Here is a 45,805-nt window from a genome sequence, read left to right as displayed (position 1 = left end):
CAGCATTTTCCAAAGTTTCTCTCGTAAAGGAAATTGTTTGGACAATTCACCAATGGAAAATTTCTTTAGTCTTTTGAAACAAGAAGTATATCATGGACAAGTTTTTCATAGCTACGAAGAACTAGAGAGAACAATCGTCACATTTATCGACTATTACAATCACAGAAGAATCAAACGGAAACTCGATTGGATGAGTCCAATCGACTATCGTAAAGAAATTCAGAACGCCGCTTAGGGTTAGAAGTTTCTTGCGGATAAAAGTAGAAAAAAAGAAGTGGATTTCTCCACTTCAAAAAAGTCTAATATTTGGGGGTCACTACATTTGTTGGGCTGCTTCTTTTTTTTTTGGTTCTTCCTCTTTTAACGTTGGTAAAGAAATTTCCTACGGTCGATGGGCTACTGATGGAAAGCCATGAGAACACATTGAGCCGAAAATCGCGTCTCAATGCTTGCAAGCTTCAAACTTAGTGTAACGGCTAAAGCCTAACACTAAGTAATTCACATTGCATCTTTTTTCATGGCTATCAGTAGCCCTATGCGCCTCCTGAAATTTCTAGAAATAGGATCTAAGGAGCTTAGCATTAAAAAAATTGATTTTTTTACAGACCAACGTTAAATATTGTAGAACCTTTTTTTTGGAAACGATCAAATAAATCAGTGCTTTTTAGTACTACAACGAACATCATAAACGATCTATTACATAGGTCATGCGATTATTTCCGATTCTGCTGTCCCATTGCATAAAGAGCATTTTGATTCTTAAGCTTTAGTACTGACAAGTGTATACCTATCTAATCCCTTACAATCTCTAAATCGGTAAAGAGCTCGATTTGCGCATCCATTCGAATTGGTTTCGAATGTTGCATTTATTTATTTATTGATTATTGATCAACTTAAACTAGTTATGGCTCTCGAGTTTGTTATTAACGTCTCTTATTGACCAACTCAAACTGATTACGGTCTTCGAATACAAAAATTTCAAAAGGAAATAACCTCTATTGAAAGCAGCTTACATCATAAATAATGTTTCCATGCAGATCAAAAAAATCATCCATTTAGAAAGGGAAGACTGTTGTCTAAAGTATGTTCGTTGTAGCGTTAGTCGCTGAGTATGTTGATGAAAGATGCTTAATTAAAAAAGTAAAACTGCTTTTAGTCCTATTCATCTGGTTTTTTAAGGGGGTGAACGGCTGGTCTATCTAATACTTCTCCTGTATAGGAAAAGCGGGAGCCATGGCAAGCGCAATCCCAAGAGCGTTCAGCATCATTCCAACTCAAACTGCAGCCTAAGTGAGTACAAACTGGCTTTATTTGGTGAAGTTGGCCTTGATCATCTCGATAAGCGCCTATTTTATGTCCATCGACCATCATCAGTCCGCCTTCATTTTGATGCAATTCGTCTAATGAAGTTGAAGGACGACTTACTTTTCCAGCAATAAAATCTTTTCCGACTGCTGTATTTTTTTTGAGGAAAGTTTGCGCATCTTTTAATGTTAATTTCGGGCGATTAGGATCAAACAAGGTCTCATAAGGATTGTCATATCCGAGTAACAAGTCGCTCAGTAACATTCCAGCAGTGGCTCCGGCTGCCAAACCCCACTTATTAAATCCGGTGGCGACAAAGATATCTGGATTATTTTTGGTCATTTGTCCGATATAAGGAACTTGGTCAAGCGACTGTAAATCTTGGGTAGACCAAAAGAAACGCGTCTCCTTTGCGTAAAAGTATTGTTCGCCAAATTGTTCTAGACCACGGTAATGAAAAATGGTTTTACCTTTACTTTTTCCAGTTGGATGTCCTTCTCCGCCAATCAGCAGTAATGTCTCGCTAGAATCAGTTGGGATCGAGCGTAAGGAATGCGTAGGTTTTTCAGCATTGATATACATACCTTCTGGAATAGCTTTTTCTGACTGGATAGCGATCGCATAAGAACGATTGATGGAGAGACGAGTGAAATAAAGGTCTTCTTTGTCGTTGACTGGATAATGACTGGCAATGATCACTTTTTGACACAGCACAAGATGTTGATGCTCTGTAACGATCAACGGCGGACGCTCTTTTAAAACTTCACTGACACGCGTCTTTTCGTAAATTTTTCCACCCATACGAATAAAGGCATCAACCAATCCTGTTAAAAATTTTACTGGATGAAATTGCGCTTGCTGATATATGACCAAAGCTTCTTTGATATCGAAAGGTAAATCAGTTTGTTCTTTTGCCAAGCCGCCGTGGATATCCAATGTATGATAAGCTTGAGCTTCTTTTTCCAGCTTTTTCTTTCCTTTTTCTGTTTCCGCATAAACGAAGGCATCTTTTTCTTCAAAATCACATTGGACGTCAAGGGCGCTAGCTTTTTCCTTAATGAATTGCAATCCGTCCAGATTGGCTTCATAATATTGACGTGCTTTTTTTTCGCCGATCGTGTTGATCAAGTCATTGTAGAACAAACTATGTTGAGCTGTGATTTTAGTAGTGGTATGGCCGGTCGTGCCGCTGATTAAGCGATTAGCTTCTAATAAAACAATTTTTTTGCCAGCTTTGGCTAACAGATAAGCGCTGATGATGCCAACAATTCCGCCACCGACAATGCCAATTTCTGTCGTTATATTTTCTGTTAAAGAAGGAAATTTTGGCAAAGTGTCAAATGAGTGCCAATAAGGAATTGGGGGGATTAAAATGAGATGATGCGCTTTCATTTTGGAATAACATAGGAAACCTCCTTAAACTTGTGTATAGCACAATAAATCATGGATTGAGCAGCTCTGATTTTAGGAAAATACTACTGTAGAGAAAGAGAAATTGACTGACATGCTTATTCACTGTGAGTGTAGCACGCTAATGAATGGAAGTAAAAAGAAAGCAGCTAGGATCAAAGTATTCAGGTTTAGGGAATTTGTGGTATAGTAGTACGATGAAAAGAAGAGATAAGGAGATACGATGAAAAATGGGAAAAAGCTTAGTATTAGCCGAAAAGCCCTCGGTAGCTAGAGACATTGCACATGTGTTGAATTGCAGCAAGAAAGGGAACGGTTTTTTAGAAGGCTCACACTATATTGTGACATGGGCCTTAGGACATTTGGTGACATTAGCTGATCCTGAAGTATACGACCAAAAATATAAAACTTGGAAATTAGAAGATTTACCGATGCTGCCTGGAGACTTGAAACTAACCGTGATCAAAAAGACAGGGAAACAGTTTCAGCAAATTAAAACACAGCTTCACCGAAAAGATGTCAAGGAAGTGATCATCGCAACAGATGCGGGACGTGAAGGTGAATTAGTGGCACGTTGGATTTTGGAAAAAGCCAAAACGCATCTGCCGATCAAAAGATTGTGGATTTCTTCAGTGACGGACAAAGCCATTAAAGAAGGATTTAAACAATTAAAACCGGGAAAACAATATGAAGATCTTTATGCATCAGCTGTAGCGCGTTCTGAAGCTGACTGGTATGTAGGATTGAATGCTACTCGTGCATTGACAACAAAATTCAATGCTCAGTTAAACGCTGGCCGCGTACAGACGCCTGTGGTAGCCATCATTGCCAAACGGGAAGAAGAAATCAAGGCTTTTAAACCAAAAATTTATTATGGGATCGAAGCCAAAACGGAACATGGACTTACATTTACGTGGCAGGATGCAAAAACAAAACAACATCGCCTTTTTGATCAGCAGCAAGCTAAACAAATCATTCGATCCGCTCAAGGAAATCAAGCTGAGATCGTGGCTGTTGAGCGCAAAGAGAAGAAACATTATGCCCCTGGGCTATATGACTTGACTGAATTGCAAAGAGAGGCGCACAAACGATTCGGATTTTCGGCAAAAGAAACATTGAATGTGATGCAAAAACTCTATGAACAGCATAAAGTTTTGACTTATCCTCGTACAGATTCGCGTTATTTGTCAACAGATATCGTCTCCACCTTGGCTGAGCGGGTCAAAGCCTGTGCTTTTGGAGAATTTCGTGCTTTTGGAAAGAACATCACTTCAAAACCTATCAAAGGTAAACCGTCATTTGTCGATAATAGCAAAGTTTCTGATCACCATGCCATCATCCCAACTGAGCAAGCAGCCAACTTGAGTAAATTGTCTCACAAAGAACGTCAGATCTATCAAATGGTCGTGCAACGCTTTTTAGCTGTATTATTGCCCGCTTATGAATACGAACAAGTATTACTGCAAGCCCAGATCAACCAAGCGAATTTTATAGCAAAAGGCCGAAATGACAAACATTTAGGTTGGAAAGAAGTTTATCATACAGAAACCTTTAACGATGAAGAAGAAAGCACTAAGGAACAGTCGCTTCCTGAATTGGCCAAAGGTGACATACTGACTGTCAAAAAAGTAGCAGAAACGACTGGACAGACAAAGCCGCCAGCTTATTTCAATGAAGCTACTCTCTTATCAGCAATGGAAGATCCTGTTCATTATATGGATAACCAAAATAAACGACTGCAACAGACGCTGAAAGCTACTGGCGGATTAGGAACTGTTGCAACGCGTGCGGATATTATCGATAAACTGTTTCGTTCTTTTCTGATCGAAAAACAGGGACAAGATATCCATGCCACTTCCAAAGGCAAACAGTTGCTGGAACTGGTACCTGAAGATTTGAGATCGCCTGAACTGACAGCAGATTGGGAACAAAAATTGGAACGAATCGCTAAAGGGACCTTACAGAAAGAAGCCTTTATCAAAGAAACTAAGACGTATACGAAAAAAGTCGTTTCTGAAATCAAGATGAGTGCAGCAACTTATAAACATGAAAATCTTTCTACCAAACATTGTCCGGAATGCGGCAAACCGATGTTAGAAGTCAATGGTAAAAAGGGCAAGATGCTGATTTGCCAGGATCGAGATTGCGGTTATCGCCGTTCGGTTTCCCGCTTAACTAATGCGCGTTGTCCAGAATGTAAAAAGAAAATGGAGCTGCATGGAGAAGGTGCTGGACAAATTTTTGTCTGCAAATGTGGTTACCGAGAAAAACTATCAGCTTTCAAGAAACGGCAGCAAAAAAAGGGAACAGGAAAAGCAGACAAACGAACGGTCTCTCAATATATGAAACGGCAAGAGAAAGAAGAACCGCTCAATACTGCTTTGGCAGATGCTTTGAAGGGATTAAAGCTAGATAATGATTAAAGAATGAAAGAGAAAGGCTCTTTCTGAACTTATTTTCTATTAGCTTTTAGAAACAACTGCAAGGAGAATTTTTGCTGGAAAAAGACTTGGCTTACCTATAAATGTCAGCTCGCGGCCCAAGTTGAAACAACACATATGCATTAACTTGTTCATAGACCAGGCCCTGAGACCAAGTTGAAATAGAATATGCTTGAACTTGTTCATAGACCAGGCCCTGTGATCAAGTTGAGATAAAATAAGCGTGAACTTGTTCATAGACTAGGGCCCTGTGATCAAGTTGAGATAAAATAAGCGTGAACTTGTTCATAGACCAGGACCCTGTGATCAAGTTGAGATAAAACAAGCGTGAACTTGTCCATAGACCAGAGCCCTGTGATCAAGTTGAAGTAGAATGTGTGTTGAACTTGTTCATAGACCAGGACCCTGTGATCAAGTTGAGCAGAAAAATAATTGCACTTGTTCATGAGACATCAACTTGCGGGCAAGCAAGCGGAAAAAGCAGACGTTTGCTCAAAGAACGGGGAAAAATGCAGACTTAAATTTTTCTTAAATGTATGAATTAAGGGATCTGCTATACTAACGGCCAAAAGTTGAAGAAAGGCAGAGGAGCAAAGTGGATTTCAAGCGACTAATGGAAACGGCTATTTTAGCCGGAACGATCATGATGGAAAGCAATGCAGAAACGTATCGAGTAGAAGATACGATGAACCGTATTTTAAGGACATCTAACTTGCAAACAGCTGAGGCATTTGCTATTACAACTGGCTTGTTTGCGACATTAGATGATCCCTCGATTGCCGCGATCACGATCGTCAAACGGATTACGTATCGCGATACCAATTTGAACAAGATCGCTAAAGTCAACACGATTTCGCGAAGGCTTGTCAACAAGGACTGTTCATTGGAAGAAGCCTATGAGGCCTTGCAGCATGTCCATGAAGCAGAATACCAGTTTTATCATAGTGACCTAGCTATTATTGCTTTGGTTACCTCTTTTTCTTTGCTTTTAGGTGGGGGCGTATTGGAGCTTTTGTTTTCGCTAGTTACTGGTACAGTTCTTGTATTGGCGCGAAAAGGAGAACAGAAAGCTAAAATGAGTGCTTTCATGCGCAACTTGCTGTCTTCGATCTTGATTGCAGCAACGGCAGCTTTGATCGGACAAATTTCACCGGCACCAGTCAATGTAAATATCCTGATCATTGCCGCCATTATGCCGATGGTTCCGGGAACCGCGATTACAAATGCCATTCGCGATACCTTTCAAGGAGATTATATGAGTGGGGGCGCTAAAGCTCTAGAAGCCATCATGATTGCCTTTTCGATCGCACTAGGCGTTGCATTAGGTATTCTTGCTACAGGAGGGATTGCCTTTTGATCGTACAAATCTTCGGTGCTTACATTGCAGTTGTTGCTTGCTCTATTCTGTTAGAAGCACCGTCAATATACAAATACTATAATGGCATCATTGGAGCTGTTGGCTGGGGAATCTACCAAATAGCGCAACTACACTTCGGCTTGGCTGTCAGCACATATATAGCAGGATTAGCTATTTCATTGATGGCTAACCTTTACGCCCGCTGGTTCAAAGCGCCGCTCACTGTATTTTTTATACCGGGATTTTTCCCGCTTGTTCCAGGTTCTGCTATGTATTTAACGGTCTATGAATTGTTGCAAGGAAATACGGAAGCTTCTGCTGGCAACTTTTTAGATGCCATCAAGATCGCTGTCATGATTGCCCTGTCTTCTTTTACGATCGATACAGCCTTTAAAGCATTTAAAAAAGTCAAGTACAGCAAATCCGTCTTTTGACAAAAGAGAGAATAAATGAACAGTAAAAGAAACCTCGCATGTGTTATTATGCGAGGTTTTTCGTGTTAATGGCTATTTTTTGTTTTCAAGCAATTGAGCGAGTTTGGTTAGACTTTCTTCCATCCCTTGTTTTGCATTTTCATACGTTTTGCCCATGACCCAGTCTTTTTCAGTAACGGTCAATTCGGTTTGTCCGTTTCCAAGATCCTTAAAGGTGATGATTTGCAATTGATTTTGCGGGAAATCTTGCGGCAAATCATATTCAGTTGGATCCAGCGGTTGTCCTTGCTCATCTGTCAAGTTATGCAAAAATTCGAGACGTTTTGAAAAAATAATATTCCGGTATTCCCAAGTACTGTACATGGTTCCGTATTCCGGATACTTTTTAGAGGTTAAGTTGAGTAATGTCTTTCTGCCAGAATTCAAATTCACGTTTGCTATAGTGGTATAAAAATCAAAAGGCCCCCACCATTTTTTTAACATTTCTTCATCAGTCCATGCATTCCATAATTTATCGACAGGGGCATCAAAGACGCGTTTAATAACAAGATTTTTGATTTCTTTGTCTTTCCCCATTTAAAAAATCTCCTTTCTGAACGGCTACATTCTTTATCCCTGACTTTCATTTTAGGATAAATAGCAGCTGAAGTCGACTGTTAACCATTGATTCTCAATATGAAAAAAACTGATGTTCGAGGCAAAAAAAGAAGAAAGCTTTATTTTAATAAAAATAGCTCGAATGAAACTTTCGATCAGCAAAAAGAGATAAAAAGACAGGAGCCGAATCGAAAGAAAACGAGTCGACGCCTGTTTAGTTAGTCTCTTCGATTGCCGCCTCCAAATAAAAGAACGAGTCGTAAAACTTGAAGGAAGGAAGCAATGGCACCTGCTACATAAGTTAATGCAGCTGCGCGTAAAACTTGTCTAGCTTGTCCCAATTCATCAGTGCTTAGAAGATGTTGTTGTTCTAGAATGACAAGTGCACGACGCGAAGCATTAAATTCAACAGGAAGGGTAACGATTTGAAATAGAAAAGTCAGTGAGAAAAACAAAATCCCTAAGTTGATCAGCGATTGATTATAGCCAAATAAAATTCCCACTAGAATCAGCGGCATAGAAACGCCTTGACCGAAGTTCGTGACAGGAACAAGTGCACTTCTGATTTTTAAAGGCACATAAGCTTCTTTATCTTGGATCGCATGGCCAGCTTCATGAGCAGCAACACCAATGGCTGAAACGGAAGTTGAGTTATACGTCGCTTCTGATAAGCGTAAAATTTTATTGCTGGAATCATAATTGTCTGTTAGATTTCCTTTGATGCGGTCCATTTCAACCTGTTGCAGACCCGCATTGTCTAAAATCATCCGAGCAGCTTCCCAAGCGGTATAGCCGTTCTGGTTACGTGTTTTACTAAATTTATTAAAGGTACTTTGAACGTAGCTGCTTGCCAGGGCAGACAAGACGAGCCCGATAATGATAAAAATAAAAGTTGAGTCAAACATAAAGTAAAATGGCATATAAACAGTCTCCTTTTTTACCTATTCTTGTTCTTATCTTAACACGTTTAGGGGAAAAGTAAATTGAATATTGTTTAAGCTGGTATGAATCAAAAAAATAAACAAAAAAATCAGCAGGCAAGAAGAGCTGCCTACTGATCAGGGATTATACATAAAAATAAACCGAGAAAAACATTAAGATCGAACCGCCTAAAACAAACAGATGCCAAATAACATGCATATATTTTACTTTCCGCAAGCTATAGAAGATCGTACCAACGATATAAGTAGCACCGCCAGCAACAAGCAGCATCAATCCTTTCATGCCTAAACCTTCATATAAAGGCTTAACCGTGATCAAACACATCAATCCCATTCCAATATAGATCAATGTAGAAACATTGGGGATTTTTTCAATAAAAAAAGATTTAAAGACGATGCCGCCTACAGCAATCAGCCAAATTGCAATCAACATGATCATGCCGAGTGTGCCGCCAATCGTGATAAGACAGTAAGGTGTATACGTACCAGCAATCAAAAGATAAATGCTGCTGTGATCTAAGATCTTAAACACTCTTTTTACTTTTGTAAAACTAAAACTATGATAAAGGGTAGAACATAGATAAAGAAGAATCATACTTGCACCATAAATCGCATAAGCCGCTATTTCAGTCGGTGAGTGATGCGCATTCCCTTTAAGCAATAAAAAAACGAGTCCTACAATACTTAAAATCACTCCAATACCGTGAGTGACAGCATTTAACACTTCGTTGGTAATCAAATAACGTTTAGTGGATACCGGCAAATCGTTCATGAAAAATCCTCCTTGAGTATACATAATCAAATGGACAGCTTAAGGGCTCTAAAATGTATCATTCATTAGAGCTACTTTCTGTTTTTTCTATACGTTTATCATAGCATAAAACAATTGATAATGCATCACCTAGTTATCGAAACTAGATTAATTTTAAAAAAATACTCTGATGCAGTTGAGAAACTGATCAGAGTATGCTGCTGTTTATGAATGTAAAGGCAACAATCATAAATTGATATTGAGCGGAATAACACGTAAAACAGAGGATGTGTCGTTCTTGCTTCGTATAAAGCGCAATTCATCGATTTGTAGATGATACAAGTCATGGAGAGTCAGGTTATGTTTTCTTAAAACCTGGTCAAAAGGTACATCTAGTTCATCATCTGCATTCATGATCAGATCCTCTTTTTCAATATCTAGGATGAAAGTTTCATCTTTTTTTACGAGGACGAATGCATAAGATTCCATCAGCTGGTTGTTTAGGGTATTCATACTGAATCGCTCCTTTACCTTAGCAATAATCGAATCGAAGCATGGGCGAATCTGTGTAGCTATTCAAGTGATCCTTAAAACGATCTCAAGTGCTGATAGCTGATCCATATGTGCGCTCAAGTCTATGTAAATAGGTAGAGCAAGAAGGTCTGATATGACAAACTTGAGAGAATATGGCAAAATAAAGAAAAGCCGATAAGATAAAAAGAAGAGAAAAAGCTGTATGGGTTCAACGTAAGGGATGACTACAGCTATTTCTCTCACTTTTAAAGGGGAAACAAGATACAGCAAATTTCTTTAGGACCACTGACAAAGCTTAGAGGTTGACAAGTGGAACACTTACAACAATCAAAATGCCTAAAATGTGGACGATATCAACGAAATGGTTACGAACAAACTTTTTCATGATGATCACCTGCCCTTTTAAATTACTACCATTATAAGACAAAAAAGATAAAAAAGATAAAATGTGTCATAAAGAGGAATGTGAGGAGAAGAGGATGAAAAGAAACTATGGAAAGGTTTTGAGAAAGCTGAGAGAAGAAAAAGGCTATTCTTTGCGCCAAGTTTCAAAGGGGATTCTCTCCGCTTCTTTTTTATCAAAGTTTGAACGGGGAGAGTCGGACATCTCTCTCAGCCATTTTTTGAGGATCATCGATCGCTTAAATATCACCCTTGATGAATTTTCTTTCGCAGCAAATGGCTACCAATTGAGTGAACTAGATCAATTGAGAGCGGATATTACTTTTGCCTACCAACGAAACAACCAAGCACGTTTGAAAAATATTCAACGTAAAGAGTATGAAAAATGGGAAACATATGAATTGGATACTTACTTATGCAATGCCATCATGGCGGAAGCTTTTCTGCTGAATTTGCAAAAAAAAGAAATCGATAAAAAGAAAAGGCAATTCGTGATCCAGTATCTTTTTAATATTGAAATTTGGGGAAATTACGAATTGATGTTGTATGCGAATGTATTGAGTGTCTTGCCAACAGACACCGTTATTGCGTTGTCTAAAGAAGTCGTCAAAAAAACATCTGTCTACAGCTTTATTCCGGCTGACTTTGTTCAAACTGTCCAATTGCTGCTCAATACGGTTATTGTTTGTTTAGACGCAGATCTTCTAAATGAAGCTTTGTACTTTGTTTTAACGATAGAGGGGATGAATCTTGAAGAAAGGTTTTTTTATGAACGAACTGTACTGACCTTTTTAAAAGGGATCCTAAAAATCAAAAATGAAGAAGTCGAACAAGGAAAAAAAGAAGCTGAAAAAGCTGTCCAAATGATGTATAGCATCGGTTCGAACGATATTGCGATCAATCACGAAGAGTATTTGGCTGCTGTGATAGAAGCAAAAAAGTGACAAAATTATGACAAAAATAATGTACAAAAAAAATCAGTCTTTTTCTACTATATGACAAAAAAAACGATCTTACGAGGAAGATCGTTTCCATATTAAAGCAGGTCTCACCGAAAATGATAGCGTTGATAGGCTCGGCAGGTAAAGGTCATGAGGTAAATGTGACGTTTATCTGCCTTTTTGCATGGAATAAAAGCAATCAGAATAGGAATCGAGAAAGATCCCATTTTTTGTTTGCTGTGTTTACTGCTGTTTACCATAAAACTTATGGACGATTTCTGTCAACGATTGATGCAAACTGATCGTTGGCCGATTAATGAGTTGAGACAAGTCATGACTATGGACCTCTAGATCCCCTTTTCGAGTAGCGACTTGAATCTCGCATGCAAAATCTGCAAAAGGTTCAGGCGTACCATTTGCAAGCAACACTTCTCTATAGGTCCGCTCGTCAACGTTACGCACGGGAACGTTCTTGCCGAGGATCAATGAAAGTTCTTTTGCCATATCGGCGTAGGAATAAGGAATACCGGAAAGCTCATATGTTTTATCGGGTTGTTTGTTTTCTGCTAAAACAACGGCAGCTGCTTCTGCATAATCGACACGAGGAAGCCAGCCGACACGTCCATCACCAGCAGCTGTTAAAACAGGGCCGCCATTCAACACTTGTTTAACCGTATCAATCTCATTTTCGATATACCAGTTGTTGCGCAAAAAGACATAAGGCAATCCACTTTGGCGAATACTTGCTTCTGTTTGCCGATGAACTTCTGCGACCGGCAAAGTACTGCTATCCGCTTTTGTACAGCTTGTATAAACGAGTAGCGAAACTGCCGCTGTTTTAGCTGCTTGAATGACATTTTGGTGCTGACGTATTCGCGTTTCATCATCACCTTGCGAAGAAATCAACAATAGACGGTCTACACCTGTAAAAGCCTCCTCTAGTGAGAGCGGATCTTCATAATCTGCTTGGTGAACAGTGACCCCTTTTTCTTTTAAAGCTGCCGCTTTTTCAGGTTTTCTAGCTGTTATAGAGATACTTTCAGCAGGAACCAACTCCATCAGTGCTTGCACAACTTTTTCTCCTAACATGCCAGTTGCACCTGTGACCAGTAGATTCATATACAATACCCCTTTCTTAAAACGCTTTCTTAATTTTATTATAAAGAGTCCATTCTCAAATGGGAAATGAAGTGCTGTAAGATGACAGCAAAAAAATCTACACATTTTATTCTTCAAGCAAAAAAAACTGTTATTTTTCAAAAATTTATACTATCTTTGCAGGTCAAGATATTGCTATAATGAAGCCAATATGCTAAAAACAAAGCAGTTAATAAGGTGCTTTTAGGATAACGATTGCTCAACGGATGTTGAATAATAATCTTCCTAAATGCAGGAGAACGAGGAGATGATGGATTGAAACTAATGTGGAGATATACAATGCGGAATAAAAGATTACTGCTGCTCGATTTTATTTGCGTATTTGGATTTATTTTGATCGAGTTGGGGTTGCCGACTCTATTGGCAAAGATGATCGACGTTGGTGTAGTCAATCAAGATACCGACTACATTAAACGCCAAGGGATGCTGATGATCGGCATCACTTTGATCGGGATCACCTTGAATATTCTGCTCGGCTTTTTTGGAGCCAAGCTAACGACAACGATCGTACGAGATATTCGTGACGACTTGTATGAGAAGATTCAAACGCTCTCTCATCAAGAGTATGAAGATATTGGCGTGTCTTCGCTCATCACTAGAACTACGAATGACGCTTATCAAATCATGTTGTTTATGGGTATTATTTTGCGTACAGGTTTTATGACACCGATGATGTTTCTATCAAGTTTGTATATGGTCATGCGAACGAGTCCTTCATTGTCGCTAGCTGTTATTTTTTCTTTACCGGTCTTACTGATTGGCGTTGTGATCATTGCAAAATTTTCAGATCCTTTATCGGTAAAGCAGCAAAAGAACCTAGATCGAGTGAATAGTATTCTGCGGGAAAACTTATCTGGATTACGGGTTATCCGCGCTTTTGTAAATGAAAAATTTGAAGAAGAGCGTTTTGATCGTGTCAACAAAGATTACGCAGAAAGTTCAAAGAAATTGTATAAATTGATGATTGCCGCTCAACCAGCTTTCTTCTTTTTCTTTAATGTGGTGATGGTATTGATCATTTGGTTTGGTAGTGTGCAAATCAATAACGGAACGCTACAAGTAGGGAACTTGATTGCTTTTATCGAATACATTTTTCACGCTCTTTTTTCCTTTATGCTATTTGCTAGCGTATTTATGATGTATCCGAGAGCAAATGTTTCTGCTAAGCGGATCCAAGAAGTGTTTGATACAGAACCGACTGTTAAAGGCAATGAAGAAGGTCAGGAAGAGACTTCAACAGAAGGTTATCTTACTTTCAATAACGTGACGTTTGCCTATCCAGGTCATACAGAAAGTCCTGTGATTCGAAATGTGAGCTTTACAGCCAGTCCTGGTGAAACCGTTGCGTTTATCGGTAGTACCGGCAGCGGGAAATCGACTTTGGTTCAGCTGATTCCACGCTTTTTCGATGTTTCAAAAGGAGAAATTCTGATCGATGGCGTGAACGTCCGCGACTATTCATTAGCAGCCTTAAGAGCCAAAATCGGTTATATTCCGCAAAAGGCTTTATTGTTTACAGGAACTATTGCTGAGAATTTACGTTTTGGAAAAGAAGATGCGACACTGGAGGAGATGAAAAAAGCAGCTGAAATTGCTCAAGCTGCCGCTTTTATTGAGCAAAAAGAAAAAGGGTTTGATGAAGTGCTCTCAGAGGGCGGGGCAAACTTTTCAGGTGGTCAAAAGCAACGTTTAGCGATCGCACGTGCCATTATTCGCAAACCGGCCATTTATATTTTTGACGATAGTTTTTCTGCTCTAGATTTTCAAACAGATGCAGCTTTGAGAGCAGCACTAAAAAAAGAAACTACGGATGCCACTGTCTTGATCGTAGCGCAACGCATCAGTACGATCATGCATGCAGATAAGATCATTGTATTAAACGAGGGCAATATTGTCGGCATCGGAACACACCAAGAATTATTGAAGACATCTTCCGTTTACTATGATATCGCAGCATCACAGCTAACAGAGGAGGAATTAGCATGAATACATCCTGGAAAGCTTTGAAGCGTTTATTTGCTTACTTGGCTCCCTATAAAAAAATATTTACCCTCGTTATCGTGCTAACTGTTTTGACTGTTGGCTTCAATGCAGCTTTGCCTTATGTAACAGGGCTGCCCATCACTGAGATCTCAAAAAATATCGCCGCAAATGAAACCCTTAATTTTTCTTATATTTTAAAATGTTTAGTCGGTATTTTCTTGATTGGATTGGGCTATGCTGCTAGCCAAATGTCTGCTGGTTTTTTGATGACGAATGTGGTTCAGCAAGCCATGGAAGACTTAAGACGAGACATCGAGAAAAAAATCAATCGCCTGCCCGTTTCTTACTTTGATCGCCATCAGCAGGGGGATATTCTATCACGCATCACAAATGACGTAGATGCGTTGAGCAATGCTCTTCAGCAAAGTTTTATTGCTATTTTGACAGCCATTTTAGGCATCATTATGGCGGCAGTGATGATGGTATATATCAATCTTGCGATGGCTGCTTTTTCATTGTTGATGATTCCTTTATCTTTAGTGATTTCAAGAATCGTCATTCACGTTTCACAAAAGTACTTTCAAAAGCAGCAAAACGCTTTAGGAGAACTAAACGGTTTTGTGCAGGAAAATATGACAGGTTTCAGTGTTTTGAAAGCTTTCGGACGAGAAAAAGAATCTTTGACTGATTTCAAAGAAGTTAATCACCGCTTGAATTTTTATGGCTTTCGTGCTGCTTTTATCTCTGGCTTGATGATGCCGCTGGTACAGTTAACGGCTTATGGCAGTTATATCGGCATCGCTGTAATGGGAAGCTTATATGTGATCCAAGGTGTGATCGTTGTTGGTCAACTGCAGGCTTTTGTACAATATGTCTGGCAAATCAGCCAGCCGATGGGCACCATTACACAGCTGTCTTCTGTTCTGCAAAGTGCTTCAGCTGCAGCTAGACGTATTTTTGAAATATTGGATGAACCAGAAGAAAAAGAGAACAAGGAAGATATTGCATTACCAGAAAAGATCAAAGGACAAGTTACGTTTGAACAAGTTTCGTTTCGCTATGATCCACAAAAACCGTTGATCGAAGACTTGAGCTTTGATGTAAAAGCTGGTCAAACGGTCGCGATCGTGGGACCTACTGGAGCGGGTAAAACAACGTTGATCAACTTATTGATGCGTTTTTATGATGTGACAGGAGGCGCGATCAAGATCGATGGTATTGATACACAAAAGATGAACCGTAGTGATGTTCGTTCATTATTTGGCATGGTTCTGCAAGATGCTTGGCTCTATCCAGGAACGATCGCGGAAAACATTCGCTTTGGGAAACTAGATGCAACGGAATATGAAGTGGTAGATGCAGCTAAGACAGCCAATGTCGATCACTTTATCCGTACAATGCCCAATGGTTATGAGATGTTGATCAATGAAGAAGGTACTAATGTCTCATTAGGGCAAAAACAACTGTTGACCATTGCGCGTGCGGTGATCGCTGATCCTAAAATTTTGATTTTAGACGAAGCCACCAGTTCAGTCGATACACGATTAGAAGCATTGATCCAGAAAGCCATGTTAAAAGTCATGGAAGGACGTACGAGCTTTGTCATTGCCCACCGTCTCTCAACTATTCGGGATGCTGATTTGATCCTTGTCATGGATCAAGGACATATCGTTGAAAAAGGCACTCATGAAAGTTTGCTGGCAAAAGGCGGTTTTTATGAAAAACTATACCACAGTCAATTTGCTGAAGAAGCTTAGACTGTTCTGATCAGCTTTCGACAGCAGCAATAAAAGAAAGCTGCGTTGCTAGAGATCATGAAAGATTTATTGTTGGTGTTGGTGAAATGTATCTGGATAGCATCTCTTTTCTGAACATGCTATGCTGTAGAAAAAGGAGCGGAATCCCATGTGTGGTCGTTATACTTTCACAGCAAATTCGCAAGCGCTAATGGAGCGATATGATCTTCAAGATATTCCCTTTTCTTTTGATGAAGGAGCAGAGATTTTTCCAACCAATACTGTACCAGTGGTCTTGCCAGGAAAGCGTTCAGGTTTATTTTATTGGGGGCTGACACCAGCCTTTGCCAAAAGACCTTTGATCAATGCTCGTGAAGAGACGGTGCTTGAAAAAGTTACATTTCGCGAGCCTTTTCAAGCAAATCGCTGTCTCATACCCGCAACCTCTTTTTTTGAATGGGAAAAAAGAGGAGATAAAAAGCAAAAAAGAGAAATTTCTGTAAAACACTTGTCGATTTTTTCGATTGCTGGCTTTTATGATTGGTATGAAGGAGAAAGTGGCGAGAAACGACCTGCTTTTATCCTATTAACGACGGAAGCAAATGAGCAAATGAAAACCATCCACCATCGGATGCCGGTAATCCTAGAAAAAGAAGATGAAGAACGATATATCAGTCAGCAGACTGCTATAGAAGATATTCAGCAGTTGCTGCATCCTTTCAACGGCGAATTGATCATCCACTGATGTGCGATGCACTGAACAAAAAAACTTTGATGGTTATGAATAAACAAGAAAAGAGCTGAAGAAAATGAAACTGTACATTAAGGCAAAACGGTTTGCTTGGCACGATACCTTGTTGGTGAGAGATGAAGAAGATGATGTGTTATTTGAGATCAAAAGCGAACTGATTTCGATGGGCAACAAAATCAACATTTCAAATCCATTAAATGAAAAAGTTGTGACGATCGAAGAAAATAAGCTCAGCAAGCATCCAAAGTATACGATTTCTGACGAGCACGAAAAGTTGGCTACTGTAAAAAAAGACAAGAGCTGGATAGGCTCTGACTATGAAATCGGTATTTCTAAATGGAGGCTTTCAGGAGATGTGGAAGGCAATGATTACCATATCAAAAATAACTTCAAAACGATTGCTACATTGAAAAAGAAAAAACTGTCAATGGGCGAAACATTTATTTTGGAAGTTAAGGATGGTATCCATCCCAAGCTGCCTTTAGGAATCGTTGCAGCTGTCTGGGCGATCCAAAAAGAGATAGAAGAAGCAGAAAAATAAAGCCATTAAATAAAGAAAGATGCAGGTTGTGTGCTATCTGCACCGGTTAGGATTGGTCCAACTGGTGGGATTCGCTACACAGTTTCTGCATCTTTTTTAATATGAAAAAAGAAGGGATAGAAAAAGCTGGTTCTACTCTATTTAACGTTAGTCAATAAAAAATGATCTTGTCAATGCAGGATTTGTTAAAACCCTGTTTCTATAAATTCCAGTAGTCCCGTCGGTCGGAGAAAATTCCTTTACCAACGTTAGAAGATGAAGAATTGAAAAAGTTTACTAAAGTTTACTTGAATAATTTTACTGGAAGAACTAGAATGAAGGAAATAACGAAAACGTTTTAAAGGAGAGAGCAGAATGGATAAGAAACGATTGAAAGAAGCATTTAAAGAACGTTTTGGTGCAACTCATCCTCACCTTTTTTTTGCCCCTGGACGTGTCAACTTAATTGGAGAACATACAGATTATAACGGCGGTCATGTTTTTCCGTGTGCCATCACATTGGGAACATATGGAGCAGCGGTAAAACGTGAAGATGGTCAAATCAATCTATACTCGGAGAACTTTCCGGATTTAGGGATCATTTCTTTTTATCTAAATGATTTGCAGTATCGAAAGGAAGACAATTGGGCCAATTACCCTAAAGGTGTCATTAAGTATATGAAAGAAGCAGGTTATAACGTTTCTTCAGGGATGGACATTTTGATCGAAGGCAACATACCAAATGGCGCCGGTTTGTCATCATCGGCTTCTATCGAACTGCTGACAGGAGTGATCGTTAAAGAATTGTTCCAACTAGACATCGATCAGTTAGCATTGATCAAAATCGGACAAAAAGTTGAAAATGCATTTATCGGCGTGAATTCTGGTATTATGGACCAATTTGCAGTAGGAATGGGTGAAAAAGATCATGCGTTGCTGTTAGACACCAATTCATTGCAATATGAAAAGATACCATTGGAGCTCCATGGGAATGTGATCGTGATCATGAATACGAAGAAACGACGTGAACTAGCAGATTCAAAATATAATGAACGCCGCAGCGAATGTGAAGAAGCCTTGAAAAGATTGCAAACGGTTATAGATATCGATACACTGGGTGACTTGAACGAAGAAACATTTGAAACCCATCGAGAGGCTATTCACGACGACGTATTGGAAAGACGTGCCAAACATGCTGTTTATGAAAATCAGCGAACGATAAAGGCAGCACAAGCTTTGAAAGACGGCGACTTAGAAGCATTTGGACAATTGATGAATGATTCACACTTATCAACCGAAAAAGACTACGAAGTCACGGGGATTGAATTGGACACCTTGGTCCATGAAGCTTGGAAGCAGCCTGATGTAGTAGGTGCTCGGATGACAGGCGCTGGATTTGGCGGTTGTGCGATCGCGATTGTAAAAAAAGAAGCTGTTGAACGTTTTGTAGATGAAGTAGGAAAAGTGTATGAAAAAGAAATCGGTCACCCTGCCGAGTTTTATGTTGCACAAGTTAGTGATGGAGCAAAAGTATTAAAGGAGTTGAAGTAAAGTGACGGTATTGGTATTAGGAGGAGCAGGTTACATCGGTTCACATGGTGTAGATCAATTGATCGAAAAAGGCTTTGATGTGGCGGTCGTTGATAATTTACAAACAGGCCACAAAGAAGCTGTCGCAAAAAAAGCCCGTTTTTATGAAGGAGATATTCGCGATAAAGCTTTTATGGCATCTGTTTTTGAAAAAGAAGCTGTTGAAGGCGTCATTCATTTCGCAGCCAACTCGTTAGTCGGCGAATCAATGGAAAATCCCTTAATGTATTTTAATAACAACGTTTACGGCACACAAGTAGTGTTAGAAATGATGGGAAAATACGGTGTTAAATTGATCGTTTTTTCTTCTTCTGCAGCTACTTATGGAGAACCAAAGGAAGTACCGATTTTGGAAACAGCCGAAACGCATCCTGAAAATCCTTATGGTGAATCAAAATTAATGATGGAAAGCATGCTGAAATGGTGTGACCAAGCTTATGATATGAAGTTTGTCGCTTTACGCTACTTTAATGTGGCAGGTGCAAAGGCAGACGGCAGTATTGGAGAAGACCATGATCCAGAAACCCATTTGGTTCCAATCATTTTGCAAACAGCTCTAGGACAACGAGAAAAACTGAAAATCTTTGGTGATGATTACCATACGCCAGATGGAACTTGTATCCGTGATTACGTACAAGTGACAGATTTGATCAATGCACATATCTTAGCACTTCAATATTTAAAAGACGGCCATGAGAGCAATATCTTCAATTTGGGCAGCAATGAAGGCTTTTCTGTCAAGGAGATGTTAGAAGCGGCTCGTGAAGTCACTGGCAAAGAAATCCCGGCTGAAGTGGTGGAAAGAAGGGCTGGAGATCCAAGTACCTTGGTGGCTTCAAGCGACAAAGCTAAAGCGATTTTAGGTTGGCAACCGGCGTATACTAGCATAAAAGACATTATTGCTTCTGCCTGGAATTGGCATGAAAGTCATCCACAGGGCTATGGCACACCAGCATCAGAAAAGGAGTGATGAGTATGGATCAGGCCATCGTGGATTTTATTGCCATTGGTTTAACTAAAGGACTCCTTCAAAGAATGGACAGTATTTACTGGACCAATCGTCTGCTGAGCTTAGTGGGCAAAAAAGAGGTCGAATTGAAACAGAAACCAAGCAGTCCCTTACCGCCGTTACTCGAAGTTTTAGATCAATTAGTAGAGGGAGCCGTTGAAAACGGCACGATTGAAGAGATGCAGTCAGAACGAGATATTTTAGAAGCAGAGATCATGGATATTCTGACACCGCTGCCCTCAAAAGTGAACACACGATTCTGGTCTTTGTATGAAGAAGACCCGAAAAAAGCAACGGATTATTTTTATGACTTGAGCAGAGAGAACAATTACATCAAAACGCGCAGCATTGCAAAAAATATTGCTTTTACAAAAGCAACTGCATTTGGCGACTTAGAAATCACGATCAATTTGTCAAAACCTGAAAAAGATTCTCGACAAATTGCTATGCAGAGAGCGTTGCCCTCTTCAAGCTATCCTGCCTGTATGTTGTGCATGGAAAATGAAGGATATGAAGGGAACTTGAATCATCCCGGAAGAGCAAATCATCGGATCATTCGGATGAATGTAAATGATGAAACATGGGGATTCCAGTATTCTCCGTATGCCTATTATCCAGAACACTCGATCTTTCTATCTGCTAAACATCGGCCAATGTTGGTAGATCAAACGGCTTACCGCAATTTGTTAGCTATCGTCGAAACGCTGCCGCATTATTTTGTTGGTTCAAATGCAGGATTGCCGATCGTTGGCGGTTCTATTTTGTCTCATGATCACTATCAAGGGGGAAGACATACTTTTCCAATGGAGAAAGCAGAAGTGATGTATTCATTTGATTTGCCTGCTTTTTCTACAGTTCAGGCAGGAATCGTAAAATGGCCGATGTCGGTGATCCGGTTGAACAGCTTGGACAAAGAAGAATTGGTGCAGGCGGCAGCTTTTATCTTAAACGAATGGGAAGGGTACTCAGACGAGGACGCTGACATTGTAGCTTTTTCAAATGGAGAGCCGCATAATGCCATCACACCGATCGCTCGGCGAAAAGGAGCGGCTTACGAGATTGACTTAGTTTTGCGGAACAATCGAACCTCGACTGCATTCCCAGACGGTATTTTTCACCCGCATCCAAAAGTCCAACACATTAAAAAAGAAAACATTGGATTGATAGAAGTAATGGGGTTAGCAATTTTACCGCCGCGCTTGAAACCGGAACTAAAAGAAGTTGCGCGTTATTTGCTTGATCAGCCTAACGAAATGAAAGACTATCACAAAGAATGGGCAGTTATGCTAAAGGAATCCAACACAGTCACTGCTGAAAATGTACAAGAAGTGATTAAAGAGGCCGTTGGTGAAGTCTTTTTAGAAGTATTAAAAGATGCTGGCGTTTATAAAACGACGGAAGAAGGAAAAACAGCTTTCTTACGTTTTATTGAAAAGTTACAAAAAAAGGAGGGATGAGAAATGGAATTCTCGAAAAAGCAATTCGGTGAACTTGCAGGGCGCCCTGTTTATGAATACACTTTAAAAAACAAGCAAGGGCTCTCGCTTTCAGCATTGAATTTTGGCGGAACAGTGACGGGCATACGGACACCAGATCGAAAAGGACAGTTTAAAAATATTGTGCTCGGATTTGATGATATTGAAGATTATGTGCAATATCGTCCTTTTTACGGTTGTTTAGTGGGACGTACAGCAGGAAGAATCGACGAAGGAAAATTTACGTTAGCAGGCGAAACGTATCAACTGCAGCAAAGTGAAGGCAAAAATCATCATCACGGCGGAAATCCTGCTTTTGATGCTTATCTTTGGGATACAGCATTAGTAGAAGACGGGGATACAGCTCATCTGGTTTTTTCTTACTTTAGCCCTGATGGTGAAAATGGCTACCCAGGAAACCTGGACGTGAAAGTTACTTATACACTGACTGAGGCAAATGAATGGATCATTCATTATGAAGCAACTACGGATAAACCAACTTTATTCAATCCGACGAACCATATCTTTTTCAACTTGACAGGCAATCATGAGCAAACGATAAAGCAGCACGAACTGCAAATCAGAAGTGACCATGTGGCGGAAGTAAGAGCAGACTTGATTCCAACAGGTAAGCTGATGCCAGTCGAAGGAACGGATTTTGATTTAAGAGAACCACAACCGCTAGTCAAGGCGATCGAAAGCGAACATCCCCAGTTGAAAATGAATGGCGGCTTGGATACGCCATTCTTACTGACACATGAAGCAGCGAAACCAGATGTGATCCTCAGCGAAGCAAATAGCGGACGACAAGTAGTCATCACGACAGACCGTGATGCTGTTGTGGTTTATACCCATAATGGTGTAAGCGGAAACTATCAAATTGATGGAAAGAAAGTCGAACCTTATGCTGGAGTTGCGCTAGAAACACAGCAATTGCCAGATGCTATTCACCATCAACATTTTGGTCATACCATTTTGTACCCGGGAGAGGTCTTTCACTCAGAGACGATTTTTCAATTTGAACAAGATCAGTAAAAGGAGGCGGAGCAGTGGCAACTATTAAAGACATTGCTAGAATGGCCGGTGTTTCCAGTGCAACTGTCTCGCGTGTATTGAATGAAGATGAAACCCTTTCTGTTAGTAATGAAACAAAAGAAAAAATCTTTAAAGCAGCAAAAACTTTGGCTTACACGAAACACCAGAAAAAGATTTTGAAAAAAGAAGCCAAGATTGCGATCGTACAATGGTATACAGAACAAGAAGAAGCAAATGACTTGTATTACTTGTCGATACGTTTAGGGATCGAAAAAAGAGCTGAAGCAGAAGGATATGAAGTCGTGCGCGTCTTTCAAGATACGCCTTTTGAAATGTCAGCGGATATCATGGGGATCATTGCCATTGGAAAATTTAGCGACCAACAGATCAAACAATTGAGAAGCTGGACGAAATGTCTTTGCTTTGTCGATACAGATCAGTCGATGCAGAAATTAGATTCTGTTGTTGTTGATTTTGAGCAAGCCGTTGCAAGTGTGGTCGATCATTTTGAGGCAAAAGGACATCAAAAAATCGGCTTTATTGGCGGACAAGAAAGCTATGGTGATCAATCTGACCAGATTATTGACAAACGCTTGACCTTTTTCAAACAATCTTTGGAAAAAATCAAATTGTATCAAGAGAAGTATTTGTTTGTAGCGCCTGCTTTCAGTGTGACTGCAGGAGAACAAACCATGCAAGCAGCTCTTGAAACACTCAAAGAAGATATGCCCTCTGCCTTTTTTGTCGCCAATGATGCATTAGCGATCGGCTGCCTGCGTGCGCTGCAAGCAAAGAAAAAGAAAGTGCCCGATGACATTAACATCATTGGCTTTAATGATATGAGCGTCGCCAAATATAGCTTCCCTACACTGAGCACAGTGAGAGTCGCTACCGACTTGATGGGCGAAACAGCCTTTGATTTACTGCTAGACAAAATCAACTCAGAAAGAACAGTCGCCAAAAAAATCCAATTCTCCACTGACCTCATCATCAGAGAAAGCAGCTACTAAAAACCCGGATGCGGAGCGAGGCCGATAGAGACGACAGGAAAATGAAAAAGCAAAACCATTATCGGAAGCACTGTTGCCGTTCCGGCAAAGTGTATCATGTCTCTAAGCGATTAAAATCGCAAGAGTCATGACAATGTGGAGCGAGGTCGATAGAGACGGCAGGAAAATGAAAAAGCAAAACCATTATCTGAATTTTGGGCTGGATTGGGATTGAGCAGTCATGTAAAAAGTATTTCCTGTTGCCCATTGTCTGCTGAACAAAAGGAAAATGTGTGATTGACCATCTATTTTTAGTAACCATTATTTAAACATCGATCATAAAAAAAAGAGCTGAGATTTTCTCAGCTCTTTATTTCTTAAAAATTCCTGCTTTTTCAAAAGCGTTGTCTTTCGGCTGGTAGCCGACTTTCACTCGTGCTTGGTCAATATCCAAGCGAGGGAAGGTGTTGTTAGAGATGCCATTGATAACAAGTGCAGGTTCATCCAACTCGGCCGATAAACAGCAATCGATCAAATGACACATATCTCTACTGGAAAGATACATGGCGTGCATTTGAGGAGATGAATCGGGTTCAAATTCATCATCGCTGCCTTGGAAATTGCCAATTCTGATGCCAATTGATTCTACACCTTTTTTATAAGCAAAATAAGAGGCTAATCCTTCAAGATAAACTTTTGATACACCATAAAGATCAGCTGGTCTTGGTATATCAGAAATTTTCACTTGTACATTTTGTGGATAAGCATCAGAAGCGTGGATCGAGCTGGCATAGATTACTCGTTTTAAGGTCTTGCTTTCGGCTGCAGCTTCAAACAAGTTATAGGGCAGCTTATAATTTAAATCTAGTAAACTTTCATAAAAGCCTGCTGTTGCATCTGCTTGACCTGCCAATTGAATCACATAATCAATACCCTCTAATAGCCCATTCCAGTTTTCTCTTTCGACCAAGTCTAACGGTTTTGTTGTTGTCCCTTCTGTTAAGGATGCAGGCGCATCATCAAAAGAACGGTTGACAAGGGTTAAATGATGATTTGGCTTTAAATGTTCTACCAGTTTGGAGCCGATTGCCCCAGTTGCACCTGTAATCAATATGTTAGCCATAACAGTCCTCCTATTAATTTTTCATAAATAAGAAATCTCTCAGAGATCGTATCTCTGAGAGAAAAACATCGATCTATGTCTAAGATCTTATCTATCTTCGTGTCTGTCTTTATAGTTATCTTTTGCTTCGCCGACTTTCTTTTCAACTTCGCCTTGTGCTTTTTGAGCTTTACCTTTGGCTTTTGTTGATGCGTCATTTGTCATGTCGCCGAAAGTATCTTTTGCTTCTCCCATTGCTTTGTCTTTAAGACCTTTTGCTTTGTCCTTCATTCCGCTGTCGTGATCGTGATGCTCTACCATATCTAACGCCTCCTAATAAATTTTAATGGATAAATAAAGCATTACCATTGATACATCTAAAGTTTAACGGCTTTCATTTATTTAGGCAAACAATATGCTTTTGCTTTCCTAATGACGCCTCATTCCTATGTTGTCTTAATGTGTAATGCTTGTTTAACAAATTGAAAATATACTGCTGACAATGTTTTCTGCTACTTTTTTAGTAGTAGTTGCAAGTTTTGACTCGTTCACAGACTAGGCTGCTGTGATCAAGTTCAGAGTGTAAAAGCTTCAACTCGTTCACAGACTAGGCTGCTGTGATCAAGTTCAGAGTGTAAAAGCTTCAACTCGTTCACAGCCCAGGCTTCTGTGATCAAGTTCAGAGCGTAAAAGCTTCAACTCGTTCACAGCCCAGGTTTCTGTGATCAAGTTCAGAGTGTAAAAGCTTCAACTCGTTCACAGCCCAGGCTTCTGTGATCAAGTTCAGAGTATAAAAGCTTCAACTCGTTCACAGCCCAGACTGCTGTGATCAAGTTCAGAGTAAAAAAGCTGCAACTCGTTCACAGCCCAGGCTGCTGTGATCAAGTTCAGAGCGTAAAAGCTTCAACTCGTTCACAGACTAGGCTGCTGTGATCAAGTTCAGAGTGTAAAAGTTTCAACTCGTTCACAGACTAGGCTGCTGTGATCAAGTTCAGAGCATAAAAGCTTCAACTCGTTCACAGACTAGGCTGCTGTGATCAAGTTCAGAACGTAAAAGCTTCAACTCGTTCGCAGTATAGGCTGCTGTGATCAAGTTCAGAGTGTAAAAGCTTCAACTCGTTTACAGACTAGGCTGCTGTGATCAAGTTCAGAGCGTAAAAGCTTCAACTCGTTCACAGAATCGACTGTTATGCAGTTTGGCAGCAAATCATCCCAACATGATAAGGAGAAAACCCAAAGATTTTTGCGGATGCAAAGCCTCGCTCCACTCGCTTTGTACCCTTTCGTTAAGATTGATGCTATCAATCAAGCTCGAAACCTTAAGGAAACTACAGGCTCTTTAAGTCTGATTGGTTCACTTCACGCATCGGGACAGCAGAAGCGGGAATAACTGCATGATTCATTCAGTAAGTATTTATCTACAGTTTATTGTGATTGTTGTCGTGTTAATGATACTATCTATCTTTGTTTCATCTATATATCTACTGCCATTCATTTTAGTTATACCGATAAAAAAGGGGAGGAGTTTATGAACTTCATTCAAAAATCAATAGAAATCAAATGGCCGGCATTGCTAGTTGAAGTTGTTTTTCTGATTGGCGGCATCCTACTGTTAGCTGCTGGAATTAAAATGCGAAAAGAAAATAAGGTTTCAGCTGCCATGAGTATCGTGATAGGCGCATTGATCATTTGCATTTCATTATATTTGTTATTCTGGACAATCATCGTTGGGGACAATGCTTGATTCGCTGTTATTTTAAAACTTTAGCTCTGCTTTGTATAAAGGCAAAGGTGAGGTGAGTATAAAACCAACTTAAACATATGGAATAACTGAAGCTTCGTATATGGACAGACTGCTGCTTAATCTTCCATCTGATTTATGCTAAAATAAAGCTATCAAAAAAATGAAATGAGGACAGAAAAATCGTGAAAGTATTAGCAATGGATACTTCTAATCAAGCGATGAGTATTGCGGTATTGGAAAACAAACGAGTGATCGGAGAGTGGACAACCAATATCAAACGCAATCATAGTGAGCGATTGATGCCAGCGATTGATGCACTTTTGAAAGAAGTGAATGAATCGCCAGAGCAGCTCGACCGGATCGTAGTCGCTAAAGGTCCTGGGTCTTATACAGGATTGCGTATCGGGGTGACAACGGCTAAAACGTTAGCTTGGACTTTAGGTAAGGAGCTGGCCGGTGTGTCGAGCTTAGAGACTTTGGCAGCCAACTGTGTTGGAACGCGTGCTTTTATTGTCCCTTTATTTGATGCTCGCCGAGGGAACATTTACACAGGTCTCTATCAATACGATGAACAAGGTCAATTACAGCAAATAGAAGAGGATACCCATATTTCAGCTGAACAATGGGCAGAATATTTGAGCCGAAAAGAAGGGCAATTTGTTTTAGTCGGAGAAGACGTTGAACAATATCTTGAGACTTTTCGCCAGTATTTACAGGAACGGGTGACGGCAGCCCCTTCTCAGCAACATTTGCCAAGAGCAAGTGTTCTAGGACTGCTTGGACAGGAGAAAGCAGCTGAAGATGTTCATACGTTTATCCCAGACTATTTAAAACTGGCAGAAGCGGAGGAAAACTGGCGTAAAGCTCATCCAAACGAGCTGGAGGATGCTTATGTTGAAAAAATTTAAAGAATGGCTGATTGGTGAAGTGCCGAACGGATCATCTGCTGTAGTAGCTAACAAACGATTAGCAGAGCGAGTAGAATTGAGCGAAAGCCAGCTGCTGATTGCTGAAAAGCATCTGCTTCAGGTTTTGGTGGCTTCACATGAGCATGTTCAAGATATGTTGACGATACAAGCAAAGTGTTACAACGGAAAGACGCCGTGGAATGCGGCAGCTTTGCAACATGAACTGAAACGCAATACGCGCGCATTCTATATTTTACTCAAACATGAAACATTGCCTGTTGCTTTTATTGGTGCGTGGCTTGTCGAAGGAGAAGCACACATTACAAATGTCGCAGTTATCCCAGATTACCAAGGTATGGGGATCGCGACTTGGTTGATTCATGAGCTTGAACGTCTGTCGATATTGGAACAAATGAAAGTCCTCAGTTTGGAAGTCAGGATCTCAAATGAGAAAGCAAAACGCTTATATCGAAAATTGGGATTTGTTGACGGACAGATCAAAAGAGGGTATTATTCCAGCAATCTCGAAGACGCTCTTGAAATGAGCAAGCCTTTAGTGAGGGTGGAACAAGTTGATGCAACATGATAAAGAGCTCCAATTTATCTTTACACCAGAAGCTGAGCCTTCTGCTGAGGAGTTGATACAAATAGCGGCTGAAAGTTATCCCAATGGTTCACCGTGGTCTAAACAAGCTTTTGCAAATGACTTGATGGATCCCTATGCTGGGTACGGATTAGCCATACAGAACGGCAAAACGATCGGCTTTATTGGCTACCGAAAAATATACGATGAAGCAGAAGTGACGAATATAGCCGTTTTAAATACGATGAAAAATCAAGGGATCGCAACTCGGCTCATATCCGCTTGGTTTGAAAAATTAAAAGCTGACGGAGTAACGCAAATTTTTTTAGAAGTACGCCAAGGAAATCAAGCCGCGATCCATTTGTATGAACGAATGGGTTTTAAATCAATAGATAAACGTTACAGCTATTACACGGAGCCGGTAGAAGATGCGGTCATCATGCAATATACATTCAAAAATATCTAAATAGAAAGTGTGAAGGAGAACACCATGGAAAAGAAATTGATCCTTGCGATCGAAAGCAGCTGTGATGAAACAAGCGCCGCCGTTATTGAAAATGGAAATAAAATTCTATCCAATATCGTGGCTTCGCAAATCAAAAGCCACATGCGCTTTGGAGGTGTCGTTCCTGAGATTGCCAGCCGTCATCACGTAGAGCAGGTCACCCAAATCATTGAAGAAGCGATGGAAACAGCTGAAGTCGATTATGAAGACTTGGCTGCTGTTGCCGTTACACAAGGTCCAGGTCTTGTAGGGGCGCTGCTGATCGGTGTCAATGCAGCTAAGGCGTTAGCTTATGCTCATCATTTGCCGTTGATCGCTGTCAATCACATGGCCGGGCACATCTATGCGAACCAGCTTGTTGAACCGATGAAGTTTCCATTATTAGCCCTAGTGGTCAGTGGAGGGCATACAGAGCTTGTTTATATGGAAGAAGACGGATCTTTTGAAATTGTCGGCGAAACACGCGACGATGCAGCTGGGGAAGCTTATGACAAAGTTGGCCGTGTGCTAGGGCTGACTTATCCAGGCGGTAAAAAAATCGACGAAATGGCGCATAAAGGACAAGATGTGTATGGTTTTCCACGTGCCATGCTCAAAGAAGACAATTATGACTTCAGTTTTAGCGGATTAAAAAGTGCTTTTATCAATAAAGTCCATAATGCAGAACAAAAAGGTGAGCAGCTGGATCCCGAAGACTTAGCTGCCAGTTTCCAAGCCAGTGTGGTAGAGGTGTTGGTGACAAAAACGGTTCAAGCAGCTAAAGAGCATCCAATCAAACAATTGCTGCTTGCAGGAGGCGTAGCGGCTAATAAAGGATTGCGTGAAGCGTTGAAAGAAACGATGGCCAAAGAACTACCGGACGTTGAGCTCGTGATCCCGCCGTTATCTCTTTGCGGAGATAATGCGGCCATGATCGGGGCTGCTGCATTTTCAGCATTAGACAAGCAAGAGTTTGCAGCGCTAGACTTGAATGCAAAGCCGGGATTGCTGCTTTAAAGCACGTGTCTTTGCATCTTCAATCGTTCACGGCAAACAAATAAAATAAGCGTCCATTTTGGACTGACTCTAAAAGATAGATAGCACAAATCATCTTTTAAAGGCAGATCCATTATGGACGCTTTTTTGATCGTCAAAGAGATAGGTTTTGATCATTCGCTTTCATTTAGATCTTCCAGCGCAATATTTTTTTCTTCCCATTCTTCCATCAACGTTTCTTGAACAGTTGACAACGCTGCGATCTTTTTATTGAGTTCTTGAACACGTACATGATCTTCATAAATTTCCGGTTCTGCAAGGGTAGTTTCTAGAGAATAGATGTCTTCTTCGATAGTGGCTAATTCTTCTTCAATAGCTTCGATACGACGCGTTAGTTGACGCATCAATTTCTGCGTTTCTTTATTGATCGATCGATTGGCAGCAGGTTGCGTTGTTTTTTCTTCGTTTATTACCGTCTCAGCTTGGTTCGTTTGCTCTTCTGATAAGCGTTTCAATTCTTCCAGCTCAGCTTTTTTCTCAACATAGTAATCGTAATCGCCTAGATAAAGGGTACTGCCTTCAGGAGAAAGTTCAACAACTTTATTGGCGATCCGGTTGATGAAGTAACGGTCATGCGACACAAAAAGCAACGTTCCTTCAAAGTCGATCAGCGCATGTTCCAAAACTTCCTTACTGTCAATATCGAGATGGTTAGTGGGTTCATCTAACAAAAGGAAATTGTGTTGATTCATAGAAAGTTTGGCTAGTGCCAGACGTGCTTTTTCGCCGCCGCTTAAGGCATTAACAGACTTTTCAACATCCTCGCCAGAAAATAAAAAGCTTCCTAAAATAGAACGGATGTCTTTTTCAGGTGTTGTAGGGTGTTCATCCCATAACTCACTCAACACGGATTTGCTAGAATGCAGCTTAGCTTGTTCTTGATCATAATAGCCAGGATCAACATTAGCGCCAAAGGATTTGTTTCCTTTGATCAACGGCAGCATGTCTAACAAAGATTTCAATAAAGTAGATTTACCGATGCCGTTCGGTCCGACTAGAGCAATAGCATCTGTTTTGCGAATATCTAAGTTGATGGGTTCAGAAAGAATGGTTTGATCATAACCGATAGCGGCATCTTCTACAGTTAAAACAACATTGCCGCTTTCTTTGGCTGTTTCAAAACTGAAGTGTGCAGATTTTTCATCACCTTGAGGTTTATCTAAACGATCCATTTTTTCTAATTGTTTTCGACGGCTTTGCGCTCGTTTAGTAGTGGACGCTCGAACGAGGTTTCGATTGACAAAGTCTTCCAGTTTAGCGATCTCTTTTTGTTGTTTTTCGAATTCTTTCCATTCACGTTCAAGCTGTTCAGCTTTTAATTCAAGATATTTACTATAGTTTCCTTTAAAGTGGGTCATCTTTTGACGACTTAGTTCATAAACTTCATTGATCACTTTGTCTAGAAAATACCGGTCATGCGAAACGATCAGCAAGGCTCCGCTATACGTTTGTAAATAACCCTCCAGCCAATCTAAGGTTTCAATGTCCAAGTGATTCGTCGGTTCATCTAAGATCAGCAAATCTTTTTTTTGCAGCAGCAACTTAGCTAAGGCTAAGCGTGTCTTTTGACCACCAGAAAGTTGGTCGATTTGTTTATCATGGTCTTCTTCATAAAAACGGAAACCATGCAAAACAGAACGGATCTCAGCTTCATAACCGTAACCATTTTGTTCCTTAAAGTCATGTTGCAGCTGATCATACTGTTTGAGTGTCGCTGCGTACGCTTCTTGATCGTTTAAGAGCTTTGGATCGCCCAAGCTTTCTTCAATGTGCCGCATCTTTTTCTCTAGTTGGATAACTGGTTCAAAAACGGTCAACATTTCTTCCCAAATGGTTAATTGCGAATCCAGACCAGTATGTTGAGCTAAATAACCGATCGATACTTCTTTACTTTTAGAAATACCGCCTTCATCTGGTTGTTCGATACCGGCGATGATTTTTAGCAGCGTCGATTTTCCTGCACCATTGCGACCCACAAGACCAATACGCGCGTGTTCTTGTACTTCTAAATAAATGTTTTCAAATAACACATCTGCTCCAAAATGACGAGCAACGTGTTGCGCTTGTAATAAAATCATTTTTGTCTCCCTTGGTTCTTTGTTAAAGCAGTTTCGTGCTTTTTATTTCGTCTCTTCATTTCTAACATTGGTAAAGAAATTTCTTCCAGCCAATGAGCTACTGATGGAAAGCTGTAAGAATGCTTTGAGTCGAAAGTTGTGTCTCAAGTCGTGCAAGCTTCAAACGAAGTGTAACGGCTGAAACCTACTACTCAGTTGTTCACATTGCATCTATTTTTTAGAAACAACAACTTGCTCCATTGTTCCTAGTTTAGCACATTAGCAGACGGTTTGTGAATGAAGGGAAATGTTTCTGCAAAGTGCTTTTTCTTGTGCTATTCTAGTAAAAGAATGAAGGAGAGAATGAAAGATGAAAAAAATGAAACAACTGATCGGTCTGATCCTGCTGTCTTTTACATTAATGGGATGCCAACCACCCTCTTCAGCCGATCCGGAGCTATCAAAAGCCCCGCAAACAGAAAAGGCGGCCAGCCATGCAGATGGACAAAAGAATGAAAGCAGTGTTGCTGGAGAGAAACAGAAAAAAGCGAATCAGGAACTTGGGCAGCTGCAGGTACACTATATTGACGCAGGACAAGCAGATGCGACGTTATTTGAGTTCGCAGATAAAGACCAAACTTACCATATATTATATGACACAGGGGACTGGAACAAGGATGATGTCGTCCATTACTTACAAAAACAAGGCATTGACCAATTGGATTTAGTGATCGTCAGTCATCCTGATGCAGACCATATCGGTCAACTAGCTAAAATCATTGACCACTTTGATGTTGAAGAAGTTTGGATGTCAGGAAATACGAGCACATCAGATACTTACCAACAAGCGTTAAAGGCAATCGATGAACAAGGAATCGGCTATTACGAACCGCGTATGGGTGAAACGTTTGATATTGGTCCATTGGGAATCCGTATTCTATATCCTGAAGAAATAACTGGAAAAACCAATGAAGAATCGCTTTCCATGATGGCTTCTTATGGGGAAACGGACTTTTTATTTACAGGTGATGCAAGTAAAACAAGCGAACTGAATATGATCGCAAGTGGAGAAGATTTGCAAGCTGAGATTCTGTCGCTTGGACACCATGGCTCAAACACAGCTAGCCATCCAGATTTTATTGATGCAGTAGATCCAGAAATAGCCATCTACAGTGCAGGGAAAGATAATTCTTACGGTCATCCGCATCAAGAAGTTGTTTCTTTGATGAAACAACAACACATCCCCCTTTATGGAACAGACGTTGACGGAACAATCACCGTTACGACAGATGGGAAAGATTACCAATTGACAACAGAAAAGAGCGGCAAGACAACTAAGCCTGCTGCTTCTAAAAATAATGATGCCTCATCAAAAACGGCGGCATCATCTGCTTCATCAAATGAAACGAGAGCAGAAGAACAGAAAGAGCAGGTCAAGGATGACCAGGTCGATCTTAATCAAGCTTCTATAGAAGAATTGCAGACGATTGTCCATATTGGTCCATCAAGAGCTCAGGAGATCGTAAAGAACCGACCATTCAAGTCATTGGACGACCTACTTCAAATCGAGGGGATCGGTCCATCTAGATTAGAAGCGATCAAGCAAGAAGGAAAAGCGGCTATAGGAGGAGGAAACTAAATGAAAGGCGTCTTAGATCGGTTTGAAAGTCAGCAAAAAGCTGTGATCCTGATCGAGGAGATTCAAAAAGAATGGGTCGTTCCTCGTTCGATATTGCCTGAAGGAAGCAGCAAAAATACTTGGTTCACGATTGAAGAACAAGGAGATACCTTTAAAATCAAAGGAATCGATGAAAAATTAACAAAAGAAAAAGCCCAATCTTCTGCTGCTTTACTTAAAAAGCTGCGTGCTAAAAATACCGGCAGCAAGTTTAAACGAAAATCTGATTGACCAAGAAGCAGCAAGACGGAAAACAACTTAAATGACGGGTCAAAAAGCTGCTTCTGTGATATGATAAGGAAGAATAAAAAAGCGCTAGGAGATGCAAAAATGACAAAAGTTTATCGTGACGACAGCCAAACACTGCATACGGATATGTATCAGATAAATATGATGAAAACCTATTGGGAAATGGGAAAAGCAGATAAAAAAGCAGTATTTGAAGCTTATTATCGTGAAAATCCATTTGGGATCGGTTATGGTATCTTCGCTGGCTTGGAAAGAGTCGTGAACTATATTAAAAACCTGCGTTTTACCGATGCTGATATTGCTTTTTTGAGAGAGACACAAGATTATCCAGAAGATTTTCTAACCTATTTAAAAGAGTTTACCTTCGCAGGAACGATCCGTTCGGCAGTAGAAGGAGAATTGGTTTTTGCCAATGAACCGTTTATACAAGTTGAAGGACCGCTTGCTCATTGTCAGTTGGTAGAAACGGCCATTTTAAATATCGTGAATTTTCAAACGCTGATCGCTACAAAAACCTCAGAATTCAGAACGGTCGTAGATGGCGATCCACTATTAGAATTCGGAACAAGAAGAGCACAAGAGATGGATGCAGCTTTATGGGGCACGAGAGCAGCTTACATTGGGGGGGCAGATGGAACGAGTAATGTTCGCGCAGGCAAGATCTTTGGTATTCCAGTCAGCGGGACACATGCCCATGCCTTAGTCCAAGCTTATCGTGATGACTACCAAGCTTTTAAAGCTTATGCCCAATCACACAAAGATTGTGTTTTCTTAGTAGATACTTATGATACGCTTCGTTCTGGTGTACCGAATGCTATCCGCGTAGCAGATGAAATGGGAGACAAAATCAACTTTTTAGGTGTACGGATCGACAGCGGCGATATGGCTTACATTTCAAAACAAGTTCGTAAAAAGTTGGATGAAGCGGGCTATCCAAATGCTAAAATCTATGCTTCTAATAATTTGGACGTTAAAACGATTTTGAACTTGAAAATGCAAGGCGCCAAAGTTGATGTCTGGGGCGTGGGAACCAAACTGATCACGGCCTATGAACAGCCAGCATTAGGTGGTGTATATAAGCTTGTTTCTATCGAAGATGATGATGGTCAGATGCATGATACGATCAAGCTGACGAATAATGCTGAAAAAGTGTCTACGCCAGGTAAAAAACAAGTATGGCGGATCACGAGTAATGAACAAGGAAAATCAGAAGGAGACTACATTACATTTTGGGATGAACGTCCTGATCAGCAGGAAGAATTGTTTATGTTCCATCCTGTCCATACGTATGTTAACAAAACAGTTAAAAACTTTACAGCACGTCCTGTATTGAGAGAGATATTTGTAGAGGGCAAACTGGTCTATGAATTGCCAACTTTAGAAGAGATCAAGCATTATGCTCAAGACAGCTTGTCCAGCCTTTGGGAAGAATACAAGAGAGGCTTGAATCCAGAGCCCTATCCAGTTGATTTATCTCAAAAATTATACGATAATAAAATACGTATCATTCATGAAACAAGACAAAAAGTCAAAGATGAAACGAAATAAAACAAAGCAAATTGTATAGGAGGATGAACGAACATGACAGAATTAAAAAAAGAAATTTTAGCGAATATGAAAGTTTCACCTACTATCGATGTTGAAGAAGAAATCAGAAAAAGAGTCGACTTTATCAAAGCCTATTTGAAAAAGCATTCCTTTATCAAAAGTATCGTATTAGGAATCAGCGGGGGTCAAGATTCGACGCTGGTTGGAAAATTGTGTCAAATGGCGATAACTGAAATGCGGGAAGAAACAAAAGATGCGGCTTATCAATTTATTGCCGTGCGTTTGCCGTATGGAGAGCAAGCGGATGAAGAAGATGCCATGCGAGCAATCGATTTTATGCAAGCTGATCGTACCGTACGTGTCAATATTAAAGAAGCCGTTGATGCGATGGTGAAAGCCTTGGCAGATGATGGTGTATTAGTCAGTGACTTTAATGAGGGCAATATCAAAGCACGCCAACGAATGATCACGCAATATGCGATCGCTGGTGCTTATGCAGGTGTAGTAGCTGGTTCTGATCAATCTGCTGAATCTGTCACTGGTTTTTATACAAAGTATGGCGATGGCGGTACAGACATTGACCCTATTTTTGGATTGAATAAAAGACAAGGAAGAGCCCTTTTGAAAGAGCTGAATTGTCCGGAAGATCTTTATATGAAGGTGCCGACAGCTGATTTAGAAGATGATCGTCCAAGCTTGCCTGATGAAATGGCATTAGGTGTTTCTTACGAAGCAATCGATAACTATTTGGAAGGCAAAGAGGTCAGCGATGAAGAAGCAAAAGTCATTGAGAAATGGTATGCGTCCAGCCGTCATAAACGCAATATGCCGATCACGATCTATGATGAATTTTGGAAGTAAGATCAAGATAAGAGAACAAGCGATACTGGGTCATCGAATTGTATAAAAGAAAGAACCTTAGGGAGGAGTAGGGATAAGAGACCCTGCTCCTTTATTTATTGAAGTAATTCTCAAAGTGAAGGATTCAATGAGAAGCTTCAATTGTTTCTGGAAAGAAAGGCAGTTTAATTAAAGAGGTGTATCAAAATAGTGAAAGAGCGAAAACATGTACAACGGTCTCTTTTGTTAGATTCAATTAAAACCGCTGTCATAGGAATCGTTACAGCTTTTGTAGCGAATTTTTTATTGCAATTGTTTCAAAATAAATTAGATTTCTCCATTGCGAGGCTATTTGCTTTTGAATGGCATACAGAGATTTTTTTGATGAGTATGGGTATTTTATTTATTTTTTACCTTTGGCTGACTGCTCTGTTAGGCAGCCGCTGGACCAGTTCTTTTTTGGTCTTAGGTTTAGCATTGCTGTTGGGCACGATCACTTGGCAAAAAATGACAACAAGAGGTGAGCCGTTTTATCCTTCTGATCTGAGGATGATCTCTGAAGTTTCTTTTTTAGTCAAAATGGTTCCTTTATGGTTACTGGTAGTTGGCGCATCGTTGATTGTGATAGTCATCTTAGCGGTTGTATTGTATAAAAAGAAGTTTCAGAGAAACGAAAAAATACGCAAAGAAAAGCGTTGGATCATTAGAGGATGTACTTTTCTTATCACTTCGCTATTATTGCTGTATGTTAGTTTATTTAATCAAGAAGGGAATAAAGTGCGCGCAGCTTTTGATCCGTATGCCTATTGGATACCGTACAGCCAGCAAATGAATTACTATAACAACGGCTTTATAGGCGGGTTTTTATATAACTTACGGATGAAGAGTGTTGAAGAACCAGACAATTATTCAAAAGAGGCCATGGAAAAGTTGGTTGCTAAGTATCAACAGGAAGCAGAGAAAATCAATCAAACACGTGACCAAACATTTGAAGGGATCAACTTGATTTTCATCATGAATGAAAGTTTCTCAGATCCGATGGCGTTAGAAGGGTTAATGGCGAATGAGGATCCGATCCCTTATATACGTGATCTGAAAAAGAAAACTGTCAGTGGTAATGTCTTTGCGGAAGGATATGGCGGCGGAACAGCCAATAGTGAATACGAAGCTTTGACTGGTTTTTCTATTGAACCGTTGGCTACGAATGTGGCGACGCCTTATACTCAACTCGCGACCAAAATGCAGAAATTGCCAAATATCAGCCGATTGCTGTCTCAGCGTTCTTATGCCACCACAGCGATCCATCCTTTTGATACAACGATGTATAAGCGTTCTGAAGTATATGATGCTTTTGGTTTTCAAACATTTTTAGACAAAGACACGATGAACTATACAGCTAAAAAGGAACAGAATCCCTATATCTCAGATGCCGCTGCTTATCAGGAAGTTTTGCATCGTTTGAAGGAAACGGATCAGTCGGATTTTATTCATTTAGTGACCATGCAGAATCACATGGGTTACTTTGGCAAGTATCCTTCTACTTCTTTCGATGTCAACGGTTCAGGAGATCATGAACAGGCACGCAACTACTTTCAAGATCTACGCTACAGCGATCAAGCGATCGAAACATTTTTGAATGCAGTTGATCATCTAGATGAAAAAACAATGATCGTTTTTTGGGGCGATCACCTGCCAGGTTTTTATGGAGAAAGCATTAAAGAAAACAACAGTATACTGGCACTGCATCAGACACCTGCTTTTGTTTATGCAAATTTTGAGACCACGAAAGCTTCTTTTGGAACAATCAGTCCGATTTTCTTGATGAATCATGTGTTAACAGCTGCTCATGCCAAAGTTACACCCTATCAGGCTTTTTTAATGCAGTTGGAGTCTTATTTGCCAGCTTTTGAAAAAGGTCGATATTTGGAAAAGGGGACAGAAGAGTTGAAAGAGATGCGCACGGATCTAAAACCAGAAACCCAAGTCCTTTTACAAGAATATTCTGAGCTGCAGTATGACTTGCTGGAAGGGAAACAATATACGAAAGAGGCCGATTTTTACGAATAAATTTCTTTTTTTTAGCAAGGTTGCCAGTTGTTTTTATGGTCTATACCATTTATAATAAGAGTGTTGAAAATAAAAGGAGGAAACAGTATGAACCAGACCGTATTTACGCATGTAACGATCTACACTGGAAAAGAAGTGATCGAAGATGGATTTGTCCGCTTTGACCAAGAAATAAAAGAAGTCGGCAGCATGGCACAATTCAAGGAAGAAAACGATGAAACCATCCAAGATCTAAAAGGGAAAACACTGGTTCCGGGATTTATTGATGTTCATTCACATGGTGGTTATGGAATAGACGCGATGGATGCAGATCCGGATAAATTGAACGAAATGATTGAGCTCATGTTCCAAGAAGGCATCACCTCTTACTTTCCTACAACAATGACACAATCAGATGAAAATATTGAAAAAGCTTTAACAGCAATAGGGGAAGCAGCAGAAAAAAATCCGGTCATTCAAGGGATCCACTTAGAAGGACCATTTATTTCACCTGTATTTAAAGGTGCTCAACCTGAAAAATATATCACTGCACCAGATGCTGAAAAAATGAAAAAATGGAACGCATTAACAGGCGGACGAATCCGTCTTGTGACTTATGCGCCTGAAACGAGTGATGCTACTGCTTTTGAGCGTTACTGTATGGAAAATAACATTATTTTATCTGCAGGTCATACGAATGCAACACGTGAAGAAATGAAAGAATCGAAAGTAACACACATCACTCACTTATACAATGCACAGCGTGGTTTGCACCATAGAGAACCTGGAGTAACGGGCCATGCCTTTTTAGAACATGATATTTATGCTGAAGTTATTGCAGACGGTTTCCACATCGATCCTGAAATGATCAAAATTGCTTATGAAGTAAAAGGACCTGAACACATTGAATTGATCACAGATTCGATGCGGGCAAAAGGCATGCCAGATGGCGTGAGCGAACTGGGCGGTCAAAAAGTGATCGTAAAAGATAAACAAGCCCGTTTGGAAACAGGCAACTTGGCTGGAAGTGTTCTGGAGTTCCAAGATGCTTTCAAGAATATTCAAAAGTTTACCGGTTGCAGCATGTCAGAAGCAGTCCAAATGAGCTCTGTCAATCAAGCTAAAGAATTTGGCTTGACTAAAAAAGGTGAAATCGTAGTGGGTAAAGATGCAGATATGGTTGTGTTCAACGGACAATTAGAGCTTGAACAAACGATCAGTTACGGAAAAACAGTTTATACAAAATAATAAAAAGGTGGGGTAATAATGGAAGTCATCATTAAAAAGACAAAAGAAGAAGCAAGTCAAAAAGCATTTGAGATCATCAAAGAAGAAATGGAAAATGGAGCTGAAGTTTTAGGTCTGGCAACAGGTAGTACACCGGAAAAACTTTATGATATAATGGTAGCTAGCGATGTAGACTTTTCAAATATGGTATCTGTTAATCTTGATGAATATGTAGGCTTAGCTCCTGAAGACCCACAAAGCTACCACTACTTCATGCAAGAACATTTATTCAATCAAAAACCTTTTAAAGAAACTTATGTACCAGATGGTTTGGCAACTGACGAGGAAGAAGAAACCGCTCGTTATGAAGGCATTTTGAAAGAACATCCTATTGATGTACAAATTTTAGGGGTCGGAACAAATGGTCATATTGGATTCAACGAACCTGGTTCTTCATTTGATTCAGTGACACGTAAAGTGAAATTGGTCCAATCAACGATCGATTCAAATAAACGCTACTTTGAAAAAGAGGAAGATGTACCGAAATACGCTTATTCAATGGGAATCAAGTCCATTATGAGAGCTAAAAAAGTTCTTCTGATGGCTTTTGGAGAAAATAAAGCAGAAGCAGTGAAAGGACTAGTTGGAGGGCCTGTAACAGAGGATCTGCCAGGAAGTGTTTTACAACAGCATCCGGACGCTGTGATTCTACTAGATGAGGATGCTGCATCATTATTATAATAGAGGTGGAAGCATGGCGAAAGGAAAACCTATTTACATCCAAATTCACAATCAAATAAGAGAAATGATCGAACAGGAAAAGTGGAAAGTTGGTGAACGGATCCCTTCCGAAAGAGACCTGGCAAAAACTTTCCAAGTCAGCCGTATGACTTTGAGACAAGCTGTTCAAACATTGGTAGATGAAGGGATTCTGGAAAGAAGAGTAGGTTCCGGGACATATGTCTCTAGCCAGAAAGTCCAAGAAAAGATGACAGGTATCGAAAGCTTTACCGAAACGATCTTATCACAAGGACGCACACCAACGAGCAGGACGATTTCTTATCATGTCAAACCGGCCAGCTCTAGTGAAGCAGAAAGATTGAGACTGAAAGACGAAACGCTGGTTTTAAGAATGGAACGAATCCGTTACGCAGATGGACAGCCCATCTGTTTTGAAGTGGCGACCATTCCTTACCATTTTGTTTCTTCTTTAGGAAAAGAAGAAATCACCGCCTCATTGTATAAAACATTAGAAGAAAAGCAACATTTAAAAGTAGGCAAAGCCGAACAAACCGTAACAGCCATGCTAGCTTCCGAACAGACCGCTGAGTTTTTGGACATCAAACGTGGCGACCCAATCCTTCGTCTCAAACAAATCACCTATTCAACAAAAGACGAACCATTCGAATACGTACGCACACAATACGTAGGCGACCGATTCGAATTCTACCTAGAAAAAGGAAAAAAATAGGATGCGGAGAAACACGGTTAGAAAGCGAAAACTATCGCAATCCTGACGCAAGCAACCCAGCGGAGCGGCTGTGCGGATGTTATAAGTTAGGCGGAAATTTCTGGGGAGTGCAGCTCAACTACAAGGATACGAAGCGAGATTTCAGTCTGTTCATGAAGCAGTCATATAGAGAAATCAAAACAAAAAGGAGTCGGGAGATGATCCCGGCTCCTTTTTGTTTAGAAAATAATAAAATAATAGCAAAATTATTATGAAAAATCTTTTACCCAAGTCATTCCAAGTGCGCCCTCACCTAAATGAGTACCGATAACAGGGCCAAAGTAGCTGATATTGAACGTTACAGATGGAAAGCGAGCTTCCAGTTGTTCGCGCCATTCAACGGCTTTATCTTCTGCGTTAGCATGAATAATCGTTGAAACAATAGGATATCCTTTGTCGACATCTTCTTCAAGCAAAGATTCGATCCGTTTCAACGCTTTTTTACTTGTCCGAATTTTTTCAAAAATCACAATTTGTTTCTGCTCAAAATAAAGGATCGGTTTGATTTTTAATAAAGTACCGATCTGAGCAGCACCGTTGGATAAACGTCCGCCTCTTACCAAGTGTTTTAAATCATCTACAACAAAATAAGCTTGCAATGTTTGCTGCATTTCTTCAAAACGTTCAAAAATATCTTCTACATTAGCTCCATTTTGTGCCATACGTGCAGCTTCTAGCGCAAAATATCCTTGAGCAGAACAACTAATGCCTGAATCATAAGGATAAACCGCAATATCTTCCGTATAGTGAGAAATACTGGACACTGTTTGATAAGTCCCGCTGATTTTGCTGGATAAATGGATACTGATCACTGCGTCATAGTCTTTTGAAAGTTGATGAAATAATGACTCTATTTCGCCTATTGTTGGTTGTGAGCTAGTAGGGAGATCCTTATCGTCACGAATTTGATCAAAGAAATCTGTGCTGTTTATTTCTTCTTCCTCTTTTAATACTTTTCCGTCAATAATGACAGAAAGGGGTAATCGATAAATGTGATGTTCTCTATACTGTTCGTCTGTCAAATAGGCAGTACTGTCTGTTACGATAGCAATAGTCAATTTCTTGCCTCCTATCTATTCTTCCCTCATCATAAAAACAGACAAGGGTGCCATAGTTTAAGATTATACCACATTATGCAAGGATAAAAAGATAAACAAAAATAAAATTAAGCGAGTTTTAAAGGAATCTAGGGTTGGAAACTAGGTGGTCATGTAGAGGAAATCAGCAGAACAATCATCGATAGGTTCTGTATTTTTGTGATAAAAGCCAAGAATGAGCTTGGCTATCGGATAAGCTATATAGAGAGTTGTTTGATCAGCATTTCTTTTGTACACTAAAGAAGTATTCAACTAAACGAAAGATGGTTAGATCAAGAAGAAAAGGTGAGACGATGTTACAGTATTATCGAACGATCCGAAAAGATGGGCAACACGAAACGGAAATAAAAAAATCACGTTTTATTTGTTCTTTAAAAAGAGTAGAAAACGAAGAAGATGCTTTAGCTTTTATTGCAGAGGTAAAAAAAGAGCACAGTAAAGCTAATCACAATTGTTCTGCTTATCTGATCGGAGAACAAGATGGCATTCAACGTGCACATGATGATGGAGAGCCTTCAGGAACAGCTGGCGTGCCAATGTTGGAAGTGCTGAAGAAAAAAGAACTAAAAAATGTAGCTGTTGTAGTCACTCGCTACTTTGGCGGAATAAAGCTAGGTACAGGCGGTTTGATTCGGGCTTATGGAGGAGCTGTCAGCGCTGGATTGGAAGAAGTAGGGTTAGTAGAAGGCAGACGTCAACTTGAAATAACAGCCACTGTTGATTACACTTTTAGCGGCAAATTGGAGAATAACTTAAGAGGGAGATCCTATACGATCAAAGATATTAAATACACAGATAAAGTAGCTTTTAACTGTTTGATAGAGGAAGGAAGAACAGATCGTTTTTATGATGATGTAACGGAATGGACAAATGGACAAGCTGTTTTTGAAACCAATACATGGATTTATGTAGAGACACCCTTCGATAAATAAATATTAAAAAAAATTTACATTTATCAAAACCTCTACCTTCCGTTTTCTTTTCGTGATAAAATGAACGAAGATTTATTGATACAAATGAGAAAATGTTAAGTTTCGATTCATCTTCCGTCCCATGACGCAAAACTAGTTGAAAAGGTGAAAAGCGTGAAAAAGAATAAGCAAGCAGGTCCGGCGCATTCTAGCAGAAGGCGAACAAAAAGAAAAAAATCTAAAAAAGAGAAAATTATTTTGAGTTTCATGATTCCGATCCTTACGGTATTGTTGCTTGTAGCAGTTTATGCTGCAAAGATGTTTGCAACAGCAGAAAATGCCGCTGGAGAATCCTACCATTCTATCGATAGAGGAAAGGAAATAGAAGTAGACCCGTTGAAAGACACGATATCTTTATTGGTCATGGGAGTTGACGATACAGAAAACCGCAATTTGGGTAGTTCGAGGACAGATTCCCTAATTTATTTGACCATTGATCCTAAAAGCCATGAGGTGAATATGGTGAGTATCCCACGTGATACGTATACAGAAATCGTGAAAGATGGTCAAGTGCTTAACTACAACAAAATCAACAGTGCGTATGAGTATGGAGAAGAAAAAACAACGATCGAGACGGTTGAAAATTTACTGGATCTGCCGGTACATTACTATGCAACGTTTAACTTTGATGCATTCCTAGACATTATTGATGCTTTGGGAGGGATTGAAATGGACGTACCCGTTGCCATTTCTGAACAAAACTCAGAGGGCAAGATGCACCAGATCGAGTTGCAAAAAGGCTATCAAACATTGAATGGTGAAGAGGCATTGGCGTTGGCGCGAACAAGAAAAATCGATAATGATGTTAAGCGCGGTGAGAGACAACAAGAGATCATTCAAGCAATCGTTAAGAAAGCTTTAAGTGTAGGATCAGTAACGAAGCTGGCAGATGTGATCGAAGTGATCGGCAGCAATATGCGAACAGATATGCATTTTAATGACATGCTGGGGGTTGCGCAATCTGGATTGACGGGAGCTTATACCTTCCATTCTTATATCTTTGATTGGACAGATTTCAAGAAAAACGGCGCCAGTATGGTTGAACTTTTTCCTGATAGTGTTGAATACATCAGTCATAAATTTAAAGTAGCTTTAGATCTTGAAGAACCTGATGAAAGAGATGCAGAAGATTATCAGTTCCAAACCAATTATCAAACTGAGTACGCTAATCAATATAACTAGGATGCAACATAGCAAAAGGTCCTAAAAATAAAAAATAAACCGTCAAAAAGACATTTTCGTCGACGAAGAAGTAATCGTTCGTCAGCGAAAATGTCTTTTTAAGGGTTCTACAATATTTAACGTTAGTCTGTAAAATATCATTTTTTTTAATGCTAAACTCGTTAGAATCCTATTTCTAGAAATTTCAGTAGCCCATCGACCGTAGGAAATTTCTTTACCAACGTTAAAAGAAGAAGAACCTTTTTAAGTTTAAGTACTGTAACGAATATTTATCTTACCGCTTGCGGTTCAATTTTTTAGCAAAGATCTTCAGTCTTTTTAAAAGCGGCTGACGGTCTGGACCAGTCAAACCAATGATTTCTACAAAAAGTTCTAACCCCAGTAAGAGACCGATCGTCAACAGTAGTGAACCCCAAAATGTAGAAATAGGATAAAGGAGTGCGATAACTGAAAAAATAGCGGCCAAACAATAGATGGCTAGAACAGTTTGACGGTGAGTTAATCCAAAAGACATCAAACGGTGGTGGATATGCAGCTTATCTGCAGTAGCAATCGGCTGTTTATTCATCTTTCGTCGGATGATGGCATATAAGGTATCTGTGATCGGAATGCCCAAGATCACAATTGGAATGATAAAAGTAATCAAAGTGGCATTTTTCAATCCTTGTAAAGAAAGGATGGAGATCATAAAACCGATAAATAAAGCGCCTGTATCACCTAGAAAGATGCTAGCAGGAAAAAAATTATAAGGCATAAAGCCTGCAAGACTTCCTACCAAAACAAAAATCATGATCGGGACAACGATGCTGTCAACCGTCAAAAAGAAATAACCGATCGTTCCCATCGTTAGGAGTGCAATAATCGAAACGCCTGTTGCCAGCCCGTCTAATCCATCGATCAAGTTCACAGCATTGGTAATGGCTAAAATCCAAAAAATCGTTAGTGGCAAGCTAAAGCCGCCGAAATAGATCGGATCAAGATAAGGAAGATTCAACATATCCAGTTTGATTCCGCTGCTGTAGTAAATAATCAGAGAAGCGATCACGACTCCTACAGTTTTCCATTTTGGTGTTAATTCTTTAATATCATCGATGATACCAGTAAGAATGACCACGAGTGAAGCAGCAAACACCGGCCATATTTCTTCATTCGGAATGGGAAGCAAAAAAAAGATCGAAAAAAAGAAAGAGGTGAAAATAGCTAGTCCGCCTAAAGTGGGCACTGGCCGTTTATTGATCCTTCTTTCATTTGGATTGTCTACAGCTTTGACACGCACAGCTAGTTTTTTAATAACTGGCGTCAAAAATAAAGTAAACAAGGCAGCCGCAATACAGGTCAGTAAAACACGAAACATATCATACATTTCTTAATCCATCCTTATAACAGAAAGCAGCTATTTTTAACGACTGCTTTATTTAATATTCTCATTATACAAACTATATAAACGAAATACAATTGCATTAGGTAGATGGATAACGTAAAATATGAAAGAATAGAAGATGAGACGAAAACATTGAAAACGCTGATGAGGAGCTAAACATATGAGAACTGAGCGACGGCAAATGAAAAATAAAAAAAGTAGAAAATTTCTGATTCTCTCATCCATCCTTGTAGTATTATTGGGGATTGGACTTTACATAGGATACGTTTTCTTTTCTGCTAATCACTTTTTTAACCAGATCCAAGGTGATGATCTGCCAAACAAAGGTACTAATGAAACAGATCAAGTGGTCATTGAAAACAAAGAACCTTTTTCGATTTTATTGCTTGGAGTAGATGAAAGGCCAGGAGACAAAGGACGTGCAGATACGATTCTTGTGGCTACGATCAATCCCAATACGAATGATGTAAAATTGTTGTCTATTCCTCGAGATACGTTGATCGAATTGCCTAAATCAGGAGAATTGGATAAAATTAATGCGACATATGCCTATGACGGTATTCCCTATGTCGTTGAAACCGTTGAAGACTACTTAGATATTCCGATCAACTATTATGCTAAAATCAACTTTCAAGGCATGGTCGACCTAGTCAATGCTATTGGCGGGATCACGATTGATTCACCTCTTGATTTTACTGTTCAAGATAGTAATGAACATAGCAATGCTATTCAAGTCAAAAAAGGCGTTCAACATATGGATGGTGAGAAGGCTTTAGGCTATGC

The 45,805-nt window shown here is 39.9% G+C and carries 41 protein-coding genes (1 of these 41 running past the window's edge); 30 read left to right on the top strand and 11 right to left on the bottom strand.

Annotation, left to right across the window (positions count from 1 at the left end; all coding sequences use genetic code 11):
- A partial coding sequence (locus BM057_RS04180) for an IS3 family transposase (protein ID WP_143074470.1) occupies positions 1-235 on the top strand: 235 nt, incomplete at its 5' end.
- A gap of 923 nt (positions 236-1,158) precedes the next feature.
- Here BM057_RS04180 and BM057_RS04175 read toward each other — a convergent pair.
- Complete coding sequence (locus tag BM057_RS04175; protein WP_092091684.1) at positions 1,159-2,697, bottom strand: FAD-dependent oxidoreductase; 1,539 nt, start codon at positions 2,695-2,697, stop codon at positions 1,159-1,161.
- 248 nt (positions 2,698-2,945) lie between these two features.
- Here BM057_RS04175 and BM057_RS04170 point away from each other — a divergent pair, with 248 nt between their 5' ends.
- The 3 genes from BM057_RS04170 to BM057_RS04160 all read left to right on the top strand — a co-directional run bounded on the left by BM057_RS04170 (position 2,946) and on the right by BM057_RS04160 (position 6,947).
- Positions 2,946-5,138 (top strand): DNA topoisomerase III, encoded by a 2,193-nt coding sequence (locus BM057_RS04170; protein ID WP_092091682.1) that lies wholly within the window; start codon positions 2,946-2,948, stop codon positions 5,136-5,138.
- 613 nt (positions 5,139-5,751) lie between these two features.
- The gene (locus tag BM057_RS04165) at positions 5,752-6,513 is read left to right on the top strand and encodes a threonine/serine exporter family protein (protein ID WP_092091680.1); all 762 of its coding nucleotides are present in this window, start codon (positions 5,752-5,754) and stop codon (positions 6,511-6,513) included.
- Positions 6,510-6,947, top strand: coding sequence for a threonine/serine exporter family protein (locus tag BM057_RS04160; RefSeq protein WP_092091678.1), 438 nt, complete (start codon positions 6,510-6,512; stop codon positions 6,945-6,947). The genes BM057_RS04165 and BM057_RS04160 overlap by 4 nt, the downstream gene beginning before the upstream one ends.
- A 72-nt stretch (positions 6,948-7,019) precedes the next feature.
- Here the strand turns inward: BM057_RS04160 and BM057_RS04155 are convergent, their stop codons facing one another.
- The 4 genes from BM057_RS04155 to BM057_RS04140 all read right to left on the bottom strand — a co-directional run bounded on the left by BM057_RS04155 (position 7,020) and on the right by BM057_RS04140 (position 9,749).
- Positions 7,020-7,523, bottom strand: a complete 504-nt coding sequence (locus BM057_RS04155; protein ID WP_092091676.1) for an SRPBCC family protein — start codon at positions 7,521-7,523, stop codon at positions 7,020-7,022.
- A 239-nt stretch (positions 7,524-7,762) separates the two neighbouring features.
- Positions 7,763-8,464 (bottom strand): zinc metallopeptidase, encoded by a 702-nt coding sequence (locus BM057_RS04150; RefSeq protein ID WP_047390794.1) that lies wholly within the window; start codon positions 8,462-8,464, stop codon positions 7,763-7,765.
- Positions 8,465-8,609: 145 nt separating this feature from the next.
- The gene (trhA, locus tag BM057_RS04145) at positions 8,610-9,257 is read right to left on the bottom strand and encodes a PAQR family membrane homeostasis protein TrhA (RefSeq protein ID WP_047390792.1); all 648 of its coding nucleotides are present in this window, start codon (positions 9,255-9,257) and stop codon (positions 8,610-8,612) included.
- Positions 9,258-9,482: 225 nt separating this feature from the next.
- Positions 9,483-9,749: a hypothetical protein gene (locus BM057_RS04140; protein ID WP_047390789.1), complete on the bottom strand. Its 267-nt coding sequence runs from the start codon at positions 9,747-9,749 to the stop codon at positions 9,483-9,485.
- A gap of 500 nt (positions 9,750-10,249) precedes the next feature.
- Here BM057_RS04140 and BM057_RS04135 point away from each other — a divergent pair, with 500 nt between their 5' ends.
- On the top strand, positions 10,250-11,116 hold the full coding sequence (locus tag BM057_RS04135; RefSeq protein WP_177186169.1) for a helix-turn-helix domain-containing protein: 867 nt from the start codon (positions 10,250-10,252) through the stop codon (positions 11,114-11,116).
- A 240-nt stretch (positions 11,117-11,356) separates the two neighbouring features.
- Here BM057_RS04135 and BM057_RS04130 read toward each other — a convergent pair whose 3' ends face one another.
- The gene (locus BM057_RS04130; RefSeq protein ID WP_092091672.1) at positions 11,357-12,232 is read right to left on the bottom strand and encodes an SDR family oxidoreductase; all 876 of its coding nucleotides are present in this window, start codon (positions 12,230-12,232) and stop codon (positions 11,357-11,359) included.
- Between the two features lie 294 nt (positions 12,233-12,526).
- Here BM057_RS04130 and BM057_RS04125 point away from each other — a divergent pair, with 294 nt between their 5' ends.
- From BM057_RS04125 to BM057_RS04085, 9 genes are all read left to right on the top strand, one after another.
- Positions 12,527-14,257 carry an ABC transporter ATP-binding protein gene (locus BM057_RS04125; protein ID WP_092091670.1) on the top strand — a complete coding sequence of 577 codons (1,731 nt, stop codon included), beginning with the start codon at positions 12,527-12,529 and terminating at the stop codon, positions 14,255-14,257.
- A complete protein-coding gene (locus tag BM057_RS04120) occupies positions 14,254-16,011 on the top strand; it encodes an ABC transporter ATP-binding protein (RefSeq protein WP_092091668.1) in 1,758 nt (585 codons plus the stop codon). The genes BM057_RS04125 and BM057_RS04120 overlap by 4 nt, the downstream gene beginning before the upstream one ends.
- A 148-nt stretch (positions 16,012-16,159) precedes the next feature.
- The gene (locus BM057_RS04115) at positions 16,160-16,735 is read left to right on the top strand and encodes an SOS response-associated peptidase (protein WP_092091666.1); all 576 of its coding nucleotides are present in this window, start codon (positions 16,160-16,162) and stop codon (positions 16,733-16,735) included.
- 64 nt (positions 16,736-16,799) lie between these two features.
- Positions 16,800-17,282, top strand: coding sequence for an LURP-one-related/scramblase family protein (locus BM057_RS04110; protein ID WP_092091664.1), 483 nt, complete (start codon positions 16,800-16,802; stop codon positions 17,280-17,282).
- A gap of 354 nt (positions 17,283-17,636) precedes the next feature.
- Positions 17,637-18,812 carry a galactokinase gene (locus BM057_RS04105; protein WP_047390771.1) on the top strand — a complete coding sequence of 392 codons (1,176 nt, stop codon included), beginning with the start codon at positions 17,637-17,639 and terminating at the stop codon, positions 18,810-18,812.
- A 1-nt stretch (position 18,813) separates the two neighbouring features.
- Positions 18,814-19,821, top strand: coding sequence for a UDP-glucose 4-epimerase GalE (galE, locus tag BM057_RS04100; RefSeq protein ID WP_092091661.1), 1,008 nt, complete (start codon positions 18,814-18,816; stop codon positions 19,819-19,821).
- Positions 19,821-21,317, top strand: a complete 1,497-nt coding sequence (gene galT, locus BM057_RS04095; protein WP_092091659.1) for a UDP-glucose--hexose-1-phosphate uridylyltransferase — start codon at positions 19,821-19,823, stop codon at positions 21,315-21,317. Before galE ends, galT begins: the two co-directional genes overlap by 1 nt.
- Before the next feature lie 3 nt (positions 21,318-21,320).
- Positions 21,321-22,370, top strand: coding sequence for an aldose epimerase family protein (locus BM057_RS04090; protein WP_092091657.1), 1,050 nt, complete (start codon positions 21,321-21,323; stop codon positions 22,368-22,370).
- A gap of 14 nt (positions 22,371-22,384) precedes the next feature.
- Positions 22,385-23,380 (top strand): LacI family DNA-binding transcriptional regulator, encoded by a 996-nt coding sequence (locus tag BM057_RS04085; protein WP_092091655.1) that lies wholly within the window; start codon positions 22,385-22,387, stop codon positions 23,378-23,380.
- 349 nt (positions 23,381-23,729) lie between these two features.
- Here the strand turns inward: BM057_RS04085 and BM057_RS04080 are convergent, their stop codons facing one another.
- The gene (locus BM057_RS04080) at positions 23,730-24,482 is read right to left on the bottom strand and encodes an NAD-dependent epimerase/dehydratase family protein (RefSeq protein WP_047390761.1); all 753 of its coding nucleotides are present in this window, start codon (positions 24,480-24,482) and stop codon (positions 23,730-23,732) included.
- Positions 24,483-24,569: 87 nt separating this feature from the next.
- Positions 24,570-24,782: a CsbD family protein gene (locus tag BM057_RS04075; protein WP_047390760.1), complete on the bottom strand. Its 213-nt coding sequence runs from the start codon at positions 24,780-24,782 to the stop codon at positions 24,570-24,572.
- 1,207 nt (positions 24,783-25,989) lie between these two features.
- On the opposite strand from BM057_RS04075, the gene BM057_RS04070 reads away from it, so the two are divergent.
- The 5 genes from BM057_RS04070 to tsaD all read left to right on the top strand — a co-directional run bounded on the left by BM057_RS04070 (position 25,990) and on the right by tsaD (position 29,197).
- Positions 25,990-26,205 carry a hypothetical protein gene (locus BM057_RS04070; RefSeq protein WP_092091653.1) on the top strand — a complete coding sequence of 72 codons (216 nt, stop codon included), beginning with the start codon at positions 25,990-25,992 and terminating at the stop codon, positions 26,203-26,205.
- Between the two features lie 182 nt (positions 26,206-26,387).
- The gene (gene tsaB, locus BM057_RS04065; RefSeq protein ID WP_092091651.1) at positions 26,388-27,113 is read left to right on the top strand and encodes a tRNA (adenosine(37)-N6)-threonylcarbamoyltransferase complex dimerization subunit type 1 TsaB; all 726 of its coding nucleotides are present in this window, start codon (positions 26,388-26,390) and stop codon (positions 27,111-27,113) included.
- A complete protein-coding gene (gene rimI / locus BM057_RS04060) occupies positions 27,097-27,699 on the top strand; it encodes a ribosomal protein S18-alanine N-acetyltransferase (protein ID WP_047390755.1) in 603 nt (200 codons plus the stop codon). Before tsaB ends, rimI (BM057_RS04060) begins: the two co-directional genes overlap by 17 nt.
- Positions 27,689-28,162 (top strand): ribosomal protein S18-alanine N-acetyltransferase, encoded by a 474-nt coding sequence (gene rimI, locus BM057_RS04055; RefSeq protein WP_047390753.1) that lies wholly within the window; start codon positions 27,689-27,691, stop codon positions 28,160-28,162. Before rimI (BM057_RS04060) ends, rimI (BM057_RS04055) begins: the two co-directional genes overlap by 11 nt.
- Before the next feature lie 24 nt (positions 28,163-28,186).
- Positions 28,187-29,197: a tRNA (adenosine(37)-N6)-threonylcarbamoyltransferase complex transferase subunit TsaD gene (gene tsaD, locus BM057_RS04050; protein WP_092091649.1), complete on the top strand. Its 1,011-nt coding sequence runs from the start codon at positions 28,187-28,189 to the stop codon at positions 29,195-29,197.
- A 152-nt stretch (positions 29,198-29,349) separates the two neighbouring features.
- Here the strand turns inward: tsaD and BM057_RS04045 are convergent, their stop codons facing one another.
- The gene (locus BM057_RS04045; RefSeq protein ID WP_092091647.1) at positions 29,350-31,314 is read right to left on the bottom strand and encodes an ABC-F family ATP-binding cassette domain-containing protein; all 1,965 of its coding nucleotides are present in this window, start codon (positions 31,312-31,314) and stop codon (positions 29,350-29,352) included.
- A gap of 349 nt (positions 31,315-31,663) precedes the next feature.
- On the opposite strand from BM057_RS04045, the gene BM057_RS04040 reads away from it, so the two are divergent.
- The 8 genes from BM057_RS04040 to BM057_RS04010 all read left to right on the top strand — a co-directional run bounded on the left by BM057_RS04040 (position 31,664) and on the right by BM057_RS04010 (position 40,352).
- Positions 31,664-32,932 carry an MBL fold metallo-hydrolase gene (locus tag BM057_RS04040; protein WP_047390749.1) on the top strand — a complete coding sequence of 423 codons (1,269 nt, stop codon included), beginning with the start codon at positions 31,664-31,666 and terminating at the stop codon, positions 32,930-32,932.
- On the top strand, positions 32,933-33,202 hold the full coding sequence (locus tag BM057_RS04035) for a DUF3006 domain-containing protein (RefSeq protein WP_047390748.1): 270 nt from the start codon (positions 32,933-32,935) through the stop codon (positions 33,200-33,202).
- A 99-nt stretch (positions 33,203-33,301) separates the two neighbouring features.
- Positions 33,302-34,768 (top strand): nicotinate phosphoribosyltransferase, encoded by a 1,467-nt coding sequence (locus tag BM057_RS04030; protein WP_047390746.1) that lies wholly within the window; start codon positions 33,302-33,304, stop codon positions 34,766-34,768.
- A gap of 33 nt (positions 34,769-34,801) precedes the next feature.
- The gene (gene nadE, locus BM057_RS04025; RefSeq protein WP_092091645.1) at positions 34,802-35,629 is read left to right on the top strand and encodes an ammonia-dependent NAD(+) synthetase; all 828 of its coding nucleotides are present in this window, start codon (positions 34,802-34,804) and stop codon (positions 35,627-35,629) included.
- 189 nt (positions 35,630-35,818) lie between these two features.
- Positions 35,819-37,675: an LTA synthase family protein gene (locus tag BM057_RS04020; protein ID WP_245741793.1), complete on the top strand. Its 1,857-nt coding sequence runs from the start codon at positions 35,819-35,821 to the stop codon at positions 37,673-37,675.
- A gap of 87 nt (positions 37,676-37,762) precedes the next feature.
- A complete protein-coding gene (nagA, locus tag BM057_RS11640) occupies positions 37,763-38,902 on the top strand; it encodes an N-acetylglucosamine-6-phosphate deacetylase (protein WP_047390743.1) in 1,140 nt (379 codons plus the stop codon).
- 18 nt (positions 38,903-38,920) lie between these two features.
- On the top strand, positions 38,921-39,622 hold the full coding sequence (gene nagB / locus BM057_RS11635) for a glucosamine-6-phosphate deaminase (protein ID WP_177186168.1): 702 nt from the start codon (positions 38,921-38,923) through the stop codon (positions 39,620-39,622).
- A 13-nt stretch (positions 39,623-39,635) separates the two neighbouring features.
- Positions 39,636-40,352 carry a GntR family transcriptional regulator gene (locus tag BM057_RS04010; protein ID WP_092091641.1) on the top strand — a complete coding sequence of 239 codons (717 nt, stop codon included), beginning with the start codon at positions 39,636-39,638 and terminating at the stop codon, positions 40,350-40,352.
- A gap of 248 nt (positions 40,353-40,600) precedes the next feature.
- On the opposite strand, the gene BM057_RS04005 is transcribed toward BM057_RS04010, so the two are convergent.
- A complete protein-coding gene (locus tag BM057_RS04005) occupies positions 40,601-41,449 on the bottom strand; it encodes a DegV family protein (protein WP_047390737.1) in 849 nt (282 codons plus the stop codon).
- A 332-nt stretch (positions 41,450-41,781) separates the two neighbouring features.
- Between BM057_RS04005 and BM057_RS04000 the strand changes: the two genes are divergently transcribed.
- Complete coding sequence (locus tag BM057_RS04000; protein WP_092091640.1) at positions 41,782-42,420, top strand: YigZ family protein; 639 nt, start codon at positions 41,782-41,784, stop codon at positions 42,418-42,420.
- Positions 42,421-42,573: 153 nt separating this feature from the next.
- Positions 42,574-43,641, top strand: a complete 1,068-nt coding sequence (locus BM057_RS03995; RefSeq protein ID WP_047390735.1) for an LCP family protein — start codon at positions 42,574-42,576, stop codon at positions 43,639-43,641.
- Between the two features lie 274 nt (positions 43,642-43,915).
- On the opposite strand, the gene BM057_RS03990 is transcribed toward BM057_RS03995, so the two are convergent.
- Positions 43,916-44,995 carry a glycosyltransferase family 4 protein gene (locus BM057_RS03990; RefSeq protein WP_047390821.1) on the bottom strand — a complete coding sequence of 360 codons (1,080 nt, stop codon included), beginning with the start codon at positions 44,993-44,995 and terminating at the stop codon, positions 43,916-43,918.
- A 187-nt stretch (positions 44,996-45,182) separates the two neighbouring features.
- Here BM057_RS03990 and BM057_RS03985 point away from each other — a divergent pair, with 187 nt between their 5' ends.
- On the top strand, positions 45,183-45,805 hold the 5' portion of the coding sequence (locus BM057_RS03985; protein WP_092091637.1) for an LCP family glycopolymer transferase. Its footprint extends 412 nt past the window's final position; only the first 623 of its 1,035 coding nucleotides appear in the window; the start codon lies at positions 45,183-45,185; its stop codon lies off the right edge, out of view.

This window comes from Pisciglobus halotolerans (genome assembly GCF_900113675.1).
GTDB classification, from domain to species: Bacteria; Bacillota; Bacilli; order Lactobacillales; family Carnobacteriaceae; genus Pisciglobus; species Pisciglobus halotolerans.
The sequence above is the reverse complement of the archived record's forward strand: the minus strand, read 5'-3'. Positions and strand labels throughout refer to the sequence as shown.

Excerpts from the sequence above, each read along its gene's own strand:
- BM057_RS04175 (WP_092091684.1), bottom strand. The coding sequence starts at position 2,697 with ATGAAAGCGCATCATCTCATTTTAATCCCCCCAATTCCTTATTGGCAC.
- BM057_RS04170 (WP_092091682.1), top strand. The coding sequence starts at position 2,946 with ATGGGAAAAAGCTTAGTATTAGCCGAAAAGCCCTCGGTAGCTAGAGAC.
- BM057_RS04155 (WP_092091676.1), bottom strand. The coding sequence starts at position 7,523 with ATGGGGAAAGACAAAGAAATCAAAAATCTTGTTATTAAACGCGTCTTT.
- BM057_RS04150 (WP_047390794.1), bottom strand. The coding sequence starts at position 8,464 with ATGCCATTTTACTTTATGTTTGACTCAACTTTTATTTTTATCATTATC.
- trhA (WP_047390792.1), bottom strand. The coding sequence starts at position 9,257 with ATGAACGATTTGCCGGTATCCACTAAACGTTATTTGATTACCAACGAA.
- BM057_RS04140 (WP_047390789.1), bottom strand. The coding sequence starts at position 9,749 with ATGAATACCCTAAACAACCAGCTGATGGAATCTTATGCATTCGTCCTC.
- BM057_RS04135 (WP_177186169.1), top strand. The coding sequence starts at position 10,250 with ATGAAAAGAAACTATGGAAAGGTTTTGAGAAAGCTGAGAGAAGAAAAA.
- BM057_RS04130 (WP_092091672.1), bottom strand. The coding sequence starts at position 12,232 with ATGAATCTACTGGTCACAGGTGCAACTGGCATGTTAGGAGAAAAAGTT.
- BM057_RS04120 (WP_092091668.1), top strand. The coding sequence starts at position 14,254 with ATGAATACATCCTGGAAAGCTTTGAAGCGTTTATTTGCTTACTTGGCT.
- BM057_RS04115 (WP_092091666.1), top strand. The coding sequence starts at position 16,160 with ATGTGTGGTCGTTATACTTTCACAGCAAATTCGCAAGCGCTAATGGAG.
- BM057_RS04110 (WP_092091664.1), top strand. The coding sequence starts at position 16,800 with ATGAAACTGTACATTAAGGCAAAACGGTTTGCTTGGCACGATACCTTG.
- BM057_RS04105 (WP_047390771.1), top strand. The coding sequence starts at position 17,637 with ATGGATAAGAAACGATTGAAAGAAGCATTTAAAGAACGTTTTGGTGCA.
- galT (WP_092091659.1), top strand. The coding sequence starts at position 19,821 with ATGAGTATGGATCAGGCCATCGTGGATTTTATTGCCATTGGTTTAACT.
- BM057_RS04090 (WP_092091657.1), top strand. The coding sequence starts at position 21,321 with ATGGAATTCTCGAAAAAGCAATTCGGTGAACTTGCAGGGCGCCCTGTT.
- BM057_RS04080 (WP_047390761.1), bottom strand. The coding sequence starts at position 24,482 with ATGGCTAACATATTGATTACAGGTGCAACTGGGGCAATCGGCTCCAAA.
- BM057_RS04075 (WP_047390760.1), bottom strand. The coding sequence starts at position 24,782 with ATGGTAGAGCATCACGATCACGACAGCGGAATGAAGGACAAAGCAAAA.
- BM057_RS04070 (WP_092091653.1), top strand. The coding sequence starts at position 25,990 with ATGAACTTCATTCAAAAATCAATAGAAATCAAATGGCCGGCATTGCTA.
- rimI (WP_047390755.1), top strand. The coding sequence starts at position 27,097 with ATGTTGAAAAAATTTAAAGAATGGCTGATTGGTGAAGTGCCGAACGGA.
- rimI (WP_047390753.1), top strand. The coding sequence starts at position 27,689 with ATGCAACATGATAAAGAGCTCCAATTTATCTTTACACCAGAAGCTGAG.
- tsaD (WP_092091649.1), top strand. The coding sequence starts at position 28,187 with ATGGAAAAGAAATTGATCCTTGCGATCGAAAGCAGCTGTGATGAAACA.
- BM057_RS04045 (WP_092091647.1), bottom strand. The coding sequence starts at position 31,314 with ATGATTTTATTACAAGCGCAACACGTTGCTCGTCATTTTGGAGCAGAT.
- BM057_RS04040 (WP_047390749.1), top strand. The coding sequence starts at position 31,664 with ATGAAAAAAATGAAACAACTGATCGGTCTGATCCTGCTGTCTTTTACA.
- BM057_RS04035 (WP_047390748.1), top strand. The coding sequence starts at position 32,933 with ATGAAAGGCGTCTTAGATCGGTTTGAAAGTCAGCAAAAAGCTGTGATC.
- BM057_RS04030 (WP_047390746.1), top strand. The coding sequence starts at position 33,302 with ATGACAAAAGTTTATCGTGACGACAGCCAAACACTGCATACGGATATG.
- nadE (WP_092091645.1), top strand. The coding sequence starts at position 34,802 with ATGACAGAATTAAAAAAAGAAATTTTAGCGAATATGAAAGTTTCACCT.
- nagA (WP_047390743.1), top strand. The coding sequence starts at position 37,763 with ATGAACCAGACCGTATTTACGCATGTAACGATCTACACTGGAAAAGAA.
- nagB (WP_177186168.1), top strand. The coding sequence starts at position 38,921 with ATGGAAGTCATCATTAAAAAGACAAAAGAAGAAGCAAGTCAAAAAGCA.
- BM057_RS04010 (WP_092091641.1), top strand. The coding sequence starts at position 39,636 with ATGGCGAAAGGAAAACCTATTTACATCCAAATTCACAATCAAATAAGA.
- BM057_RS04000 (WP_092091640.1), top strand. The coding sequence starts at position 41,782 with ATGTTACAGTATTATCGAACGATCCGAAAAGATGGGCAACACGAAACG.
- BM057_RS03990 (WP_047390821.1), bottom strand. The coding sequence starts at position 44,995 with ATGTTTCGTGTTTTACTGACCTGTATTGCGGCTGCCTTGTTTACTTTA.